This window comes from Bacillus sp. WP8, assembly GCF_000800825.1.
Classification (GTDB): Bacteria; Bacillota; Bacilli; order Bacillales; family Bacillaceae; genus Bacillus; species Bacillus safensis.
The window spans coordinates 517,071-574,741 of sequence record NZ_CP010075.1; the positions used below are offsets into that span (position 1 = coordinate 517,071).

Consider the following 57,671-nt stretch of genomic DNA (forward strand, 5'->3'; position numbering starts at 1 on the left):
AGAAGCTGCTTGAGCTTGGACAATACGTATCCACTCGGCATATTCCGTTTCTGATAGCGGTAACCCCTGTATGGGTGGATCGAACAACAGGTGATGAAGTGACACTGAGTGACCGCCCGCAGCTCGTAAAAGTGTTAAAACAATTGCAAAGCAATGGAGCCAGCATCATTCTTCATGGATTTAGCCGTACGTACCGAACGGAGGATTCTGGTCAGGACTTTGAGTTCTGGGATGCAAAGAATGATCAGTCTATTACGTCAAATGATCCAAAAAAAGCTGAGAAGAAGCAAAGTGAAAGCCATTTTTCGAATGAAAAAGACTTCCATGCTTATACGAGATCGAATCAGCAGCAAGAAATCATCTATACAGAAGAAAAAATCACAAAGGGCATTGAGCTTCTTGCGCAGCAAGGTCTATATCCACTGGCATTCGAGGTGCCGCATGATGCCATATCCCAACAAGGCTACGATGTGATATCAAGGCATATGTCCAGTCTGTTTGGACAGGTACAGTTGTCGGATCATACGTGGAAAACAGCCGGTGCTCCGCCGCTGGTGACGAAACCCGCTATGCTTCACGGCATGACCTTATATCCTCAGCAATCAGTAGAGCCAGCATCTGACCAAGAAGGTTCAAATATTTTAACAGAGCAAAAGATTCAATCCATCCAGCATCTTCAATCAGCCGCAATCGGGCTGTCCTATAATGTGGAATCAGGAATAGATGGACTGCAAAATCTGATGACGCAGATGGATGCAATTCCTTCTAGTGAATGGCTGGATTTAAAGAAAACAAAACAGACGGTCCAAACATCACATGTACAGATCAAAACATCAGGGAATGGACATATTCAAGTAGAACAATCCAATAGAGCAGAAACCAAAACAGTCAAACGAAGCGGCATGGAAAATATGCTGCGAATTCTCACAGTCGTGGTGATGCTGTTTATTGCGGCATTTGCTTTTTACACATTGTATTTAAGACTGACAATGAAAAAACGAATTTTTAAGGAGAGAAAACTAGGTGGCTGATGTCTTATTTTATCTTTCATTAATACTGATTTGGATCATGCTCCTATACCACATGTTTCTCATGCAGGGCGGCTTTCAGCACTACCTGACCTACGAAAAAGTGCTGCCTGAATGGACGAAACAAGGGAAAGAGCTGCCGACCGTCAGCATTCTGATTCCTGCTCATAATGAAGAAGTTGTCATCCGGCAAACGCTAAAAGCAATGGTCCAGCTATCCTACCCTAAACATCTCCTTGAAATCATTGTGATTAATGACAATTCCTCCGATGGCACAGCGGACATCGTGCGGTCATTCAGTGATCAATATGATCATGTCCATATGATTGAAACAAAGCCGCCATTTGCAGGAAAGGGAAAATCCACTGCACTAAATGAAGGCTTAAAGGCTTCAACAGGAGAAGTTATCTGCGTATACGATGCAGATAACATGCCTGAACAAAAGGCTGTCTATCACTTGGTTCTTGGTTTATTGAACGACCCAAAGGCAGGCGCTGTTGTCGGGAAATTCAGGGTCATCAATGCAGCCAAAAATCTCCTGACCAAATTTATTAATATTGAGACCATCTGCTTCCAATGGATGGCGCAGGGCGGAAGATGGAAGTGGTTTAGCATTGCGACAATACCAGGCACCAACTTCGCCATCCGCCGGCACATCTTAGAAGAACTTGGCGGCTGGGATGTTCATGCGCTGGCTGAGGACACCGAATTAACGATTCGTGTCTATAACCTTGGCTATGTCATTCGATTTTTCCCGGCAGCGATCACTTGGGAACAAGAGCCTGAGACGTGGAAAGTCTGGTGGCGGCAAAGAACACGCTGGGCACGAGGCAATCAATATGTTGTACTCAAATTTTTAAAGCAGTTTATGAAGCTGAAACGAAAACGAATGATTTTCGATTTGTTTTATTTCTTCTTTACGTATTTCTTATTTTTCTTCGGTGTCCTGCTCTCAAATGGGATCTTTATCGTGAACCTATTTGTTGACCTTCACTTATCTGTAGGAGCTGTTGCACTGATCCTGTGGGGATTGGCCTTCTTCCTCTTTCTAACAGAAGTGATGATTACATTAAGCATTGAGAAAACAGAGCTCACCAAACAAAATATACTCATTGTGGCGCTCATGTACTTCACTTATTCTCAAGTATGGATTGCGCTAGTCGTGTACTCTTTATTTGTAGAGACAAAGAGCCGTTTATTCAAACAAGAAGTAAAATGGTACAAAACCGAGCGTTACGATCAACAACAAAAGAAAAGCGGGTGACAAATTGAAATCAGTAAAATGGATGATTTTTATATTGGTGATATCCCTTGCCATTCAGCCTTTTTTCATGGCGGGGCAAGCACTGGCGCAATCAAATCGAGTACAAGTGAAAGATGACTGGATTCGCTCATCAAAAGGAAGTCAAACAGAAACGCAAGCATTATCAGAAGATGTAGTGACCTTGTATGGACAAGAAGACCGCACTGAATTTTCCTATCAAATAGAGAAAGAAAAAGTAGAGTCTAGCACCCTTACATTGAATATAGAGGCATCACCATTACTCATTTCGCCATCATCGTTCACGGTCATGATTGATGGAGAGATTGAAAAGACCATCCCCGTATCAGGGAAAAACCAAAAGAAGTCGATTCAAATCAAATTGAACAAAATACAATTGAAAAAAGGGTCTCATCGGATTCAGCTCGCATTTTATGGCGTGTTAAAAGAAGGTGTGTGTATCAACCAAGAGACACCTGCCAATTGGCTGAAAGTATATCCTGAAAGTGAGCTGGATTTCAAAGGAACTCAAACGACAGACGTGACGTTAGACAGCTTCCCTTCACCTTTCATTCAAACAGGTGATCAGAAAGAACAAACAGATATTGTGATTCCAAATTCACCGGAAGCAGCTGAATTAGAAGCGGCTGTGAAAGTATACCGTACGTTGAAAAACAAAGACCGCCAAGCAGACCTCAAAATCGTCCAAGAAAAGGACCTCAAGCAAATCGCGCATCCAACGATTGCTGTTGGAGCGAAAGGAAATTGGGAGGGACGAGTGAAATCGATCGAGCAAGCTGCGAAAATGAAAACAGCAAGCAACCAGCTTACGTTAGCAGTGAGAACACTGACTGGGAAGAAAAAAGAACAGCCCATTTTATTTGTCACTGCTGAACAGCCGAAGACAATTGCTGAAAAAATCAATGTCCTGACTCAACCAGAACTGACCGATCAGCTCACTGGGACAGATTTGCTGCTTCAAAAGGTTACTGCTAAAGCATCAAAACCATCTCATCAAATTCGTTTAAAAGATTTTGGTGGTGATGATGTAACGGTTGGAACCAAAAAGACGGCATCGGATCATTACTATTATCCGAAAGCATTGATCGCTAATCAAAAATCTGGTGCAAAGTTAAATCTATCATTTAAAAAAACTGATACAGCGAACAAAGCGGAACGCTTAACAGTCATGATTAATAATGAACCACACGATGTACCGTTAACAAAACTAGGAAACAAAGATGAGAATGGATTCTATCATGTGTCAATTCCAGTAGATTCACAAGTGCTCCAAAAGAATGAATATATTGATTTGCAATTTGTCACTACAGGCTTTAAAAACATGGAGTCCTGCAGACATACGGATGAAGAAAGCTGGATTTACATTGATAAGAATAGCTCTCTTCAAATACCAGAAGGGACAGCTAGTGATACACCGGATTTAGCTGCATGGCCGCTTCCTTTCACATCAAAAACGCAGCAAGGAAAAACATTGATCATCATGCCAAATCAAATCAAGCAAGAAACGATCAATCAAATGGCGATGCTGACAGAATCATTTAGTCAGCCGGAAGCTGCTCAATATCAATTGATCAAAGCTTCAAATGTGACAAATGATCAATTGAAAAATCACTCTCTTATTTTCATCGGGGGCATTCAAACGTTCTCTCTTTTAAAAGAAAAGGCAGACGATCTCATCGTTCCTGTGACAAAGGATCAGTATGATGTATCCTCCTTTGGCATGATCAACGAAACGACTGCTCGTATTGTATGGACGCAGCCATCTGTATGGAATAAAGAGCAAACAATGACCGTCTTTTCAGGAATGAATGCAGCTGACGCTGATCTTTCACATGAAGTGCTTCATTTCCTGCAAACAAATACGGAAACGGCAACAGTTGCCATCGAGAGCAAAAACAAAGACATGTTCTCTAATCATCAAACGGTCAGCAGCACAACAAATGATCTCAAAAAAGGTGAAAAGCAAGGCGTCGGTGATTCTTGGATTTATTTTGCATGTATCGCTGTGCTGATTATTTTTGTGGTCGGAATGATTATTTATTTCGTACGAAAAAACCGCAAAAAGACTGATAGATAAACGATCAAAAGACCTTGAAAAAATGTCTTTACTTTGGTGTCAAACGGGAGTATGATCTCTTTTATAAAAGACCAATCGCTGAATCATTTCGATGAGCGGGGGAACCATTAGTGGTGCAGGACACCACGTGGGGTGAATCCTTTTTAGGTAGGGCAAAGTCTCATGCGCCCGAATCCGTCAGCTAACCTCGTAAGCGTTAAAGAGAGCAAAGACCAACCTGTGATCTAAACAATAGACGCAGGGGCATTCTATTGCCTCTGTGTCTTTTTGGCGATCCATCTTTTGTAACTTAAATCGTTTGACACTAAAGGAGCGGGCATCACATGTACAGTTTGATGAAGCGTATTTTAATTGGGAAACCATTAAAATCACAGGCAGCAGGAGAACAAAAACTATCAAAAATCAAAGCGTTGGCATTATTGTCATCAGACGCATTGTCATCCGTTGCATACGGTACAGAACAAATCTTGATTGTTCTTTCAGTCGTTAGTGCAGCAGCATTTTGGTACTCACTCCCGATTGCAGGTTGTGTATTAATTCTTTTAATGGCGTTAATTCTATCTTACCGCCAGATTATTTATGCTTATCCAGAAGGCGGCGGGGCCTATGTCGTCTCTAGCCGAAACTTAGGTGAAAAGCCAGGACTGATCGCTGGGGGATCATTGCTTGTAGATTATATTTTGACGGTAGCAGTGAGCATATCAGCGGGTACCGATGCCATCACATCAGCTTTTCCGGCACTATATCCATATCATGTGCTGATTTCAATTGTTTTGGTCATCTTGATTATGGTGCTCAACCTTCGTGGATTGACAGAATCAGCATCTATTTTGGCTTATCCCGTATACTTGTTTGTCATATCACTCCTTATATTAATTGGAGTCGGGGGCTTTAAATTATTAACAGGAGGCGTTCCTCCAGCACCTGAGCATACTGCAATAGGTACACACGTACCTGGCATCACATTATTTCTTTTATTAAAAGCATTTTCGTCTGGCTGTTCTGCACTGACTGGGGTAGAAGCCATTTCAAATACCATTCCATCCTTTAAAAAACCAGCTGCACAAAATGCAGCGAGAACATTATTGATGATGGGTGGATTACTAGCTGTATTATTTGTTGGCGTGACATTGCTTGCGTTTGGTTTTGGCATCTCACCAAAGCCAGAAGAAACAGTTGTATCACAAATTGCATCAGATACATTTGGACGTACATTTTTCTATTATGTCATTCAGGCTGTCACAGCTTTAATCTTGATATTAGCGGCAAACACCGGCTTTTCCGCCTTTCCTTTATTGGCGGTCAACTTAGCAAAGGATAAATATATGCCGCGCATGTTTACAGTAAGAGGGGATCGTCTCGGTTACTCTAATGGCATTATCTTCTTAGGTGTAGCTTCCATGCTGCTCATTTGGTTGTTTGATGGGAAAACGGAACACCTTATACCGCTATATGCTGTCGGTGTATTTATTCCATTTACCTTGTCACAGACAGGTATGTGTGTGAAATGGATTCGTGAAAAACCGCAGGGCTGGAAAACGAAAATGCCTATTAATATAGTCGGAGCACTGATTTCCTTCACGGTTCTCATGATTCTCATTTTGACCAAGTTTCATCTTGTATGGCCAGTATTTGTTTTCATGCCAATTGTGCTATTCATCTTTCATTCCATTAAAAAGCATTACCTGTCTGTCGGAGAACAACTGCGTTTAATGAATGAAGCAGAGCCTGTTGAGATTAAAGGGAATGTGGTCATTGTGCCAATTGCCGGTGTAACACGTGTCGTTGAGCAATCTGTTCAATATGCAAAATCCTTATCAGAGCAAGTCATAGCAGTTCATGTATCCTTTGATAAAGAAAAAGATAAGAAAATTGAAGCAGATTGGGAAAAACTGAACAGTGGTGTGCGGCTTGTGATGCTGCATTCGTCTTATCGAAGTCTTATTCATCCGCTTGATAAATTTCTTGAAACGGTTGAGGCAAAAGCAAATGCGCATCAATATAAAGTGATGGTGCTCGTACCTCAATTTATCCCGAAAAAAAGATGGCACACGATCTTGCATAACCAATCTGCCTTTTTATTAAGATTCCGTCTGTTATGGAAGCGGGATATTGTGGTCGCCACCCTTCCATATCATTTTAAAAAGTAGCAGCAAGTTGAAACGTTTGATCAAAAGGGTGCGGTGGTATGGAGTAAGAAAAAAGGAGTTTTCTCACATGCCGCAAAGAACCGCAGGAAAAGAAGTAACAGCGCTACTGGAAGAGTGGGGCGTAAAACATATCTATGGAATGCCCGGCGACAGCATAAACGAATTAATTGAAGAGCTTAGGCACGAATCCAGCCAAATACAATTTATACAAACGAGACATGAAGAAGTGGCGGCACTTTCAGCGGCGGCTGATGCCAAACTAACAGGTAAGCTCGGTGTCTGTTTATCCATCGCTGGACCGGGTGCTGTCCACTTATTAAATGGACTATACGATGCAAAAGCAGATGGCGCACCCGTTTTAGCAATTGCAGGGCAGGTTGCGTCAACGGAAGTAGGGAGAGATGCCTTTCAAGAAATCAAATTAGAGCGGATGTTTGACGATGTTGCTGTCTTTAATCAGCAGGTACAAACAGCAGAAGCTCTGCCTGATTTATTGAATCAAGCCATTAAAGCAGCTTATACTCACAAAGGTGTGGCAGTTCTCACCGTATCGGATGACTTATTTTCTCAAAAAATTAAGCGCAAGCCTGTTTATACATCTCCTCTTTATGTTGAGGGAGAAGTACGACCAAAGAAAGATCAACTGCTAAAGGCAGCACAGCTTATTAACAATGCGAAGAAGCCAGTCATCTTAGCAGGTAAAGGATTACGAAATGCAAAAGAAGAGCTTCTTTCATTTGCAGAAAAGGCTGCTGCGCCTATTGTCATCACACTTCCTGCAAAAGGTGTTGTGCCAGACAGGCACCCATATTTTTTAGGAAACCTAGGTCAAATCGGAACGAAGCCAGCATATGAAGCGATGGAAGAGTGTGATCTCTTAATTATGCTTGGAACTTCCTTTCCATATAGAGACTACTTACCAGAGGACACAGCTGCCATTCAACTGGATATTAAACCAGATCAAATCGGTAAAAGATACCCGGTAGACGTAGGAATCGTGAGTGACAGCAAGAGTGGTTTGCATGAACTGACCTCCTACATTGAATATAAAGAGCAGCGTGGTTTCCTTGAAGCTTGTACTGAGCATATGATGAAATGGCGAGAAGAAATGGATAAGGAAAAATCCGTTGCTACATCACCGCTTAAACCTCAACAAGTCATTGCTAGATTAGAAGAAGCAGTCGAAGACAACGCTATTCTTTCTGTTGATGTAGGGAATGTGACCGTATGGATGGCTCGCCATTTTGAAATGAAACAGCAAGATTTCATCATCTCCAGCTGGCTTGCCACAATGGGCTGTGGTTTGCCAGGAGCAATCTCTGCAAAGCTAAATGAACCGAATCGACAAGCAGTTGCTGTCTGTGGCGATGGTGGCTTCACAATGGTTATGCAAGACTTTGTGACAGCAGTCAAATATAAACTGCCAATCGTTGTTGTGATTTTAAACAACAACAACCTTGGAATGATTGAATATGAACAACAAGTAAAAGGAAACATCAATTATGGTATAGAGCTGGAAGATATTGATTTTGCTAAGTTTGCAGAAGCATGTGGCGGCAAAGGAATTTCCGTGTCATCACATGAAGAACTAGCTCCAGCCTTTGATACAGCTCTTCAATCAGATAAACCTGTCATTATTGATGTTGCTGTCACCAATGAACCGCCGTTACCTGGAAAAATTACGTACACACAAGCAGCCGGTTTTAGTAAGTACTTACTGAAAAAATTCTTTGAAAAAGGCGAGCTGGATATCCCTCCACTCAAGAAAAGTTTAAAACGCTTTTTCTAAACAAAATGTAGTCGGTCCTCTCAAAAGAGGACTGACTTTTTTGTGATGAAAGGAAAAACATTTCAATTATCACTTGTTTTATTTCCTCTATAAATATATGGAAATTATTTTTGTAACTTAAAGCCTATTTTTCCAATTCGCTGAGAAAGGTAAAATAGACTTTATGATCAATAATGGAGGGAGTGACTTCTTCTGGGTAAGATACTTGATGCAAAAGCACTAACAAGTGCAATGGACACAAGGGCAAAACACTATCAGGAACTCCGTGAACAAATGGTAGATTTAAAAAAGGCATTACAAGGTGTTGCCAACCTCGGTGATGATTTTACTGGGAAAGGTGCCGATAACATTAAAAGCTTTTATAAAGAACTAGTGGGTAATGTTGACATGTTTATCAATTTTATTGATAAGCAAAAAGCCTTTCATGAAGGTGTTTCTGGAACACTTGATGATACGAGCTTTGGCGGCGATACCTTTGTAGAAGAACACTTTTTAGACAACGCAGTACATATGGGCATCAAGAATGCCAAAAGTATTGTAAAGGATCAAAAAAAGGCACTCAAAACGATTTTTCAAGACATTGATGATCTGATTTCTCTAGAAGTATTTGATAGTCAAACCTTTGATGAAAAAATAGAAGATGCGGAAGATGAACGAAAAAAGACAGTCAAAGATTTAAGAGAGCTTGATCAAAATTTAAAAGATGAATATGCTTTGTCAGAGACAGAGCAGCAAGCTACAATGGCATTGTACGCTGAAATGATGAATGCGACAAATGACGGAAAAGCGATTTCGCCTATGAATTTTGATAAGAAAGCGTATCAAAATAGCGAAATCTACAAGGCAAAAAGCGATATTGAAAAGCAAACTTCTGAATATCTGAAAATCAAAAAAGAACAAGAAGAAGCCCGAGAGATCGCAAAAGAACAAGAAGCCCTCGCCAACCGTCCTTGGTATGAAAAAGCGCTCGATTACGGTGGAAATATCGTCAATGAACTGACTGGCGTGAACGATGCAAAACGTGCCGCAACAGGCGTTGATCCGATCACAGGCGAGGAACTCACCGCTGGACAGCGTGTCGCGGCAGGCGGCATGGCAGCAGCCGGTTACATTCCAATCGTCGGCTGGGCAGGCCGCATTTTCAAAGGCGGAAAGGCTGTCTATAAAACCACCCAAGCCACATCAGCCGCAGTCAGAGCAGTCGACATCTACAAGACATCACAAAAATCCTTTGACGCCCTGAAAACATCTCAAAAAGGTTTATATGGCCTCACCGCCACCAACGGCTTCAGCGAAGCAATCACAGGCCGCGATATGTTTGGAAACAAGATCTCAAAAGAACAGCAGGAAGCGAGTATGAATGCGGCGCTAGGAATGCTTTTGCCGTTTGGGGCGAAAGGGTTTCATGGGAAGATGGGGATTAAGAGTACGAGAGAACTTAAGCATCCAGTTTTAGATAATCCACGAGTAGGTAGTGCATTAAAAGATGATTTTTATCATAGCTTTAATGATATAATTGACAACTACGCAGTTCATTCTAAGAGATTTGATTTACCAAATAGAAAAGGCCATATGGATTCGTTGTATCAAATAGAGGGCTCGGTGGTTAAGTACGAAACGAAATATGTAAAAGTAAAGAACAACGCTCCTGAAATGTTACAGTCGAAAGAAATAAGGAATGGCGTGTTTGAATGGGTGGTAGATCCAACAACGAATACAGTAACCCATAGAACTTTTATACCTGGTGGCAAAGTGACAGGAAAAATAAATCAATGGGGGAAATAGAAAATTGTATAAAACGGATATAATCACGAAAAATGGTTTTGATTGTAACTGGTCTACACTGTTTGTTGGTAGACAGTTTAATTTAATTTCGGCATTAGAAGTAACAAACTATGCTGTTAAATACCTAGAAAACAACCCTAATACTAACAATGAATTAATCCTTGAATTAGCTTGGGAACAAGAAGAAGTTAAAGTAGATCATATACTTGAAAGCTTAATCTCTGACAAATCATCGGAAGACATGAAGAGGGAGTATCATAAGTGGCTATATAGCACTATGAAAGAGGTTTATACTAATTCAACTGATGAAAACATATTCGAAGAAATTGAAAATATTTTTTCAATCTTTAATACGCCCGAAAATATGTATGATTTTTTTAGAAAAGTTTCAGATGCATTTTATTACCCCCAAGATTCACAAAATACAATTAAAGAACTTGTAGAAGAGTTTTTAGAGACTGAAAAGGAATTGATTTTTAAATAACTAGAGAGTTTAAATAGAACGATGGGCTAATGGTCCATCGTTTTCTTTCATTCATTGTCGGTAAAAATTGCTATGATAAAAAATTAAAGTAGATTTGTTAGATCTCGAAAGCAATTGAGGAGAAAACAATGAGTGACCATAAAATAAGCATCCTGTCTGAGAAGTTTGAAAATGAAAATACTGGTGAACTCGTAGAAGGAATTAAGATTATGATAGATGGTAAATTAAAAAGTATGCTAAAAAATACAACAAACCTGAATGAAACAGTCATCTTGATTTTTTTACCTGCATAAGCCATTCCAGTCCAGTCATATCAGAAATTAATATGTTAAAATAAACCAATAAAAATAAAAAAGGAGTTAAAACCATGCTATGGATTTTCGCACAAAACCAGCAAAGTTTCGTTCATGTCCACGAAGTCTCAGTAACCGGCAAAAAGATTGAAGGAATGATCGCAGGAGGCGATACTTGGGTAAAGACTCTCGGCAAGTATGACTCAAATGATCGAGCGTCAGAGATCCTACAAGACATTGTGAAAACAATTGAATCCAATCAAGATGCCACCGTGACTTACAGAATGCCAAATCAATAAAAAAGAAACCACCTTTCCATTGAAAAAGGTGGTTTTTGTTTATGATGGTGTTTTTGTAAAGGCTAAAAATAAAGGGATGCTTGTGCCGACAAGGGTTGTGGCAAATAGGAATATACCGCAAATGAATAGAAAATGGCTGGCTGAAAAGACAAGTGCCAGAATGAGAAAAACGATGCTGAGTCCTGCCATGCTATATGATGGGACAAAGCGGCGTTTGTAGGTGGCTTTCTTTGTTAAGAATGAGAAGAAAATGCCAAATAATAAAGGGACGATCCATAAGTAAAATAAAATAATAAGAGACATACTTCATACCTCGATTTTTTCCTTCTATTTTATCAGATGCTGATCGCAACGGATACCACAAAGCTTCACTTTGTAAAATAATTCATGCAATCGACACAATTAAGTGGGTTGATTCATAGAATGCGTTTTTTCTTTCATATATTCAGGCTGCAAGAGCGCGTATACACAATGATCCGTAAAGCGGTCGCCCAGCCATTCACATTGTCTCAAAATGCCTTCAAGCGAAAAGGATAACCGCTCTGCGATGCGTCTGCTCTTCTGGTTATCGACAGCAGCCCTGATTTCAATGCGGTGCAGTCCACATTCTTCAAATAAATATTGAATGACTGCTTTGCATGCTTTTGTCATGATGCCTTTTCCTTGATAGCCTTCTCCGAGCCAATAGCCAATTGAAACAGTCCTGTTGATCCAATGAATTTGGTGGGTGCCAATGATCCCGACAAGCTCTCCATGTGACCAGATGCCCGCTTGAAAACCGTTGTTCTGCAAGGCTTGCTGCATTGCGCCTTGGATGAACGCCATGCTGTCTTCCTCTGTCTGTGTTGAATCCACCCAAAGCATCCATTCACGTAAATGCTCTCTTGACCGCTGGATGAGCAAATATAGACTTCTTGCGTCTCTTGGCTCAAGCAACCGCATGGATATCTCTTGATCTTGATAAAAAAACATGTGCCCACATCCTCTCAGGGGAATTTTACCATAACCATATGAAAAGAAAAAGACAGCACCACGACTGTCTTTTACATAAACGTATCTACAATTAAAAAGAGATTGAGTGCGACAACAAGAGCTGCTATCACCCAAGATATTCCTGTCACCCAGCGGGCATTCGTCAATTCGCCCATAATTCGTTTTTTACTTGTAAATAAAATGAGCGGAATTAAAGCAAAGGCAATACCAAATGATAAGACCACCTGACTCATCACAAGTGCTGATGTCGGATTCACCCCAGATGCAATGATCACAATAGGGGGAATCATGGTAATCAGCCGGCGGACATACAGTGGAATACGGTATTGAATAAAACCCTGCATAATGATATCGCCTGACAATGTACCGACAGAAGAGCTGGATAGTCCGGCTACAAGCAGGCCTACACCAAATAAGATAGCTGATACAGGACCTGCAAGTGTGCTAAAATGCTGGAACGCAACATCCAGATCTTCAACAAAGAGACCATTTTTATAAAATAGAGCGGCTGCCACAATCAACATACTGGCATTGATGGCTCCAGCAACTAACATCGCAATGAGGATATCGAAAAACTCAAAGCGAAAAATCTGTTTTTTCTCCTTTTCTGTTCTGCCGACAACTCTTCTTTGGGTTAATGCTGAATGTAAATAGATCGCGTGCGGCATCACAGTGGCACCTAAAATTCCAGCTGCAAGCAGTACACTATCTGTGCCATCAAATTTTGGAATGAAAAGCCCGCCTGCGACACTTGCCATATCTGGCTTGGCGACAAAGGTTTGCACAGCGAAAGCGATCACGACAACGAACAGCATGCCGGTAATGCCAGCTTCTAATGCGCGATATCCCCGTCTTTGCAATTCTAGAATTGCAAATGATCCAATGGCTGCAATGATAGATGCTTCAAGCAAAGGAATCCGAAAGAGCAAGTATAAACCAAGTGCCGCTCCAATAAACTCAGCTAAATCTGTGGCAATAATGACGAGTTCGCCCTGAATCCATAAACCGATGGATACAGGTTTTGGAAACTCTTCACGTGCGATTTCAGGTAAGTTTTTACCTGTCGCTATTCCAAGCTTTGCAGACAAGGATTGGATGAGCAAAGCCATAAGATTTGATATGAGAATGACCCATAAGAGGAGATATCCATATTTGGAGCCAGCGGCAATGTTGGTGGCAAAATTCCCTGGATCAATATATGCAATGGCAGCGATAAAAGCAGGGCCTAGAAAAGGAAGAAGCCTTCTAAATCCTTTTACCTTTCCTTCAAGTGCACGCTCAGCTGCCGCTGACATGTGTGCTTGTGCCTCGATGTATTTGTTTGTCATATGTCATCACCTAGATTCTACAAAGTTTTGCTTGGGCACAAAAAGTTTCCTTCATGCAATTTTTAATCATCATATGCCCATCTTCATGAAAAGTCAACTATCTGAACTAATAGGTTTGTTTATCATATGTAAGTGAAAAAAATAGATACCTTGTCAACGCGCAACATAAAAAACACCGCCCCTTAGACGGTGTCCCTACTGCTTCCTCTGCTATTCGTTTTTTTAAGATACCCTTGATCCTACGCTGCGGAAGATCAGGCTTAAAATAATGACAAAGATTGCTGCTCCTAAGATCGCTGGAATGATCGCAAAGCCTGCCAGACTAGGACCCCACGTTCCAAGTAATCCATGACCAATCCAAGCGCCTACAAGTCCGGCAATCATTGAACCGATCCATCCTCCTGGTACACTGCCTCCAGCGAGTGCACTCCCAATGAGACCGATGACAATCGCCACAACCAATGAAATTAGAAATCCTAACATGTTGATCACTCCTCTTTTGTTTGTTTATTAAGCAATAACCGTTTTGAAAAAGATTAAAACCTTTCGGAACCGCTTCAATGTTCTATACGTATGATGGACAAGGATTGTGTATAATAACAGACAAATACTTCAGCGGCATCTAAGGAGGCATATGACTGACATGGAGGAAAGAGAATGGCTAAAAGCACAATTAAAGGAGATTGAAAAGTGGGAGAAAGACCAGCAAAAGGTATGGTTTTGGGAGAAACTCAGCCGTCTTCCATTTCAAATGCTGGACAAGCTGACGCCTGCTTTTATTCAGAAAAAAATCGGTGTACTGCTAGACGAAATGGGCCATTACATTCAATCCGGCGGTGTCTATTTGACATCGGAAAAAGGCATCATTCATCAATTTCAAAAGAAGTGTGCCGATGAATCCATTCAGCGCATAGAGGATATTGGAAAGGCCCCGATCGAAATGATGGATGCCATTAGTGAGCATATGGGGAAAAACAGAACAAATCTCGCGACGGTACAAGGGGCGACAACTGGTGTAGGCGGAATGTTTACACTAGCCGCTGATATTCCTGCGGTACTCGGTCTCTCTCTGAAAACATTACAGGATATTGCCGTCACCTATGGCTATGATCCTAAAAACAAAGAGGAGCGGGTCTTCATCATTAAATGCTTGCAGTTGAACTCTGCGGATGTCGTTGGAAAGAAATCGATTCTAAAAGAGCTCAAAAGCTATCATGCATCTGAAGGGAAGCATGAAAACATGATTTCCCAAATCCAAGGGTGGCGTGAGGTCGTCTATAATTACCGGGATTCGTTTGGCTGGAAGAAGCTGTTTCAGCTTGTGCCCATCGCTGGGATTTTGTTTGGTGCCGTTTCGAATCGCTCACAATTAAAAGGAATTGCCGAAACAGGCATGATGCAATACCGAAAGAGAAGAATTTTAACAAGATTAGAAGAGCTCACCGAGCAAGAACAGAGTGAGTCCGGCGCATAAAAAAATCCCTGATCAAAGGGATTTTTTTATTTGCTCTCATCCTCTTCCTGAAAAGCATGAATAGGTGAGTGTTCATAACGTGCACGAAGTTCGCGGATCTGTTTGATGAGGGTGGAGCCAATCGTTTTTTCGGCTTCGTCATACAAAGGATCAAGGGCTTTCATCCATTTTTGTCTTTCAGCTGGCGTCAATTCATGAATGGCAATCGGCGATTCACGTTTAATGTCCTCCAGCTGATCTTTGTTCATCTGTTCTGCATGCTTTTCATTCCAAGCTGTTGTTTCTTCCATGGCTTCAAGTAAAATTCGTTTCGTTTCGGGTGTCTGGCGGTCAAAGAAGGATTGATCTGTTAAGACCACATAGCCTAAATACCCGTGATTGCTGATCGTCATATAGTCTTGTATATGATAGAATTTTTTTGAATAAATATTTGAAATGGTATTTTCTTCACCGTCTACTTTTTTGGTTTCTAATAGCTGAAACGTTGAATTAAATGATTCCTGATAGGGCTTTGCACCAAGAAGTTTAAATTGTTTTTCAATCATGTCGCTTTGCATAATGCGGAGAGACTGGTTTTTTAAATCAGCCGGCTGTTTGATGGGTCCTTTATTTGAGGTGATTTGCTTAAAGCCATTTGTCCAATAAGCCATTCCCTTTAATCCATCTTTTTGCAGCGTGCCAAACAACCTTTGGCCAATTGCACCGTGCAGGCCTTCTTGAACCGCGTTGTAATTTGAAAAAGCAAAGGGAAGATCAAGTGCCAGCCACTCAGGAGACAGCATGCCGAGCTTCGAGGTAGACGGAGCGATAAATTGAACTTGATTCTCTTTGAGTGCATTAATTTCTTCAATATCAGAATAAAGGCTCCCGTTGGAGAAAATTTGAATGCTGATCTTTCCATCCGATTTTTCGTGCACAAGCTCAGCAAATTTCTTTGCAGCAAGTCCTTTAGGTGTATTGTCTGCCACGACATGACTGAATTTGTACACAAGCTGGTCCTTCAGTCCGGTTTGTTCATCATCAAAGGTTGTCGCTGATTTTGGCATCATATGATAAAAGCCAAAGTATAAAGCGGTTACAAAACCGATCATGAGTAATAGCGTATAAGCGAGTAAATTCTTCATGCGTCAGATCCCCCTTATGTCAAGCATACTTGACAGAGGAAGAATTCGTAAAGATACAGGTGAAAAAATGATGAGAAATCGATTGAAATTGCAACAATTATCTATTAGATGGAAGCTTACCATCCTCACATATTTCGTTGTCATTTTCGCCCTTTTAATTGGAGGCATTGTCCTTGTCGGGGGAATTCAGCAAACAGAGGAACGGGAGCTTCGAAAGAGACTCATGAACACGGCGAGAACTGTGGCTGAGATGAATGAGGTGAAGCAGGCGTTAGCTGATCAGACAAAGGAACGTGATCGATTACAGCATGCAATCGAAGAAATTCGGATTATTCAAGACGCTGACTACATTGTCGTGATGGATATGGATCATGTGAGATTAACGCATCCAGTAAAAACAAGGATTGGCCAGCGCTCAGAAGGAACAGATGAAGAGCCGGCTTTTGCAGAGCATATTTATTTCTCAGAAGCAGAGGGAGAGCTTGGAACAGCCATCAGAGCTTTTTATCCAGTGAAGGATGATCAATTTAATCAAACAGGGGTTGTGCTTGTAGGAAGAACCCTGCCAAGTATGGCAGATATATTAGGAGAAATGAAGCGGGATATCCTCATGATTCTCCTGCTGACGCTCAGTTTTGGGCTTGTAGGTTCATTTTTGCTCGCCCGCCATATTAAACAGCAAATGTTTAAGCTGGAGCCGCATGAGATTGTTAGAATGCTGGAGGAACGCACTGCAACCTTTCACTCTATTAATGAAGGGGTCATCGCCATTGATAATCAGCACATGATCACCATTTTTAATGAGAAAGCGAAGCAGATTTTTGGCGTGACAGGTGATGTCGTGGGCCAGAATATTTGGGGTGTGCTCTCTGATACACGACTTCCTGAGATCATCGATCGCGCAGAACCCGTCTACAATGAAGAAATTCATATGAGCGGAAAGAGGATCATGAGCAGCCGGATTCCGATTGTGATGAAAAAGAAGATCATCGGAGCGGTCGCCATTTTCCAGGACCGGACGGAAGCGGCAAAATTGGCGGAAGAGCTCACAGGAGTTAAAAACTTTGTGGACGGTTTGCGGGTGCAAAACCATGAGCATATGAATAAGCTTCATACGATTGCTGGGCTGATTCAACTTGGTAAAGCCGATCAGGCGCTCGATCTAGCCTTTCAAACGACAGAGGAGCAGGAACATGTGACGGACTTTCTTCATCGCGTCATTCAGCATGATGCTGTCGCAGGGTTATTGATGAGCAAAATCAGACGGGGCAAGGAGCTTGGCATCAAGGTTGAAGTAGATGAACATAGCAGTCTCCGTCATTTCCCTGAGCGGCTTGATCAGCATGATATGACAAAGCTGCTCGGAAATCTCATTGAGAACGCCTTTGCTTCGTATGATACTGTAGAAAGAGACACAAAAGTCATTTCCATTAGCATCGATCAAACGGAGGATGTCCTCGCGATTTTAATTGAAGACAATGGATCCGGAATCGAAGAGGAACTAATTCCTTATCTTTTCGATAAAGGCTTCACACACGGCAAAGAGGGCGGAACAGGCTATGGCCTGTATATTGTAAAAACGATTATCGACAAAGGGATGGGAAATGTAGAAGTCACATCAAGCATCGGCATTGGTACCACCTTCTCAATCGAATTCCCAATGACCATAGAGGAGAGAGACAGATGACTCAGATTAAGGTGCTGTTAATTGAAGATGACCCAATGGTGCAAGAAGTGAATAAAGAATTCATTATGAGTGTTCCTGGCTTTCAAGTAGCAGCTGTCGCTGGAAATGGGGAGCAGGGCATCCAGCTGATTAAAGAGATTCGTCCAGATCTCGTGGTACTTGATGTGTATATGCCAAAAAAGGATGGCGTCAAAACGCTGCAAGACATCAGAAAACAGAAGATGCAGGTGGATGTGATTGTGATTTCAGCAGCGAAGGACAAAGAGACCATCGGCATCATGCTTCAAAATGGTGCGCGGGATTATATTATTAAACCTTTCAAATTTGAACGAATGAAAGAATCTCTTGAAAGCTATAAGGCGTTTAAATCAAAAATTCGAACCGCTGCAGAATTTTCTCAGGAGATGCTCGATGATATCATACGAAAGCCTGCTTTTAAGCAGGAAGATACTTGGCTTCCTAAAGGGCTGAATGTGCATACGATGAACGAAATTAAAGCGTATATGGGCTTGCAGGAAGGCGCGCAATCTGCGGAGGAAGTTGCCAATGCACTTGGCATTGCCCGTGTCACGGCACGCCGGTATTTAGACTTCCTCGTAAAAGAAGGCGAGCTGAAATTAGATATGCAATATGGCGGGGTAGGACGGCCCGTGAATAAATATATCGTACATTCTGACTAAGAGACCAAAAAGACCAAAATGTACGATATGTCCATAAGCTTCACAGTCTTTGATGAAATCGCTATCATTTACCTACAGATAATAGTTAAGCGTTTACATCAAAGGGTGAGGGAGTTGATTTTTTATGAAAAGGCTTTTGAAGAACCTGACATTTCAGGTGATTGCAGCTGTCATCATCGGGATCATTGTCGGGATGGTGTGGCCAAACGTCGGAAAAGAAATGAAGCCGCTTGGTGATACCTTTATCAATGCCGTTAAAATGGTCATTGCACCAATTATTTTCTTAACCATTGTTCTTGGTATTGCCAAGATGGGGGATATGAAAAAGGTTGGAAAAGTTGGGGGAAAAGCATTTATTTATTTTGAAGTCGTCACGACACTTGCTCTGGTCATCGGTCTTTTTGTTGTGAATATCATGAAGCCAGGTGCAGGTCTTGACTATAGTAAGCTTGAAAAAGGGGATGTCTCACAGTATACACAAAATGGGGGACAGGGCATCGACTGGATGGAATTTGTCACACACATCGTGCCATCTAACATGGTTGATGCTTTCGCAAAGGGTGATATTTTACAGGTCTTATTCTTCTCTATTTTATTCGGTGTTGCGCTCGCTGCTCTTGGCGAGAAGGGGAAAGGCATCATCGAATGGCTTGATAAGCTGTCACTCGTTTTCTTTAAAATCATTGGATATATCATGCGTGCTGCGCCGCTTGGTGCATTTGGGGCAATGGCTTATACAATTGGACACTTTGGGCTGGCATCAATTAAACCGCTGGCAAGTCTGATGCTCTCCGTTTATATGACGATGTTCATATTCATCTTCGTTGTACTGAACATCATTTGTAGAATGTATGGTTTTAGTCTGTTCAGTTATCTGCGATTCATCAAGGATGAAATTTTGATTGTTCTTGGCACAAGCTCTTCAGAATCTGTGCTGCCAAGAATGATGGATAAAATGGAACGCTACGGCTGCTCTAAATCTGTTGTTGGTCTTGTTATTCCAACAGGCTATTCCTTTAATCTAGACGGAACTTCAATCTATTTATCGATGGCCGTCGTCTTCTTGGCGCAAGTGTTCGGTGTAGACCTGTCCATCGGTCAGCAGATCACGATTATCCTTGTTCTGATGCTGACATCAAAGGGAGCTGCTGGGGTGACAGGAAGCGGATTTATCGTGCTTGCCTCTACACTTGCAGCACTACAGGTTATTCCGCTAGAGGGGCTTGCACTGCTACTTGGTGTTGACCGCTTCATGAGCGAAGGAAGAGCCATCACAAACCTCATTGGTAATGGAATCGCAACAATTGTTGTCGCGAAGAGTGAAGGTGAATTTGACGAATCGAAGAGCAAAACAGCACTTCAGGAAATGCGGAATATGAAGCAGGCTGTTTAGTATAAAAACAACCAAAAACCGAAACCTTATGTTCTACATAGGTTCGGTTTTTTCTTGTGTAAAAAATAAAATCAATAAAATGACTACGAATCGTAAGACCTCGTTGACCTTTTATTATATAATTTACAGAAAGATCCGATATAATGTATATCAGATACGATGAAAAATAGACTTTAGTCCTGGCAGGTGTGTAACGTAATGGCGGCATTTTTAAAATTGTTCGAAAAACCCGGTGTTAAGCGGTTTTTAGTATTTGTAGTATTAGCTACAGCATTATATCTATTAAGAGGAATGATGAATTTAATTCTTCTGACCTTCATTTTCACCTTTTTGATGAATCGGTTAGAAGAGGTCATTAGAGGCTTTTTAAATCGCTTCCTGAAAATAGGACAGAAATCGGTCATTACTATTTTGTATATTCTTCTGGCTGGTGGTTTGACATTTGGCGGTTTCGTTTTTGTACCAATCATCGCCAAACAGGTGGAGCAGCTATTTCATTTAGGAAAGAAAATTGCAGATCATCCACAAGATTTACCCTTCTTTGACGTCATCACGAACGTATTTGGTGATTTCAAAATATCAGCTTTCTTTGAGAAAGGGTTTAATTTCCTCTATACATACTTAACTGATTTCAGCACGTTCAGTATCCAGGTCATTATGTCCTTAATATTAAGCATGTTCTTCCTGTTCGAAAAGGAACGCCTCATTCAATTTATGAACAAGTTCAAAACGAGTAAAATCTCCGTGTTCTATCATGAAATTGCCTTCTTTGGACGTAAATTTTCCCGAACGTTTGGAAAAGTACTCGAAGCACAGTTTATTATTGCAACCGTTAATTGTGTGCTAACGACAATTGCGCTAGGCATTATGGGTTTCCCGCAGTTATTTGGCTTAGCGGTCATGGTCTTTTTGCTAGGCTTAATCCCAGTAGCGGGTGTGGTTATCTCTCTTATTCCACTCAGCATCATTGCGTATACACTTGGAGGCGGAATGTATGTCCTCTATATTGTGCTGGTGATCGTGATTATCCATGCCATTGAAGCTTATTTCTTAAATCCGAAGCTCATGTCAGCTAAAACAGAACTCCCTATTTTCTTCACGTTTATTGTGCTGATCTTCTCTGAACACTATATTGGCATTTGGGGACTTATTATCGGTATCCCAATCTTTGTGTTTATTTTAGATATTCTTGAAGTTACAAATAGGGAAGAAAGTAATTAAAAAGTTCATATGAACCTGTTTACAATTTTCCGAAAATAGGGTATAAATGGTATGAAAATATCATATTACCACACGCTTAATCCTTCTAAAGGAATGGGGGACCCAAGTTTTTGGGGTGAATTTTTCTTTTCCGAGAAAAAAGGACATCTCTTCGTCCTAACCCGTCAGCTAACCTCATCAGCGTGAAGAGAGTAGACAGTGGTACACGTATGGACACGCAGGCCCACGAGAAGACTCTCTCGTGGGCTTTTTGACGAGGAAGGGGAGATTTTATTGAAGCTGGCGACGAAAATTATTATTGCCTTGTTTGTAGGTGCCATCACAGGATTGCTGCTTAACCTTTTTGCTCCAAATGTATTCAAAGTGTTAGACCCTTATTTATTTACACCTCTAGGTCAAATCTTCTTAAACCTGATTAAAATGCTCGTTGTGCCCATTGTATTCTTTTCGATCACGCTTGGTGTAGCAGGCCTTGGTGATCCGAAAAAGCTAGGCAGAATCGGTGCAAAAACCATTACTTACTTCCTGCTCACTACGACTTTTGCCATCATCATTGGCATTTCATTAGCTGTATTAATCAAGCCGGGAGCCTTCGGCAATTTTGATACAAAAGCAGCAGATTATTCCGCAGAGGAAGCCCCGTCAATGGCAGAAACACTACTCAACATTATTCCAACCAATCCAGTCCAATCGTTAGTTGAAGGAGATATGCTTCAAATTATCGTCTTCTGTGTATTTTTAGGTCTTGGCATCGCCATGCTCGGTAAAAAAACGGAAGGCTTGCTAAAGCTGTTTGAACAAGGAAATGAATTAATGATGTATCTTGTCGGTGTTGTGATGAAATTTGCACCGTACGGGACATTCGGTTTGATTGCAACCGCGATCGGCAGTCAGGGGCTGGATGCCATGAAAGCGATGGGACTTTACTTCTCGGTCGTGTTAATTGCGCTCATCCTGCATTTCTTCCTGACATATGGTTCAACCGTTGCGATCTTAGCTAAACGAAATCCGATGGAATTCTTTAAAGGATTTTCCCCGGCGATGGTTGTTGCATTTAGTACATCAAGCAGTAACGCAGTGCTGCCTGTATCAATGGAAACAGCGCAAAAGCGTTTAAAGGTACCAGAGCCGATTTCAAGCTTTGTGCAGCCGCTTGGTGCAACCATCAATATGGATGGCACAGCCATTATGCAAGGTGTTGCGACCATTTTTATCGCTCAAGTATATGGGGTTGAACTGACGTTTGTTCAAATGCTGACTGTTGTGTTAACGGCTGTATTAGCAAGTATCGGTACAGCAGGAGTGCCAGGGGTAGGGCTCATCATGCTGGCCATGGTTTTAAATTCCGTGAATCTTCCTGTTGAGGGAATAGCGCTGATCCTTGGCATAGACCGCTTATTAGATATGGCAAGAACCGTAGTGAATATTACAGGTGACGCAGCATGTGCGGTGATTGTTTCTGAAACCGAAAAGAAGCATGAAAAAGAAGCGCCGACACCTAACCTATCTCTTTAATAAGCAAGAAGGGCTGATTGGATCAGTCCTTTTTTTCATGGATTGATTTGTCTCGCGTGATATACTTTTTAAAGGATGAGCGGTCGTAACTGCCGCCATAGGCTTTACATCAGAAGGAGGAACCACTTTGCAGTCTGCTGTTTTAAAAGTAGAGAAAGTCGATAAACAAATTGGCCGAAAAATGATTTTGCAGGATATTTCTATAGACATTGGGCGGGGAGAAATTGTCGGATTACTTGGCCCCAACGGGTCTGGAAAAACAACCTTGATTCGATTGATCGTTGGCTTGATGAAAAAAAACAATGGCCGCATCATGATCAATGGATATTCACAAGATGAGGATTTTCTCCAGGCGATGTCATCTGTTGGTGCGATCATAGAAAATCCAGAATTTTATTCGTATTTAACAGGCTTTGAAAACCTTGAAATGTATGCAGCGATGCACGACGGGGTGACGGAGGAACGCATTCAGGAAGTAGTGGAAAGAGTTCGTCTGGAGGATGCCATTCATCAGAAGGTCAAGACGTATTCGCTAGGGATGAAACAAAGGCTTGGGATTGCACAAGCTATTTTGCATCGGCCGAACCTGCTCATTTTAGACGAACCGACAAATGGGCTAGACCCTGCAGGAATGAAGGAATTCCGGGAGCACTTGCAAATGCTCGTAAAGGAAGAAGGAACCTCCGTATTATTTGCGACGCATTTATTGCATGAGGTAGAGGAGCTATGTGACCGCATGATCATCATTCAAAAGGGACAGATCAAAGCTAGCACTCATCTCCTTGATATGGAAGGGAAAGAGCAGGTGCTGATGAATATTCAGCCAGTAGAAAAGGCGGTTTCATGGCTTGACGCACAGGAGTATACATATGAACGAGACGGAGCGCGTGTACTGCTTCAACTGGACAAAGAACGTGTGCCAGAGCTAAACAAACAGCTTGTGCTGGCGGGGTTTGATGTACTTGAAATGACGCCTCAAAAGCAATCAATTGAAGAGGCGTTTATGAAATGGACGGAAGGCGGGAAGACAGATGCTGAACCTCATCAAAAATGAGCATAAGAAAATTATGAGGAAAAAAATCACATTCATTGCTCTTGGGTTGATCGTTGTATTTCAACTAGCAATGGCTCTCACCTTGAAACGAGTCATATCAAGCTTTGGTGGACAAGACACAGTCGCAAACTATTTTGCTTATTCCACGAATGTCGTGTTTATTTTACAGGTGCTTGCTGTCGTTATTGGCGCGACCTTGATCTCAACAGAGTTTCAGAAAAGGACGATCAAGTTTTTATTGATCAGGCCAAAAACAAGACTGCACATTTTTCTGTCAAAATACATCACACTTCTGCTGACAGTCATTTATTTGTTTGTTTTTTATTATGTGTTAGCTTTTCTATTTGGTCTTATTTTCTTCGGTACTGATTTTGATGAAAGAACGGGGCAATTATTTCAGCATACGTTTGCCGTCATTGGATCTCAGTGGGTGGAAGTGGTCATGATGGCAAGCTTTGCTTTTATGTGTTCCAGTTTGTTTAGAAACAGTCTTGTTGCACTTGTGACCTCGTTTTTTGTTTTATATGCGGCGAAATCACTTGTACCGATCATGTCGCTCTTAGAAAATCAGTGGGGGAAAATCCTTCTTTTTGCGAATACGGACTTTACTCAGTACAGCTTTCAAGGACCGCCGCCTTTTCATGGGATGAGCCTTTTGTTTTCTCTATTTATAGTGGGGGCGCATTTTGTTTTCTTTGTTGGATCGGCTTGGATTCTTTTTTGGAAACGTGATGTAAATGTGTAAAAATTGTGTCAAATAACAAGAAAAATTCGTGACATCTTTGTGAAAACGAGTCTGTATTTCACGATAACCGGCTGATTTTGTCTTATAATAAGAAGGAGTCATGGAGGTGGCACTATCGTGAAAAATTTCATTACGGCTTTACCAATTTTGTTGCTGCTGTCGTTTTCGTTTGTGTCTTTTGCCTTCCAGTTTGATCATCTTGTTTATTTCAGACTAGCGCTGGGGATCTTTTCGTTAGCCGGTCTTTTCTTTCTGTATACACTTAAAAGAAACATGAAATGGTTCATGGTTTATTTATATGCGAGCTGGATCATTCTTGCTGCCGTTACAACATTTGAGGAACCAGTCTTTTCTCAATTTTTCTTCGGTGGTTTAACGATGACAATGGGTTATCTCACATATATGCTCATTTATTTAGGAATGAAGCAGGACCGTGTAGCGAAATCACATTAAAACAAAAGCCGATAAAATCGAATAACAGATTTTATCGGCTTTTTTATTTTATTGAAGCAGACAAAAGAGCAGCCAGTGATGACTGCTCCTCTTGTAGTTATGATTCACGCCCAGCAGCTGTAAGCTGCTTCTGGTGTTTTTTGTCGATGGTTTCGTATATACTTTCCATCATTTGAGGATCGCGCATGATCGCCTTTTTGTTCTCTTCAATCAATTGCTGATAGGTTTTGATCTTCTTCTTAGACATGTGACTCATCGCTCCTTTATTAGAATGACCGTCTATAGGATTTCACATAGATGAAATTGATAATCATTTTCAATTAGCAACTCCATTATACAAAGACAAATGTCATAAGTAAAGATTCAATTCAGAAAATTCACGTAACCGACATATTCCAAGCTGTATCGACGCTGCATTCTTTCCCAGGAAATAATTTTGTCATGACTTGTCGTAAGGGAAAACATCAATTTGAAACGTTTTGGCTGCGAAGCTCGTCTTATGAAGAGATTAAAAAAGAAAAAAGACACCAGCAAAAGTTTGCTGATGTCCTTCAATTAAGAAACGTGCTCTTGAAGAAACTCTGTCACTTCTTCAGGCGATTTTGCGTTTGCACTGTGTAAATGCCCTGTTTTTTCACCATTTTTGAAAATTAACAAGCTTGGAATACCCATTACCTGATACGTTTCCGCTAATTCAGGGAAATCATCTTTATTTATTTCAAACCATTCATGGTGAGCATAAGCTTCTAGGATGTCTGGAATGAACATGTCCATTCTTGTGCAGTCAGGACACCATGTTGCAAAGAATTTAACGATGACTTCTTTGTCTGATTGAATTATTTCATTGAATTGTTCAGTACTTGTGATTTTTTTCAATTTGTCACAACTCCTTTTCAATGTCATTTTAATATAAAATTAAGGCGAATGACATACAAATGCTCGGGAGGCGCTTACAACCTTTACAAATCATTTCAATTACGTAACAACAAAAATTAATTAGAGCATTTTTGCTTGAAAGTGATAAGATAGTAAAGATGAATTTTAGTGGGGGGAGTATCCATTGAAAATAAGTTTAGGATTGATTTACGGCGGAAAGTCAGCCGAACATAATGTATCACTGCAAACAGCCCTTGCAGTTACAAAAGCACTTAACACTGAGAAGTTCGATATACATCCAATTTATATTACAGAAGAGGGTGAATGGTTAAGAGGAGAAAAACTCACTGAACCAGTATCAAACGTCAAAATGCTTCAATTTGAACAGAACGCAAAGACGTTTTTACCAACTTCTTTAAATGAAAGCATGTTTCCACAGCCTGCAACGGTTGATGAGAAAATTGATGTTGTCTTCCCGTTGCTGCACGGACCAAATGGAGAAGATGGCACAATGCAAGGATTACTTGAACTGTTAAATATCCCGTATGTCGGCAACGGCGTTCTCGCGTCTGCTGCGGGTATGGATAAAGTCATGATGAAAGATGTTTTTGCACAAGCAGGACTTGCACAAGCAAAGCACCTTTCCTTCAATAAAAAAGACTTTGAGAAAGCGACAACAGAAAGCTTAGAACAAGTGGAACAAGTACTTGGCTATCCATGCTTTGTGAAACCTGCCAATATGGGATCAAGTGTTGGAATTAGCAAATGCCGCAGCAAAGAAGAGCTGCAGACTGCATTCGACCTCGCTTTCCAATATGATCGTCGTGTGGTCGTAGAAGAAGGCGTTGTTGGAAGAGAAATTGAGATTGGTGTATTAGGCAATGATGAGCCAAAATGCTCTGTCGTTGGTGAGATTGCACCTAAAACAGATTTTTATGATTACAAAGCAAAATATGAAGATGGCGATACAGATTTGATCATTCCTGCGAGTGTGTCAGAGGATGAATATAAGACGATTCATGACATGGCAATTAAGGCATTTAAAGCCCTTGATGGATCTGGTCTCGTACGTGCAGACTTCTTCCTTACAGAAAAAGGTGAAGTGTTGATCAATGAAGTGAATACAATGCCTGGATTCACACCTTTTAGTATGTTCCCATTACTTTGGAAGCACACTGGTGTAGAGTATCCAGAGTTGATTGAAAAGCTGGTGTCACTTGCAATTGAACGCCATCAAGAAAAACAAACCATTAAAACAACTTTTTAATGTGAGCAGCAAGCAGACACTATCCTTAGGTAGTGTCTCTTTTCCTTCAAACGTGAAATGAGAAAGAGAGGCGAAAAATCATGATCAAACGTACAGTGAAACAAATCGCCCAAATGGCTGGTGGAACCCTATCTAATCAAGCTTTTGGCGAAGAGCAGATTCACGGAGTGACAACAGATACACGAAAAGTATCAGACGGCGCACTGTTTATCCCGCTTATTGGAGAACATTTTAACGGTCACACATTTGCTTCAAAAGCAGTAGAGCTTGGAGCATCAGCTGTTCTATGGAATCAAAAAGAAGCCAATCCGCCAGAAGGCGTTCCTGTTATTCTTGTAGAGGATACACTAGCTGCGCTTCAACAGCTGGCGAAATCATACTTAAAAGAAGAAAATCCTCGTGTTGTCGGTATTACAGGAAGTAATGGGAAAACCACAACAAAAGACATGATTCATTCCGTCTTGCAAACAGCGTATCAAGTTCATAAAACAGACGGTAACTTTAATAATCATATCGGTCTTCCGCTCACCATTCTTGCAATGCCAGAAGGAACCGATATTGCGGTTTTGGAGATGGGTATGAGTGCAAAAGGCGAAATCGAATTTTTATCAGACCTCGCTGAGCCGGATGCAGCAGTCATCACAAATATCGGGGAATCTCATATGCAAGATTTAGGATCAAGAGAAGCCATTGCCGATGCAAAATATGAGATCGTAAAAGGCTTAAAAGAAGACGGCGTCTTTTATTACCTAGGTGATGAGCCATTGCTTCGAGAAAGATCAAGTTCACTTTCTCAGCGTGTAAAAACCTTTGGAGAAGCAGAGGACTGTGATATCAAGGTAACGCACATCAACCAGCTTGCAGAAGGAACAGAATTTCAAGTAGAAGGGTATGCCCAGGGTTTTCTCATTCCTGTATTAGGGAAACATAATGTGAAGAATGCACTTGCTGCTATTGCAATAGGTCAGCATTTTGGGCTGAATGAAAGACAAATTGCCCAAGGACTGATGCAAACGAAGTTGACAGGGATGCGGCTTGAGCTGTTTAAAACAGACAAGGGAATCACCGTCATCAATGATGCGTATAATGCAAGTCCGACTTCAATGAAAGCGGCCATTGATCTTGTGGGGGATATGGACGGCTTTGCCAACCGTATTCTTGTACTTGGAGATATGCTCGAAATGGGCAGCGAAGAAGAAACGTATCATTATGAACTTGGCCGTTACATCAAGCCAGAATTTATTGATCATGTCATGACGTATGGCCGCCTAGGTGCATTTATTGCTGAAGGAGCGAAAAAATCATTCGGGGCTGAGCACGTATTCTCCTTTATGGACAAAGAGGACCTGAAGAAAAAACTAGCTGAAGTGGCAGGGCCTGACGATGTTGTGCTTGTCAAAGCCTCACGCGGTATGAGATTGGAAGAAGTCATTACTGCACTATAAAAGTGAGAAGGTGACAGAATGATTGGCTGTTTATGTATTCACGGTTTTACTGGTGCCCCTTATGAAGTAGAACCGCTGGCGCAATATTTAAAACAGGCGGCAGATTGGAATGTGCAGTCTGTCACGCTTCCAGGGCATGGGGATGAGCTGCAGTTAAAAGGCATTCTTTATCAAGAATGGATAGCGACAGCTGAACTCGAACTTCTATCCCTTTACCGGACTTGTGACACCGTGTATTTGGTCGGCTTTTCTATGGGCGGAATGATTGCTTCTTACTTAGCGGCGAAGTACCCAGTTGCCCGCCTTGTCCTTTTAAGTGCTGCGGCCAAATATGTGAACCCAAAACAAATGATGCAAGACACACGGCAGATGGTAAAGGAGTCCCTGTCAGGGATCGTTGATACAAACCCTTTATATGATCGATATCGCCATAAGCTCACAAGCACGCCGCTGTCAGCTGCGATAGAATTTATGAAGCTGGTAAAGCAAACGAAGAATTCGCTTGAGAAGCTTCATCTGCCTGTGTTAATTGTTCAAGGTGAAAGCGACGGGATTGTGCCTGCTTCAAGTGCAGAATTTATTTATCATAAAGTCCCGTCTCGCCAGAAAGAAATGTTTTATTTGCCGGATTGTAAACATCATGTTTGCCATGAGCCATGTGCCCAGTAATTGTTTGAGAAAGTAGAACATTTTCTAAAAAAAGCAATTTAATATATAGAAAAGCTAAAATGTGGCTAAACTAATATAAATTGAATCCCACTTGTTAAAATTTGCATCATTTTTGTCGAATGAGTGACAGGCCTATGGTACAATAGGAAAGAAAAGGTGGTTGATTCGGTTGTTTCAATATGACGGAAAAACCTTTATCCCGCAGTCTAATTCGAGTAACGGAGAAGTATCAGCAGGAACCATATTTCAATATCGTCAAGACGGGAATATATTAACGGGCACATATCAAGGCGGCAGTATTGTATCTGGCGTACTTGTAGGAACTGTGAATGAGGATGGAACACTTCATTTTAGATACCACCATGTAAGCAAGGACGGCAGCATGAGAAGCGGGTCTTGCGATTCCACTCCTAAGCAGCTGGATAATGGAAAAATCCAACTGTTTGAAAAGTGGAAATGGATGGACGGAGACCAAAGTGAAGGTGAATCTGTCATTGTAGAGCAGTAGATATATCCATTTCTGTCTTGTTGAAAAACAAATAGTGTAATGGTAAGATATAAGGTAGGGTAATTCGGGCTTTGTATATAATGGACCTGTCCTTTCAGAAAAGGGCAGTTTTTAATGATCATTCACGAGATTACTGAAACAGCAATTAGAAGGAGTTTGAATAAATTGACTATAACGTTTCAAGATTTTCAATTAAGCGAAAGTCTCATGAAGGCTATTAACCGCATGGGATTTGAAGAAGCAACACCGATTCAAGCAGAAACGATTCCTCTCGGCCTTCAAAATAAAGATGTCATCGGACAAGCACAAACAGGTACAGGAAAAACTGCAGCATTTGGTATTCCTCTGGTTGAAAAAATCGACCCAGCGTCTCCAAATATCCAAGCGATTATCATTGCGCCAACAAGAGAATTAGCGATTCAAGTATCTGAAGAGCTATATAAAATCGGCCAAGACAAGCGTGCACGCGTACTTCCTATTTACGGTGGACAAGATATCGGCCGTCAAATCCGTTCGCTCAAGAAAAATCCTCATATCATCGTAGGGACTCCAGGACGTTTACTCGATCACATTAACCGTCGTACAATGCGTCTTCAAAATGTTGAAACAGTCGTGCTAGATGAAGCAGACGAAATGCTAAACATGGGTTTCATCGAAGACATTGAAGCGATCCTTTCAAATGTACCAAGTGAACACCAAACACTTTTATTCTCTGCGACAATGCCTGCACCAATTAAGCGCATTGCAGAGCGTTTCATGACAAACCCAGAACACGTAAAAGTAAAAGCGAAAGAAATGACTGTATCTAACATCCAACAGTTCTATTTGGATATTCACGAACGTAAGAAGTTTGATACATTGACTCGTCTTCTTGACATTCAATCACCTGAGCTCTCAATTGTCTTCGGCCGTACGAAACGCCGTGTTGACGAATTGACTGAAGCACTTAACCTAAGAGGTTATACAGCTGAAGGAATTCATGGTGACCTGACTCAAGCAAAACGTATGGTTGCGCTTCGTAAATTCAAAGAAGGTTCAATCGATGTGCTTGTCGCAACAGACGTTGCAGCACGTGGACTTGATATCTCAGGCGTCACACACGTGTATAACTTCGACGTGCCGCAAGATCCAGAAAGCTATGTACACCGTATTGGACGTACTGGACGTGCTGGACGTACAGGTATGGCGATGACATTCATCACACCACGTGAAAAAGATATGCTTCGTGCGATTGAGCAAACGACTAAACGTAAAATGGATCGTATGAAAGAACCTACACTTGATGAGGCAATTGAAGGACAACAGCAAGTAACAGTTGACCGTCTACGCACGATCATCAGTGAAAACAACTTGAACTTCTACATGACAGCTGCTGCTGAATTGCTGGAAGATCATGATTCTGTAACAGTGGTTGCAGCTGCTATCAAAATGATGACAAAAGAGCCGGATGCAACGCCTGTTCGTTTGACAGATGAAGCACCAATGATTTCAAAACGTCATCGTAACAACCGCAGCTCTTCTAAACGCAGAGACGGCGGCGGTGGCGGAGGCTACCGTGGAAAAGGCAAGAACAGCCGTTCATCTTATGGTGATAAAAAGCGTTCTTCAAATGACCGCAATCGTTCTTCTAACGATCGTCGTCAAAAGAAATCTTATAACAACTAATACAAGAGCGAATCCTTTGCAGGGTTCGCTTTTTTTAACAGGCTAAAATTGAAACTTTTTAGGCTTTGTTACGTAATATATTGATAGAAAAGTAAGAGAATGGGGGAAGAATGTGAGAAAACAGCCGCAACGTCAAATTAGTCTAAATGGTTTAAAGGTATGGCGTCTTCAAAATGGAATTATCTCATTGATTTTCTTACTCATCATCATTGGGGTATTTGTTGCTAGCTACTATTTTCAATGGCCATATTGGATTGGAGCGATTCTTTCTGGTTTATGGGTCTTACAGGTCATCTTTGGCATTTGGCTCATACCAAAAATCCGCCATCACATCTGGCGCTACGAAGTATTTGAAAATGAAATTGAAATACAGCATGGACTCTTTCGCGTCACACGTGTCATTGTGCCGATGGTTCGTGTACAGCATGTTGATACATCACAAGGACCGCTTTTAAGGCGCTATCGTTTGGCCTCTGTTCAAATTTCGACTGCTGCCACAGTTCATGATATACCGGCGCTAGAATTAGAAGAGGCAGATGAGCTTCGTGATTACATATCTCGTTTAGCAAGGGTGACGGAAGATGATGTCTGAACCAAAACGTGTACATCCTATCTCGATGTTCATTGATTTTATATCAGATGCTGTATCCATGATTAAAAACTTCATTATCCCTTTTTTCGTGTTGATTTTTGTGAACTCGAATTCGAGCATTCGCTTTTATGCATTTATCATTCTTGGTGTGCTTCTTTTATGGAAAGCCGTATATACCATTTTAGAATGGAGACGATTCACCTACCGGATGGAAGACGATGAATTTCGTGTGGAATCGGGTGTAATCACGAAAAAGAAAAAATATATCTCGTTAGAACGAATTCAAACAGTCAATACAAGTGAAGGTATTTTCCAACGGATTTTCGGTTTAGTGCGGGTTCAAATCGAAACGGCAGGCGGTACGGATGGTCCAGAAGTGAGCCTGACCGCGATTACAAAAGCAGAAGCGGAACAATTAAAGCAGTCGATTTTCAACCGGAAGAAAAGCTTGCAAGAAGAAGAAATGACGGATGAAGCAGGAGATCTGCATGGCCATTTGGCTGCCCAGAAACCTGTGCAGGAAGAAATCAATGTCTCCTATCGTATGGGTGTGCCAGAATTGCTTTTGGCTGCGACCACTTCAAGCGGTATCGGGGTCATTATATCTGGGTGTCTTGCCATCTACACGCAAATAGATGAAATTCTCCCTTTGGACGGGTTCTTCAAGAAGTTCTCTTTTTTAAGTCATGCGAGCGTTGAAATTTATGCGATTTTGATATTTCTTGCCGTATTGATCGCGTGGATCCTGAGTGTTGGGGTAACAGCACTTCAGTATGCGAATTTTGCTGCAAAGCGAAAAGGGAATGACATCATCATTACAAGAGGACTCATCGAGAGACATCAAATGACCATTCCACTTGCGAGAATTCAAGCAGTGAAAATCAAAGAGAATATTATCCGTGAGCCTTTTGGCTTTGCGACAGTGATGCTTGTTAGTGCAGGAGGTTCGATTACAGAGAAAGAAACCTCTTCCGTCTTATTTCCGCTCATTCGGAAGAAAAAAATAAATGAATTGCTGTCCCAATTCACGGATCATTATCATGTAGCACCAGAAACAGAGCTGAAAAAAGTGCCAAAGCGTTCACTCAAACGCTACCTGATCTCGTATGGCTTTGTGCCGTTACTTGTAGGTGTCATCCTGTCGGTGCGCTTTCCTCCATGGGGGTATTTGGGACTCATCCCGTTACCACTTGCTCTATTCTTTGGCTATTTAGCTTATAAACAATCAGGATATACAATCAAAGATTCATTGATTCAACTGACATCAAGAGGCATTGGCAAGACCACTGGCATTGTCTTGAGAAAACGAATGCAAAACTATACGATGACGCAATCCTTTTTCCAAAAGAAAGGCCGGGTCGCAAGTATTCACACCTTTGTAAAATCCTCCGCGCTGCTTGATTCCTTTGGTGTGCATCACCTTGAGGAAGAAGATGCTGCACGTGTATTTGATTGGTATTCGTATGAAAAAAATCAATCGTCTTAAACGAAAAATGTCGATCAACTCCAGCTCAAGGAGGGATCGACATTTTTTATGAGATTAATAGCGTCTTTTTTTCGAATGGAAAAGCAGAGTAATAGGTGCTAGAATCATACCGCCGATCAATCCAAATAAGTGAGCCATGATATTGATGTTCGAATTGACGAAGGTCATGATGACAGAAACAGCCAGAATCGTTAAAATCACTTGTGAATTGCCGCGGTCCATCATGTGTGGTTTAAAGAGGACGAGGTATAGATACACTCCAAATAAACCAAAGATCGCACCAGAAGCGCCAACGTGTACATACTCTAAAGGCTCCACCCAATAGGTCCCGAGATTGCCAATGAACCCTGCTCCAAGATAAATGATTAAAAATCGAACCTTCCCGAGCAAATGTTCAAGTGCTGGGGCGAATAAGAAAAGGGACATAGAATTAAATAAAATATGCGTGAGACTTCCGTGGAGAAAAATAGGTGTGACGAGCCGCCACCATTCCCCAGCCGCTACACCATAGTTGAAACCGACGAGATGATCCTGTCCAAGCTGTATAATAGGGATAGGAATCGCAAATATAAGCCACAGGCCGATTTGTAAAGCGAGGATCGCTGTTACGATTGGATACGATCTAATAAATTGTTGAAAGCTCTCCGTTCGAATAAACATAACAAACCCCTTTTTGACTAGATATTGGTAAGTTTATAGTAACACGTTTATGAAGCGAACACTCAAATTAGTACGAGTATCATAGGAGGTACCTCATGATCAAAGGAATAGGCATTGATATTGTAGAGATCGACAGGCTATCGCGAGTGCTCAGCAGACAGCCCCGTTTACCAGAACGAATTTTGACTTTAAGTGAACAGGATGTCTTTCGTACACTCAGTGAAAAAAGACAGCTGGAATTTTTGGCAGGACGTTTTGCGGCAAAGGAAGCTTTCGCTAAAGCATACGGAACCGGAATCGGTCAGCATTTAAGCTTTCATGACATAGACATTCAAAAAGACGATAAGGGAAAACCCTTCATCAAAAGCGAGAAAGCGGAGGGAGATCAGGTTCATGTGTCCATTACTCATACAAAGGAATATGCTGCTGCACAAGTTTTAATTGAAAGGTTGTCAAGCTAGTCTGCATATTGTTTGTCCCCCCTTCATATATTGGGTAGTGCGATAAGGAAGGGCGAGTTGCTAACAGGCTTTGATGGTTCGCGGTACGCAGTTAACTCTTGAGGCGTACTGTTAAAGTCAAACAAGCGGTTTCTTCCTTTTAACACAATTAACGAAGGGGTTGAAAAGGGTGAGAAAAAGCTTTGTTTTGCTTGTAACGGGAATCCTTTTTGTACTGATTCTCTCCGCATGCGGTCAAAAATCTCAGCAGGATATCGTTGGAGATTTAAACAAAAAGGCAGAGGAAATGACATCATACAAAGCCAAAGCAAAAATGACCATTGAGACAGGAAATGACCCGCAGGAGTACCAGGTAGAAATTTGGTACAAAAAGCCGGAGCTTTACCGTGTCTATTTAGAAAATCCGAAAAAGGATCAGAGTCAAGTCATTTTAAGAAACGGCAATGGTGTGTTTGTGCTGACACCTTCATTGAACAAGAGCTTCCGTTTCCATAGCGATTGGCCGAATAATAGCAGTCAAGTCTATTTATTCGAATCACTCGTGAAGGACATTAAGAATGACAGTGCAGCTCAGTTCAAAGCGAAAGAGTCAAAGTATGTATTCGAAACGAAGACCAATTATCAGCACAATCAAATGCTGCCTACCCAAGAGATTACCTTTCATAAGAAAACAATGGCGCCTGCCAGTGTAAAAGTGCTGGATAGCGACAAAAAGCCAATGGTGAAAGTGGAATTCTCTCACTTTGAATTCAATAAATCCTTTGACAAAGATGCATTTGATGAGAAGAAAAATATGACACTCTCTCAAATGGATGTTGCCACAAGTGCAGACCCATCTGACAGCTTTGCGGTGAAAACACCAGTTGATATGCCAGAAGGCGTGAAGAAGATGGAAGAGAAAGAAATGACAACAGATGCTGGGAAGCGTTATGTGATTACGTACGGCGGCAAGAAATCCTTCACACTCATTCAGGAAAAAGCGAGAGTAGCTGAAGCATCTACGCCTGTCACGATGAACGGCGAGCCGGTCGATCTTGGTATGACAGTAGGGGTTCTGACAGATCAATCCCTCTCATGGACCTCTGACGGAGTTGACTACTTAATTTCCTCAAGTGATTTATCGAAGGAAGAGCTGTTGATGGTCGCAAAGAGTGTAGAAGGCCAGTCAGCTAAATAAATGAAGTTCTTAGGCGGAAAGCCTTGATAAATGAAGCATCAGCCCTGTGCAAGGGCTGATTTTCTTTGATTTGTTTCACATTATTCTTGATTTTTAGTATCATATGAGGGGATTGAATCATTCAATAGGGAAGTGTGACTGATGGACACAAATGCCTTTTATAGAGACACATGGGCAGAAATTAATTTAACAGCAATCAAGCACAATGTTTCACATATGAAAGATCATATCGGTCAAAATGTTCAACTGATGGCTGTTGTGAAAGCCAATGCATATGGACATGGAGATATAGAAGTGGCAAGAGCTGCCCTCAAAGCAGGAGCAGACTTGTTAGCTGTAGCCTTTTTAGATGAGGCCATTTCTTTAAGAAATAAAGGTATCAAAGCACCGATTCTTATACTCGGCGCAGTACCGCCGGAGTATGTCAAAACCGCTGTTCGATACAATGTAATTATGACCGCTTACTCCACCAGGTGGCTGAGGGAAGTCGTCGATATGGTGAAAGGGCAGATGGGACAACCCATTCGTTTTCATTTGAAAATAGACAGCGGAATGAACCGTTTAGGTGTGAAAACGTTAGAGCAAGTGAATGAAGTAAAGAAGCTTGTCAGCGAGCATTCTTATTTACAGCTGGAAGGAGTATTTACTCACTTTGCGACCGCGGATGAAAAGGATGAGAACTATTTTGATCGGCAGGTCGACACCTTTCAAACCCTGCTTCAGCCGCTTCATACGGAAAAACTGCTTGTTCATTGTGCCAATAGTGCAGCAGGATTAAGGTTTAAAGAAGTGTTATTTAATATGGTTCGCTTCGGCATCAGTATGTACGGGCTGTCACCGTCAGAGGAAATCAAAGATGAACTTCCTTTCAAGCTGGAAGAAGCCATGTCGCTTCATACAAAGCTTGCCCATGTAAAGCTCATTCAAAAGGGTGAGAGTGTCAGCTATGGGGCGACGTATACAGCTAATCAAGATATGTGGATCGGTACGGTACCAGTCGGCTATGCAGACGGGTGGATTCGGAAGCTGGCAGGCACGGAAGTACTTGTTGGCGGAAAGCGCCGGAAGATTGCAGGAAGGGTATGTATGGATCAATTCATGGTTGAACTGAAAGGGAACCTTCCAGTAGGGGAGCCAGTCGTTTTGATTGGTGGACAAGGTGAAGAAATGGTATCAGTCGATGAAATTGCAAAAAGGCTTGAAACCATTAACTATGAAGTCACATGCTCCATTGGACACCGCGTCCCAAGAGTATATATAGAGGACGGCAAAAGGGTGCATGTGCGGAATCCGCTGCTTCAAGGCGGGCCAAGCTTTTTCTAAACAGCTTTCACAGGAACGATCGTCAAACTGACATCGTTCCTTTTTATTCTACAAAGAAGGGGTAAACATTCTCCCTTTTTTAGAGATTTTGGAAATACCGTATGATTTTCGGAAAAAAGCGTATAATGTGAAAGAGGAACTCCATTATCATCTTTGATTTACGGGTGAACAGCCGCTTCATGTTCTAATAAGAAATCATGAAAAAACAGCTTTGCTTGCGCATTGAATAATGGTATGATTAGTCTTGGAATGGATCGAAACGGTATCCGTAAGTTTTGTGGAGGTGTATGTTTTTTGTCTGAATCCAGCGCAACAAACGAAATGAAGATTCGACTACCGGAGGCTTTGATGTCTGAAATCGAACGAGTAGCAGAGCAGGATAAGGTAACAAGAAATGAATTGATCTACCGAGCGACAAAAACGTATATTCGTGAACGTAATATTCGACAAAATCGTGAATCGATGAGACGCGGCTACATGGAGATGGCGAAAATTAATCTGAATATCTCTTCAGAGGCACAATACGCAGAATTTGAGGCTGAGAATACAGTTGAGCGATTAGTCAGCGGGGGTTAAACATTTGATTGTTAAACGCGGTGATGTTTACTTTGCTGATTTATCTCCTGTTGTTGGCTCCGAGCAGGGCGGGGTTCGCCCAGTATTGGTGATTCAAAATGACATTGGAAATCGCTTCAGCCCGACTGCTATCGTTGCAGCCATAACAGCCCAAATACAAAAAGCGAAATTACCGACTCACGTCGAAATTGATGCAAAGCGCTACGGCTTTGAACGAGATTCTGTCATTCTCTTGGAGCAGATTCGTACAATCGATAAACAAAGATTGACAGATAAAATCACACATCTTGATGATGAGATGATGGAGAAGGTTGATGAAGCCTTACAAGTTAGTTTGGCTCTTATTGATTTTTAATATGGTGAGATTTGGTTGCTCTCTTGAGAGCAACTTTTTTTTGTGTTCAATTTTTATTAACGTTATAATGAAGAAAGAATAAAAGAAGTGCTGTTTATGTACGTAGGGGGTAAAACATGTCGAATCATATCGTGTTAGCTTTCGCAAGGGAGCATCAAGAGGAATTACAAAAAGAGTGGACGGACATTTTTAGACGACTCGGAGAAAAAGAAACGGACATGATGCTGAACGACAAAATGTATGAAACCATCTGTTCGGAATATGTTCAACTAATCATTACATCTCTTTCAGAGGGGTATAATGAGGATTTTGAAGAAAAAGTGCAAACTCTTGCTTTAAACATTGTTCAAATGGGTATATCACTTAAGTTACTGGCAAATGGTCTAACTGAAATCCGTACACATTTATATCAAAAAATGAACGATGACAAAGATACAACAGAAGAAAGTCATGACCTCATCTGGCAAATCGACCAATTCATCACACCAATTCATAACGAGATCTTAAACCAGTATTCCATCTCATGGGAGAAAACAGTCAGCCTTCAAAAAATTGCGCTGCAGGAACTTTCTGCCCCGCTGATCCCTGTATTTGAGCACATCACCGTCATGCCGCTTGTTGGAACAATTGATACAGATCGTGCGAAAAAAATTATGGAGAACCTGCTCAATGGTGTCGTCAAACATCGCTCACAGGTCGTCTTAATTGATATTACAGGTGTCCCTGTCGTTGATACAATGGTAGCCCACCATATCATTCAAGCGTCTGAGGCTGTGAGATTAGTAGGTGCGAAGTGTTTGCTTGTCGGTATTCGCCCAGAAATAGCCCAAACCATTGTGAACCTTGGAATTGATTTATCTCAAGTTACAACAAAGAATACCCTTCAAAAAGGAATTCAAACTGCTTTGGAAATGACAAATCGAAAAATTGTTTCATTGGAGGGATAACCTAGTGAGAAATCACCCGAAGATTCCAATCTTAAAACTATATAACTGTCTTCTGATTTCAATACAGTGGGAGCTTGATGATCAGACAGCTCTCCACTTTCAAGAAGACTTGCTGAATAAAATTCATGAAACAGGAGCAAACGGTGTTGTCATTGACCTTACATCCGTCGACATGATTGATTCCTTTATTGCAAAGGTATTAGGCGATGTCATCACGATGTCCAAGCTCATGGGGGCAAAAGTTGTATTAACAGGAATACAGCCGGCAGTCGCTGTGACGCTGATTGAACTTGGAATATCGCTTGAAGAAATTCAGACAGCACTAGATCTTGAACAAGGGCTTGAGACACTGAAGCGGGAATTGGGGGAATAGATATGAAAGACCAATCCTGTGTAAGAATATTGACGGAATGGGACATAGTCGCAGCAAGACAATTGGGGCGCAATGTTGCAAAAGAACTTGGATTTGGAACTGTTGACCAAGCAAGAATTACGACGGCCATTTCAGAATTAGCTCGAAACATCTATTTATACGCTGGTAAAGGTCAGATTTGTATAGACGAAGTGATGGAGCGCGGAAAGCGTGGACTCAAAGTCATCGCAGCCGATGAGGGCCCGGGTATCATGGATATACGTAAAGTAATGGAAGACGGATTTTCAACATCAGGCGGACTCGGAGCAGGTCTTCCGGGTGTCAGAAGACTGATGGATGAATTTAAATTAGACTCTGCACCAGAACAAGGAACGGAGATACAAGCTGTTAAGTGGCTTCGCTAGGAGGGAAACCATGGATTTTAAGGAGGTAATGGAGCAGCGGTACCATCAGCTGCTCAGTCGTTATATCAGTGATTTAACTGAAACATCGCTTTATCAAGCTCAAAAATTTAGCCGTAAAACCATTGAGCATCAAATACCTCCTGAAGAAATAGTGAGTGTTCACCGAAAAGTGATTCAGGAGCTTTACCCTGATTTGCCGGAAGATGTTTTTCATTCACTAGACTTCTTAATTGAAGTCATGATTGGGTACGGACTTGCCTACCAAGAACATTTAACACTCAGAGGCATCCAGCAAGAAATAAAATCTGAAATCGAAATTGCTGCAAATGTTCAGCAAACCCTTCTGGAAACGAAAATTCCAGAAGGAGATACCTTTGATATTGGTGCGATTAGTGTACCGGCAAAACAGATGAGTGGAGATTATTACCACTTTGTAACGGATCACGATACAATCAATATCGCGATCGCAGATGTCATTGGAAAGGGAATCCCGGCTGCGCTCTGTATGTCGATGATTAAATATGCGATGGATTCCTTACCAGAGTCAGGGAGCGGCCCAACAAAGGTGCTGAAAACCCTGAATCGTGTTGTCGAGCAAAACGTAGATCCAAGTATGTTTATCACAATGTTCTATGGCAGCTATAATAAAGAAACGCATGAGTTTAAATATGCATCGGCTGGTCATGAGCCGGGCTTTTTCTATTGCAAAAAAGAGGACAAATTTTACGATTTAGAAGCGAAAGGGCTTGTCCTCGGGATTGCACCAGACTTTGATTACAGACAGTATGAGAAGCATTTAGACATAGGAGACATGGTGATCTTATTCTCTGATGGGGTCACAGAATCCAAGTCAGAGGACGGTTTCCTAGAGCGGGAGGACATCAAAGCACTCATATCAGAGCACCTATCCTACTCAGCTCAAGAAATGGTGGATGCCATCTACGCCAGCTTACTCAAACTGCAGGATTTTCAGCTGCACGATGACTTTACTTTACTTGTTCTCAAAAGAAAGGTTTAGAAAATGAACATGCGGGTATATAAAACTTTAGGAAACAAGAATTTCGAGGTGAATGCATAATGAATATGTCTGTAAAAGAGCATCAAATAGATCAAAAAACGAAAATCAGTGTCAGCGGAGAAATCGATGTGTACTCCGCTCCTCAGCTAAGAGAAACGCTCATGCCTAAAGCAGAGGCGGGAGAGCATCTTGAAATCTGTCTAAAGGATGTTACGTATATGGATAGTACAGGTTTAGGTGTATTCGTTGGGCTGTTTAAAGCGGCTCAAAAAGCAGGTGGAACATTAAAGCTTGAGAACTTGTCAGAACGGCTTGTAAGGTTGTTTGAAATCACTGGATTAAAGGACATCATTGACATTTCTGCAAAGTCAGAGGGTGGGGTACAATGAACGAATCAGTAGATCTAATCGAGATGAAAATACCGGCAAAACCAGAATATGTAGGCATCATTCGTTTGACTCTTTCAGGCGTAGCGAGCCGGATGGGCTATGCCTATGAAGAGATTGAAGACTTAAAGATTGCCGTCAGTGAGGCCTGTACAAATGCAGTTCAGCATGCCTACAAAGGTGAAGACGGCGAAGATGGAGAGGTAGCTGTTCGCTTTCTTGTCTACGCGGATCGTCTAGAAATCATTGTCGCTGACAAAGGCGGTAGCTTTGACTTTAAGCAAAAACAGGAAGACTTGGGACCGTACACATCTGCTCATACGGTGGATCAATTGGCAGAAGGAGGTCTTGGTTTATACTTAATGCAAACATTGATGGATGAAGTCGAGGTGCAAGCAAACTCCGGAGTTACCGTGGCGATGACAAAGTTTTTAAACAGGGAGCGAGTTGACCATGACACAACCATCCAAAACTATGAAACTAACTAAAGATGAAGTAGACCGCCTCATCCAAAGCTATCAAACCAATCAAGATGAGCAGGCGCAGCTCACGCTGGTCGAATGCTATACAAACTTGGTTGATATGCTGGCGAAAAAATATTCTAAAGGAAAAAGCTTTCATGAGGACCTCAGACAAGTTGGAATGATTGGTTTACTTGGCGCCATTAAACGATACGACCCGCTCGTCGGTAAATCATTTGAAGCCTTTGCTATTCCAACCATCATCGGGGAAATCAAACGCTTTTTACGAGATAAGACATGGAGTGTCCATGTACCAAGGCGGATCAAAGAGCTTGGACCAAGAATCAAAATGGCAGTCGATCATTTGACAACAGAGACACAGAAATCACCTAAAGTCCAAGAAATTGCAGAATATCTGGATGTAACAGAAGAAGAAGTACTTGAAACTATGGAGATGGGCAAAAGCTATCAAGCACTGTCTGTTGACCAAGGTGTAGAGGCTGATTCTGAAGGAAGTACTGTGACGATTTTAGACGTTGTCGGCTCACAGGAAGAAGGCTACGAACGTGTGAACCAAAAAATGATGCTTGAGAGTGTGCTTCATGTGCTGTCGGATAGAGAAAAAGAGATTATCAATCTGACTTACTTGCAAAATAAGAGTCAGAAAGAGACAGGCGATTTACTTGGCATATCCCAAATGCATGTATCGAGACTGCAGCGGAAGGCAGTGAAAAAACTGCGAGATGCATTATCAGAAGATGCGTCTATGGAGCTAGGGTAATGAAACAGATTGAACAGCATGAGCATGTAAACGCCATTATCTATCAATCGAATAAAGAAGGAAAACCATGCTGCGGGGACAGTTTTTTTATTAAAGCAGATGATGAAGAACTAATTTGTGCTGTAGCAGACGGATTAGGCAGCGGTCAGTACGCCAATGAATCATCTTCTTTAGTCAGCGAAATTGTCGAAGAATATGGACATGAGGATGTAGCGACCCTCATCGACAGATGCAATCAGGCCATGAAAAATAAACGCGGTGCCACAGCTGCGATCTTAAAGGTGAATTTTTCTCAGCAGCAATTTACCTATTGTTCGGTTGGTAATATTCGTTTTATCTTGAATGCACCTTCTGGCGACTATATTTATCCACTTCCGACATCAGGATACTTATCAGGGAAACCTAGAAAATATAAAACATACACCTATTCCTACGAAAAAGGATCGATATTCATTATGTATTCAGACGGACTGAATGTGCCAAACATGCGCATGTGTTTAAAGCATGGACATTCAGTTGAAGACATCGCCAAACAGCTTGAAACATACACACAAGACAAAAAGGACGATCTCACCTATGTACTTGGTCAGCTCACGTAAAATAGCTGACCTTTTTTCTGTTTTGCCGGTTTTTTTGATACACTAAAAGAGAAGACACAGTGAGAGGATGCAAAGTATGAAGACATCTGACTTTTTATTGAAACAAATTGCGACAGAATTAAAGCTTTCAACGAAACAAATTGAAAGTGTGATCAAGCTTTTAGAGGATGGCAACACCGTCCCGTTTATTGCCCGTTATCGGAAAGAGCAGACAGGCTCACTGGATGAGGTGCAAATTCAAACCATTTCAGAGCGCTATACATATATCCAAAATGTCACGAATCGAAAAGAAGAAGTCATTCGCTTAATTGCTGAACAAGACAAACTAACCGATGAATTAAAACAGAAAATTGAACAAGCTCATAAACTGCAAGAGGTCGAAGATTTATACCGGCCATTCAAACAAAAGCGCAAAACAAAGGCGAATGTAGCCAAAGCAAAAGGGCTGGAGCCGCTGGCGGAATATTTACTCACGCTGCCAAGCGATCAGATCGAGAAGAAGGCAGCTGCTTTTATGAATGAAGAAAAAGAAGTGACGAATGTAGAAGAGGCACTTGAGGGTGCGCAGCACATCATTGCTGAACAACTGGCAGATGATCCTGATATGCGAAAATGGATTCGCAGTGAAACGTACCAAAAGGGCAGTCTGGTCACATCAGGAAAAGACGTCGAAAGCGATGAGAAAAACGTCTATGAAATGTATTACGATTATCAAGAGCCAATCAAAAAGATTGTCCCGCACCGTGTACTAGCGGTCAACCGTGGGGAGAAAGAGGGCATTTTAAAGGCAGCCATCGAACCACCTGCTGAAAATATTCGCTTCTATCTCGACAAACAAGTTCTAAAAGGCAAACAGACGACGGCGAGACCGTTTATTGAAGCAGCAATCGATGATGCATATAAACGTCTCATTCAGCCTTCCATCGAACGAGAAATACGAAAAGAGCTGACAGAAAAAGCAGAGGAACAAGCGATTCATATTTTTGCTGAAAACTTAAGAAAACTGCTGCTTCAGCCGCCGATGAAAGGGAAGCGTGTACTTGGAGTCGATCCCGCATTTCGGACGGGCTGCAAATTAGCCGTCGTGGATGATACAGGCAAAGTCCATCATATTGGCGTCATTTACCCGCATCCGCCCGTGCAGAAAAAAGCGGAAGCGAAACAAAAAGTGAAAGAGATCATTCAATCATCGAACATTGAAGTCATTGCGATTGGAAACGGAACAGCCTCAAGAGAGACAGAACAATTCATTGCAGACTTGATTCAAGAGCTGGATCAACCGGTGTCCTATTTGATCGTGAATGAAGCAGGAGCAAGTGTATACTCCGCATCTGCACTTGCGCGAGAAGAGTTTCCAGATCTGCAAGTTGAAGAACGAAGCGCCATTTCAATCGCTAGAAGATTACAAGATCCTTTAGCAGAGCTCGTGAAAATTGATCCGAAGTCTGTTGGTGTGGGCCAATACCAGCATGACGTCAGCCAGAAGCAATTAAACAGCTCGTTAACCTTTGTGGTAGAAACAGTCGTCAACCAAGTTGGTGTAAACGTCAATACAGCCTCACAGGCGCTGCTGCAATATGTGTCAGGCCTTTCAAAAGCCGTCGCTGGGAATATCATCAAAAGGCGCGAAGAGATTGGGAGATTCACAAGCAGAAAAGAATTGAAGGATATTCCAAGGCTCGGTGCTAAAACATATGAGCAGTGTATCGGTTTCTTGCGTATTACAGACGGACAAGATCCGCTTGACCGTACAGGCATTCACCCAGAGAGCTATAAAGAAACAAAACAGTTTTTACGCATGATCAACATGACGCCAGACGATCTTGGCACAGAGCAGTTAAAAGAGAAAATTGCTGAAGTGAAACTGGACGAAGCAGCAGAACAGCTAGATATTGGAACAATTACACTTCAAGATATCATCGATCAGCTCACAAGACCTGAGCGTGATCCGCGGGATGAAGTACCAAAACCGCTGCTCAAAACAGATGTATTGAAATTGGAAGACTTGAAGCAAGGAATGGAGCTGCAAGGAACAGTGAGAAACGTCGTAGACTTCGGCGCATTCGTTGATATTGGCGTAAAGCAGGATGGGCTTGTGCATATTTCCAAACTAAGCAATCGTTTTGTGAAGCATCCGCTTGACGTTGTATCAGTTGGTGACATTGTGACCGTCTGGGTGGACTCGGTTGACCAGGCAAAAGGCCGCGTTGCCCTCTCCATGCTGAAACCAGAGTAAACAAAAAACGAGGCGCACCTTAGGATGGGGTGTGCCTTGATGTGACTGAATGTTTTTTTCTATAAAAGTACCAGCATTGATTCAGCAATTTGATTTGATAATGATTTTTCTCATAAAATGCCTTCTGCATCTGATTTTTCAGCCAGTTGGGCATCGCCCATTCCTCCTTTGATCGAAACAGTGGGTGTATCTTCAATGTATGCATAGGGGAAATTGTCCCGTTCGAGGTTTTTATAGAAAGGAACGATCTTGATTGAACGAGAGAGAGTTACAGCAGTTAACAGAGCACATTTCCCAGCAGTTCTTTGGCAAGACATTCCGCCATCAGGCTGTTTTTAATGACCGGTTAAAAACGACAGGCGGGCGATATTTACTTGGTACACACAATATCGAACTGAACCGCCGATACCTAGAGGAGCATGGTCGAGAAGAATTAATTGGGATCATCAAGCATGAGCTGTGTCATTATCATCTACATCTTGAGGGAAAAGGCTATCAGCATCGCGACCGTGATTTTAAAGAGTTATTAAAACAAGTAGAAGCCCCGCGTTTTTGTACACCGCTTAAGACCTTACAAAAGAAGCGACGTGCGGGGAAACGCCATGAATACATTTGCACAGGATGCGGCCGGTCTTTTATCAGAAAAAGACGGTTTGATACCTCTCGTTATGTATGCGGCGTCTGCAAAGGGAAATTAAAGTGGCAGAGCACAACCGATTCATTATGATAAGCATTCCTCTAAGGGGATGCTTTTTTTATTCCATTAGATGTGTGGACATATGGAGACAAAAAGAGACGCATGTCTCATTTTGTCTCTTTTTTCATCGGTGTGATTCGGTCAAAGCCAAAGTGTTCATGTATCTTCATGTTGGCACGATTTTTGCTTGTATAGAAGTGCAAGCAAAAAAGGATAGGAGGTTTTACCAAATGGAAATGGCATTGTCTAAAGAAAAAGCCGTATGGATGTATCAAAAAATGCAGGAAATCCGTCAATTTGAAGATCGAGTACACGCGCTTTTTACAAAAGGAATCTTGCCGGGGTTTGTCCATCTTTATGCTGGCGAAGAAGCTGTTGCCGTAGGAGTCTGTGCACATCTGAATGAAAAAGACAGCATTACAAGTACCCACCGCGGCCACGGCCACTGTATAGCGAAGGGCTGTGATCTAAAAGGAATGATGGCAGAAATCTATGGGAAAGCCACAGGTCTTTGTAAAGGCAAAGGCGGATCCATGCACATTGCAGATTTTGATAAAGGAATGCTTGGTGCCAACGGAATTGTTGGAGGGGGCTTTCCTCTTGCGTGCGGGGCAGCCCTCACAGCCAAATATAAAAAGACAGAAAATGTAAGCGTTTGCTTTTTTGGGGATGGTGCAAACAATCAAGGGACTTTCCACGAAGGAATCAATCTCGCGGCCATCTGGAAACTGCCCGTCATTTTCATCGCAGAAAACAATGGGTACGGAGAAGCGACACCATTTTCCTATGCTTCAAGCTGCAAATCAATCGTCGATCGAGCGGCCGGTTATAACATTCCTGGGATTCAAGTAGACGGAAAAGATGTGATGGCCGTTTATCAAGCCGCAGAACAAGCAATTGAACGAGCGAAAAATGGAGAAGGTCCGACATTGATTGAATGCATGACATATCGGAATTATGGCCATTTCGAAGGAGACGCCCAGCGTTACAAAACCAATCAAGAAAAAACAGAACATCAAGAAGAGAGGGATGCGATCACTCTTTTTAAAAATGAATTGATCAAGCAGCAGCTGCTGACGAATGGAGAGCTATCAAATATTGAAGCGGCAGTAACTGAAGCGATAGATGAAGCCGTTCAATTCAGTGAAGAAAGTGAATATCCAGATCAGACCGAATTATTGACCGACGTGTATGTTTCGTATCAATAAATCAGAAGGAGGAGAGGAAAATGACAAGAGAAATCAGCATGTCTAGTGCATTGAATGAAGCGATTAAGCTTGCCATGAGAAGAGACGAGGATGTTATTTTAATGGGGGAAGATGTTGCTGGAGGCGCTCATGTAGATCACTTACAAGATGATGAAGCATGGGGCGGCGTGCTCGGTGTAACGAAAGGAATCGTTCAGGAGTTTGGACGTGAGCGAGTCCTTGACACACCGATTAGTGAAGCTGGCTATGTAGGTGCGGCCATGGCAGCTGCTTCCACAGGGCTAAGGCCAATTGCGGAGCTCATGTTTAATGATTTTATCGGGACCTGTCTGGACCAAGTGCTGAATCAAGGGGCTAAATTTCGATACATGTTTGGCGGAAAAGCAGAGGTGCCAATCACAATCAGAACGACACATGGAGCGGGTTTTAGAGCAGCTGCTCAGCATTCGCAAAGCTTGTATGCGCTATTTACAAGCATCCCTGGATTGAAAGTGGTGGTGCCTTCTTCACCATACGATGCCAAAGGATTGCTGCTGGCAGCCATCGAGGATCAGGACCCTGTCATCTTTTTTGAAGACAAAACGCTTTACAATATCACAGGAGATGTTCCGGAGCGATATTACACGTTGCCGCTCGGTAAAGCAGATGTGAAAAGAGAAGGATCAGATGTGACCATTTTTGCAGTAGGCAAACAAGTTCATACAGCACTCGAAGCAGCAGAGCAATTAGCTGCGCAAGGAATTGAAGCAGAGGTGATTGATCCTAGAAGCTTATCGCCGCTCGATGAAGAAGCCATTCTGACTTCAGTAGAGAAAACGAATCGGCTTGTCATTGTGGATGAAGCAAATCCGAGGTGTGGAATTGCCGCAGATATTTCTTCTCTGGTTGCGGATAAAGGCTTCGATTTACTCGACGCTCCAATCAAAAAAGTGACGGCTCCTCATACACCGGTCCCATTTTCACCACCGCTTGAAGATATCTATTTGCCGACACCTGATAAGGTTGTGAACACTGTCTTAGAAATGGTTGGAAAAAGTCATGACAAGATCATGAACTAAAGAAAGGAGAGAGGGAGATGGCTGTCGAGGTTGTAATGCCGAAATTAGGCATGTCAATGAAAGAAGGAACGGTATCGGTTTGGAATAAAGAGGTTGGAGAGACCGTGAATAAAGGAGAAAGCATAGCAAGCATCAACTCTGAAAAAATAGAAATGGAGATCGAATCACCTGCTGAAGGGACGATATTGGATATAAAAGTGTCTGAGGGGGAAGGTGTACCGCCTGGCACGGTCATCTGCTATATCGGTGAAGGAAACGAACAGGTGGAGGAAAAGAAAGAAAAAAACATGCAGCCAAAACCAAAGAAAGAGAGAAAGAAAATATCCCCTGTTGCACGTAAAATTGCTCAAAGCGCAAATCTGGACATTCATACACTTGTGGGAACAGGACCAGATGGGAGAATCACGAAAGCGGATGTGCTTCGGGCACTTCCTGATGAAAAAGAGAAACAACACAATGAACCAAAGCATCAGCCAGTCAGCATGATGCGGAAAACCATTGCCTCACGAATGATGGAAAGCCTGCAAACAAGTGCACAATTAACAATAACGATGAAAGCGGATGTGACAAAACTTACAGCTTTACAGTCTGAGTTGAACGAAACAGCTGGAGCACAACACGATATGAAATTAACCATGACCGATTTTGTAGCCAAAGCAGTGATTCTTTCTCTGCAAAAGCACCCTGCAATGAACAGTCAATATCAACATGATAGAGTCGAAACTTTTGAGCATGTACATCTTGGAATCGCTGCTGCTTTAGATCATGGGCTGGCAGTGCCTGTTATTCGGCATGCGGAAAAGCTTTCACTTATTGAGCTGGCGAAGAGTATCAAATCGTATGGCAAAAAAGCACGTGAAGGCAAACTTCTCCACGATGAAATTGAAGGCTCTACCTTTACAATCACTAACCTAGGTGCTTATGGTGTGGAACATTTCACCCCGATTTTGAATCCGCCGGAAGCAGGTATTCTTGGCGTTGGAAAAGCGGATCAAATGCCTGTTTATCAGGGGAATGAATTATGTAAAGGGACGATCCTGCCACTCAGTCTGACATTTGACCATCGCGTGCTGGACGGGGCGCCGGCATCACAATTTTTATCAACTGTTAAAGCGTATTTAGAAAATCCAGTATCCATTCTTTTATAGGAAGCAGGTGAAATGAATGACGCTTGTCATTATAGGAGGCGGGCCAGCAGGATATGTGGCGGCAATAACAGCCGCCCGTTTTGACAGAGAGGTTGTACTAATCGACCAAGGCCTGTTAGGAGGTACCTGCCTGAATGAAGGCTGTATCCCAACGAAAGCACTTTTACAAAGCGCTGATATGTACGAGCATGTGAAATCAGCTGGTCATTTTGGAATTGAGCTTCCAGGGAAGGAGCCTATCATTCATTGGGATGCCGTTCAAAAGCGGAAGCGGTCAGTCGTCAAGCAGCTGACTGATGGCGTTCGTTATTTGATGAATAAAAACAAAATCAGCGTGTTAAATGGGAAAGCATCATTTCTTTCGGCACATGAGCTATTGATAGAAAGTGAAGGGACATCTGAAATCATTCAAGCAAAACAAATCATTATTGCTTCAGGATCAGAACCTGCTGCTTTGCCTTTCGCCCCATTTGACAGGGAGTGGATCATTGATAGTAAGGATGCCATGACGCTCCCTTCAATACCAGATTCGCTTTGTATCATTGGCGGAGGGGTGATCGGCTGTGAGTTTGCAAGCATCTTTAGCAGAATGGGATCAAAGGTTGTCATGGTTGAACAGGCAGCACACATTTTACCTGAAGAAGATCACGATACCGCTAACTGTCTTCACGATCAGCTTCAAAAAGCTGGTGTGGAGATTTTGACATCAGCAACAGTCAAACAGCTTGATGCAATCTCAAAAAAAGTGGTGGTTGAGAAGGAACATGGAGAGCGCTGTGACATCAAGGCCGATCATTGTTTAGTCGCCATTGGCAGAAAGCCGAGGCTGGGAGAGCTGAATCTTGAACAGGTCGGCATTGAATTTGATAGAAACGGGATCTGCGTCAATGAGCATATGCAAACCAATCTCCCGCATATCTATGCGTGCGGTGATGTGACAGGCGGTGTTCAGCTTGCTCATGCTGCTTTTCATGAAGGAACGATTGCGGCATCACATGCATCAGGTGAAGATGTAAAGGTCAATGAACAAGTGATTCCAAGGTGCATCTACACGTCTCCAGAAATCGCGAGTGTCGGTTTAAATGAAGAGAGTGCTAGAAAACAATATGGGGAGATTCGGATAGGGAAATTCGCTTTTTCTGCTAATGGAAAAGCACTCATTTTAAATCAGCCAGCAGGTCAAGTAAAGGTCATTGTCGAACCGCAATATCAAGAAATTTTAGGTGTATCCATTATCGGGCCAAATGCCACAGAACTGATTGGACAAGCGGCAGTGATGATGCATACAGAGTTAACAGCTGATACATTAGAGCAGTTTATTGCGGCACATCCGACACTCTCTGAGGCGATACACGAAGCCTTGCTGCAAACAAATGGACGAGCGGTGCACTGCTGATAGAGAAACATTTTATCCGAATGAATTCCCTGGGTCAGCCAATAATTGAAAGCGCTTTTATAATTATCTATAATGGATAAAAAGCCCCCAGAGGAGAGGATGGAATGAATCCGACGCCTTGTTATTTAAATACTTGGAAACGCTTTGTTCGTGAAGGTTTACTTGATAGGTCTCGTCTGGACAAGAGAGTGATGGAGTCATGGCACAGATGTAAACAGGCAAATGTGAACCCGTATTTAGATAAAGGACAGTCGTTGTTAGAAAAGGAATTATTCAGTATTCAAAAAAAGAAGTACTCATTATTCCTAAATGCCGCTCTTCCTTACTTAAATAAAATTAGTCAGCAATTAAAAGAATCGGACATGATGGCCTTACTCATCGATGCAGATGGCTATGTGCTAAGTCTGACAGGAAGCCAAAGGACACTGGTAGAAGCGAAAAAAATAAATTTTATGGAGGGCGCGCGCTGGACCGAAGCCGATGTGGGGACGAACGCTATTGGAACGGCACTGGTCATTGGGGAAGCTGTAGCGATCAACGGAACTGAGCATTTTTCAGTCGCTTCCCACCATTGGAGTTGTTCAGCGGCCCCTATTCGTGACGCAGACGGCACGATCATAGGAGTCATTGATATCTCCTGTATGGCGAATCAAAGGCATCCTTTTATGCTTGGCATGGCTTCAACAGTTGCATATGCCATAGAGAGAGAAATTCAGGTCCAGCAAAAAAGGAAAGAGATGGAGCTGGTCAGTCATTGTCTCCAGCAGGTAGAAGCGGACGAGCCGTATGTTGTCTGTAATGAGAAAAAGCAGATTGTTTCGGCAAGCAAACCGATTAGAGATCGGTTTTCAGACTGGTACGGAATGGATGTTGAACTGCTCATGGCTGATACATTTGTTACACGAGACAAGCGTCTCATTCAGTCAGAACAAGACGGAGAGCTGCTTGGGATGTCTTTTTCTCTTGAAGAAGCAGCGAAGAGCAATATCACCGTTTCTTTTGCTCAATTTCCCGGGGAATCTGGAACAAGTACAGTATTTCAGCAGACGCTCAGCGAATTGAAACGAGCGGCACAAACAGATGTAAATGTATATATTTGGGGAGAAACAGGTACAGGGAAAGAACTGGCCGCTCGAGCAATTCACTTAGCTAGTGAAAGACATAAAGGACCGTTTATTGCCGTTAATTGTGGAGCCATACCAGAAAGCCTATTAGAAAGCGAACTATTTGGTTATGCTGAAGGAGCTTTTACAGGGGCAAAACGTCATGGAGCAAAGGGGAAATTTGAACAGGCGCAGAAAGGAACTCTCTTTTTAGACGAAATTGGCGAAATCCCTTATGCGATGCAAGTGGCGCTTCTTAGGGTCATTGAAGAAAGAAAAGTCGTACCGCTCGGCGGGACACACGAAATCCCTTTGGATATTAGAATCATAACAGCGACACACCGGAATATGAACGTACTGCTGAAGGAAGGAAAAATACGTGAAGATTTGTATTACCGTCTTCATGTCTATCCAATCAACATTCCGCCGCTTAGAGAAAGAAAAGAAGACATTGTTGATTTATATCGTTATTACCAAAGGAAACACCAATGGAATGCGACATTTCCTGAATCTTTTTTTCGTAAGCTAGAAGCGTACCACTGGCCAGGAAACATACGAGAGCTTTTTAATCTGTTTGAACATATAAGGGTACTATTTCCTAAAGGAGGAAGGATTGGTGAATCGCAATATGCGGCGGTTTTAGAGGCGATGGATCAGAAAAAGCAGAAGCTGCATCTACCAGAATATACCGAGAATCCAAAAGAACTCACGCTAAGGGAACGCATTCAAAAGCAAACGGTGATAGAAGCACTGCACAAAACAAAAGGTCATGTGTCAGAAGCAGCGAAGTCAGCAGGGGTGCCAAGAAGCACCTTTTATAAGTGGATGCGAAAGTATAAGTTGTCATGAACTCATAGGGAGCGCAGCAGCAAGGAGGCCTTGGTCTTTCAGTTAGAGGTCGGGGTCTTTCTGTCATGTCTAAACAGAAAACAAAAAGGAAGGAAGAAAGGCTTGACTGTTATATTAGTATATGTTAAATTATAAAAGCCGTCGCTAATGAGACAGGAATGAAACACTTAAAAATTCTTGACACATTTTTCTGGCATAGATATAATGAAACATGTCTTATTATTCCGCAGTAGCTCAGTGGTAGAGCTATCGGCTGTTAACCGATCGGTCGTAGGTTCGAGTCCTACCTGCGGAGCCATAATGGAGAAGTACTCAAGTGGCTGAAGAGGCGCCCCTGCTAAGGGTGTAGGTCGCGCGAGCGGCGCGAGGGTTCAAATCCCTCCTTCTCCGCCATTATTGTATGGCCCGTTGGTCAAGCGGTTAAGACACCGCCCTTTCACGGCGGTAACACGGGTTCGAATCCCGTACGGGTCATGTTTTGTTTTTTGATTCGTTGGGCTATAGCCAAGCGGTAAGGCAACGGACTTTGACTCCGTCATGCGTTGGTTCGAATCCAGCTAGCCCAGCCATTTTTTATATATGTTTTTCTGCATAGCAGATGAGCCATTAGCTCAGTTGGTAGAGCATCTGACTTTTAATCAGAGGGTCGAAGGTTCGAGTCCTTCATGGCTCACCATTGTCACGCGGGTGTGGCGGAATTGGCAGACGCGCTAGACTTAGGATCTAGTGTCTTTATGACGTGGGGGTTCAAGTCCCTTCACCCGCATTGTTTTTTCAAACAGTGCACTTATGAATATATGAGCACATCATACACGCGGTCGTGGCGGAATGGCAGACGCGCTAGGTTGAGGGCCTAGTGGGTGAATAACCCGTGGAGGTTCAAGTCCTCTCGGCCGCATCTAAGAAACCAAAGGTTGTAGACCTTTGGTTTTTTTTGTGCTTTCTAATTAGTTTGAACAGTTATATATGATAGTTTACGATGATAACAAGTTTAGTGAAAAAAGAATTTTTCTAAAATTGTGATAAAATATTGAAGAGTAGGAAAGGGGAAATAAAAACATGTCAATTTACCATAAAGTCATTGGAGAAGGGTATCCGATCGTGATATTGCATGGTTGGACTCTTGACCATCAGGTAATGTTACACGCATTGGAACCGGTATTCGAAAAACGAAGCGGTTGGAAGAGAATATACATAGATTTACCAGGTATGGGACGTTCAAAGCCACATCCGTCTATTCAGAACTCTGATGATGTGCTAGAAGCGATATTGTGTCTTTTGGACGAGATTATCCCTGATGAACAGTTTATTGTTTGTGGTTATTCATATGGAGGGTACATCGCCAGAGGTATCGTTCGTTCACGTCAGGAAACCGTTCGTGGATTACTGCTTGTGGCGCCCATGACTATACCAGAATTCAATGAAAGAGTCGTACCAGAGGCGGCGGTTTTAAAAAGTGACAGCAGCTTCATATCACAATTGTCTTCAGAGGAGGTAGATGAATTTTGCTCTATGATAGTTGTGCAAGGAAAAACGGAATGGGAGAGGTTTCGAGATGAAATTTTACTTCCTTCTAAACAAACAAATCATGATTTCATCAACAACATTCATCAAAATGGATATGGTTTTACCTTCGATATTTCAACTGATCTTAAGTATCCAACGCTCATTATCACAGGGCGCCAGGACAATGTAGTCGGATACCACGATGCATGGCGGCTCATCGAAGATTATCCAAGAGCCACTTTTGCGGTGCTTGATATGGCTGGTCACAACCTACAAATTGAACAACCCGATGTATTTAACTCATTAGTCGATAATTGGTTAAATAGACTTGAGTTGGAAAGTCTTTAGTAAGGTACAACTTATTATAGAATTCAAGCTTTATGATTAACATGTCTATACCTTTTACCATCATCCCCCTGTCTAATGATGTACTTATGTTTCTTCTAATCAACAAATTGCAATTATTACCGATTCATGCTATAATGAAAAGTAATTATTTTTGTTCGGCGTAAAGGATAGTATGAAGATTGACTTTTCGTCTTGAGGGTACTTTGGGCAAGGATAGTATAATACATTGTGTGGTAAACGCACGAGGAGGCAACAATCATGGAACAAGGTACAGTAAAATGGTTTAACGCAGAAAAAGGTTTTGGATTTATCGAACGTGAAGAAGGCGACGATGTATTCGTACATTTCTCAGCTATCCAAGGCGACGGATTCAAATCTTTAGACGAAGGTCAAAAAGTATCATTTGACGTAGAGCAAGGTTCTCGTGGAGCTCAAGCTGCTAACGTTCAAAAAATTGCTTAATCTTCATTCTTTTAAAACAGGTTCTCTACGGAGAGCCTGTTTTTTTGCATGAAAAAACCCTACTCAACGTACAAGTAGGGAGATGGTACAAGGTATTCGTAAAAATTTCATGCTTCAAAGGTTAGTTTAGTATAACATACTGGATTGACAATATGCGGAATTTTCCTAAATAATTTCTTTTTCTTTTCAAAGTGACAGGGCGTGGAGCTATTCGTAGAGAATAACAAATGAGGGAGAAGGTGGGAGTAAAAAAGTGGTATAAATTTTTAAGAAAAGCTCTTAATCTGTTTTTCGGTAATTCCTTCGATGACTTCCAGTTCACTAATCAAATACTCATAAGCATCATCCAGCATTTTCTTTTCACTTGAATTGAGTGGTTTTTCTTTTTTCATTCGCAAGAGGTCACGTACAACTTCAGCGCCTTCTTGGATATCGCCTGTTTTGATTTTGTTTGTATTGATTTTATACCTTTCTTTCCAGGACAATAATGTATCTGAGGTTTCATTCTGAAAAATGTGGATAATGTTCTTGATGGCAAGTATATTCGTAACTGCTCTTATATTTGACCCTGACATTTTCTTTGTTGGAATCATCACTTTCATCTGGCTGACGGACATCTTAATGACATAATACTCTTCTGTCTCGGCAGAAAATTTCTTTTCTTCTATGGCTTCAATTATGCCTGTTCCGTGCATTGGATAAACAATGTTATCACCAATTTGAAACATTTCATCCACCTCCATAAATTGTATCTACTATAAGGGTATCACAAATGAAGGTGTAATAACCAAATTTTTAATAATAACATGTTTTTTATTTTTATGTCAATATTTTTTGTGCGAATTTCAGAGGATTTTTGCTGTGAAATGTCCATTGCATACACCTGTGTAAAAGGAAAAGGTTGAAACATAACAAAAGACCAGCCAATCAGGCTAGTCTCTTAAAACAAATAGCAATCACAACGTAGCAATATCAATCACAAAGCGGTAACGCACATCACTTTTCAGCACACGTTCATACGCTTCATCAACTTGATTAGCATTGATGACTTCAATTTGTGGTGCAATGTTGTGAGCAGCTGCGAAATCGAGCATTTCTTGTGTTTCTTGGATGCCGCCAACGAGTGAACCAGCAATGCTGCGACGGCCGGAAATTAATGAAAAGACGTGGAATTGATCCGGCTTAGGCGGTGCACCGACGTTTACCAAGGTTCCATCTACACGGAGTAAGGACAGATAGGCATCCACATTAATGTTGGCAGAGACCGTATTGAGAATGAGGTCATACTGACCGGCTAGTGTCTGAAACGTTTCAGGATCACTTGTAGCAAAATAGTCTTTTGCGCCAAATGATAGTGCTTCTTCTTTTTTATTCAAAGAGCGGCTTAAAACCGTTACTTCAGCACCAAGTGCGCGTGCGAATTGAATGGCAACATGGCCGAGTCCGCCCATTCCGACGATAGCAACCTTTTTGCCAGGGCCTGCCTTCCAGTGCTTTAATGGAGAATAAGTTGTAATGCCAGCACAGAGAAGAGGGCTTGCGGCATCAAGAGGCAGTTGTTCAGGAATGCTGACGACAAATCGTTCAGTCACGACAATTTTTTGACTGTAGCCGCCATAAGTCGGTTCCCCGTCATAGTCACGGCTGTTATACGTTTGGACGACTCCTTTTGTGCAATACTGCTCGTCTCCATTTTGACAATATTCACAGGTGCCGCAGGAATCCACAAAGCAGCCAACACCTACACGGTCACCGATCTGAAACTTCGTCACATCATCCCCTACAGCTGCAACGACCCCAGTAATCTCATGACCAGGAACCATTGGGAAAATACCGCCGCCCCATTCATCAAAAGCGCTGTGGATATCTGAATGACAGATCCCGCTAAATTGAATATCAATTAAAATATCATGTGGACGAAGCGCTCTTCGTTCAATGGTCGTCCGTTCAAAATTCGCTTTTGCGTGTGAAACACTTAAAACATTTGATTGGTGCGTCTGGCACATTCTTGATCATCCTTTCAAAAATAAGATTCGATTCTTTCTTCTATACTGTACTTCTTAAAGTGAACTATAAGTCAACAGAAAACCTTTTGTAATAACGAATTCAACATTCTTGAATCAAGAATTGAGTCAAAAGCATCTTGCTTTCTTTTTCAAAATGGAGATGATGAGGAAAGGGAGATCGGAAGGTAAGAGAAAGAGGGAGGGCACAATGAAAATAGCACAAGCAGCAAAACAGCTCGATTTATCCACTGCGACACTTAGATATTACGAAAATATTGGTTTGATTAGGGAAATCAAACGTGATGATCATGGGATTCGTGATTATACAGAGGATGATCTTCAATGGATTGAATTTATCAAGTGTATGAGAAATGCTGGGCTCTCGATTGATGCGCTTAGAGAATATACAGCCTTATTTTTTGAGGATGATAATCATACGTTATCTTCGCGAAAAAACATTTTGGTCAATGAACGAGAAAGACTCGTCCAAAAACAAAAGGAAATCGAAGAGACCATTAAACGATTGGATTTCAAAATAGAAAGTTATGAAGATATTATCCACAATCATGAGAAAAAACTCGCTCATCAGCTGAAAACTAGTTCAAATTAAACGAAGAAAAACCTGTGACAAGTCACAGGTTTTTTGATAGAGTTATCTTTTTGTGTAACGCACCCAGTTATAATGTGCGTGGAGTGGTGTAACACCGTTGTAGGAACCAAGCCATTCATCGACACCTGCACCATTCCACAGGTTCATCATAATTTTCCCTG

General features: G+C 41.9%; 60 protein-coding genes, 7 tRNA genes and 2 riboswitches (2 of these 69 cut by a window edge). Of the genes, 55 read left to right on the plus strand and 12 right to left on the minus strand.

The window, feature by feature from the left end:
* From QR42_RS02440 to QR42_RS02475, 9 genes are all read left to right on the plus strand, one after another.
* A protein-coding gene (locus QR42_RS02440; protein ID WP_039176660.1) for a DUF2334 domain-containing protein crosses the window boundary here: on the plus strand, positions 1-1,031 show its 3' portion. It extends 682 nt beyond the left edge of the window; the window shows 1,031 of its 1,713 coding nt (coding positions 683-1,713); its start codon lies off the left edge, out of view; it ends in the stop codon at positions 1,029-1,031.
* A gap of 37 nt (positions 1,032-1,068) precedes the next feature.
* The gene (locus tag QR42_RS02445) at positions 1,069-2,292 is read left to right on the plus strand and encodes a glycosyltransferase family 2 protein (RefSeq protein WP_442852928.1); all 1,224 of its coding nucleotides are present in this window, start codon (positions 1,069-1,071) and stop codon (positions 2,290-2,292) included.
* Between the two features lie 4 nt (positions 2,293-2,296).
* The gene (locus tag QR42_RS02450) at positions 2,297-4,387 is read left to right on the plus strand and encodes a cellulose biosynthesis cyclic di-GMP-binding regulatory protein BcsB (RefSeq protein WP_039176666.1); all 2,091 of its coding nucleotides are present in this window, start codon (positions 2,297-2,299) and stop codon (positions 4,385-4,387) included.
* Positions 4,388-4,453: 66 nt separating this feature from the next.
* Positions 4,454-4,598, plus strand: a riboswitch (cyclic di-AMP (ydaO/yuaA leader).
* Between the two features lie 112 nt (positions 4,599-4,710).
* Positions 4,711-6,537: an APC family permease gene (locus QR42_RS02455; RefSeq protein WP_039176669.1), complete on the plus strand. Its 1,827-nt coding sequence runs from the start codon at positions 4,711-4,713 to the stop codon at positions 6,535-6,537.
* A gap of 67 nt (positions 6,538-6,604) precedes the next feature.
* Positions 6,605-8,326 (plus strand): pyruvate oxidase, encoded by a 1,722-nt coding sequence (locus tag QR42_RS02460; RefSeq protein ID WP_039176670.1) that lies wholly within the window; start codon positions 6,605-6,607, stop codon positions 8,324-8,326.
* A 192-nt stretch (positions 8,327-8,518) separates the two neighbouring features.
* The gene (locus QR42_RS02465; protein WP_268746363.1) at positions 8,519-10,111 is read left to right on the plus strand and encodes a ribonuclease YeeF family protein; all 1,593 of its coding nucleotides are present in this window, start codon (positions 8,519-8,521) and stop codon (positions 10,109-10,111) included.
* Between the two features lie 4 nt (positions 10,112-10,115).
* Entirely contained in the window at positions 10,116-10,595 is a 480-nt protein-coding gene (locus QR42_RS02470) for a DUF2247 family protein (protein ID WP_039176674.1), read from the plus strand.
* Between the two features lie 128 nt (positions 10,596-10,723).
* Positions 10,724-10,888 carry a hypothetical protein gene (locus QR42_RS19390; RefSeq protein ID WP_185847146.1) on the plus strand — a complete coding sequence of 55 codons (165 nt, stop codon included), beginning with the start codon at positions 10,724-10,726 and terminating at the stop codon, positions 10,886-10,888.
* Between the two features lie 74 nt (positions 10,889-10,962).
* On the plus strand, positions 10,963-11,187 hold the full coding sequence (locus QR42_RS02475; protein WP_039176676.1) for a hypothetical protein: 225 nt from the start codon (positions 10,963-10,965) through the stop codon (positions 11,185-11,187).
* A 39-nt stretch (positions 11,188-11,226) separates the two neighbouring features.
* Here QR42_RS02475 and QR42_RS02480 read toward each other — a convergent pair whose 3' ends face one another.
* From QR42_RS02480 to QR42_RS02495, 4 genes are all read right to left on the minus strand, one after another.
* On the minus strand, positions 11,227-11,490 hold the full coding sequence (locus QR42_RS02480) for a hypothetical protein (protein ID WP_039176677.1): 264 nt from the start codon (positions 11,488-11,490) through the stop codon (positions 11,227-11,229).
* Between the two features lie 99 nt (positions 11,491-11,589).
* Positions 11,590-12,159: a GNAT family N-acetyltransferase gene (locus QR42_RS02485; protein WP_039176679.1), complete on the minus strand. Its 570-nt coding sequence runs from the start codon at positions 12,157-12,159 to the stop codon at positions 11,590-11,592.
* 71 nt (positions 12,160-12,230) lie between these two features.
* Entirely contained in the window at positions 12,231-13,508 is a 1,278-nt protein-coding gene (locus QR42_RS02490) for an Nramp family divalent metal transporter (RefSeq protein WP_039176681.1), read from the minus strand.
* Between the two features lie 222 nt (positions 13,509-13,730).
* Positions 13,731-13,991, minus strand: coding sequence for a GlsB/YeaQ/YmgE family stress response membrane protein (locus QR42_RS02495; protein ID WP_039176683.1), 261 nt, complete (start codon positions 13,989-13,991; stop codon positions 13,731-13,733).
* A 160-nt stretch (positions 13,992-14,151) separates the two neighbouring features.
* Here QR42_RS02495 and QR42_RS02500 point away from each other — a divergent pair, with 160 nt between their 5' ends.
* Complete coding sequence (locus QR42_RS02500; protein WP_039176684.1) at positions 14,152-14,982, plus strand: EcsC family protein; 831 nt, start codon at positions 14,152-14,154, stop codon at positions 14,980-14,982.
* A gap of 26 nt (positions 14,983-15,008) precedes the next feature.
* On the opposite strand, the gene QR42_RS02505 is transcribed toward QR42_RS02500, so the two are convergent.
* Entirely contained in the window at positions 15,009-16,106 is a 1,098-nt protein-coding gene (locus QR42_RS02505) for a DctP family TRAP transporter solute-binding subunit (protein ID WP_039176686.1), read from the minus strand.
* 67 nt (positions 16,107-16,173) lie between these two features.
* Here QR42_RS02505 and QR42_RS02510 point away from each other — a divergent pair, with 67 nt between their 5' ends.
* From QR42_RS02510 to QR42_RS02545, 8 genes are all read left to right on the plus strand, one after another.
* Positions 16,174-17,793, plus strand: a complete 1,620-nt coding sequence (locus tag QR42_RS02510; protein ID WP_039182991.1) for an ATP-binding protein — start codon at positions 16,174-16,176, stop codon at positions 17,791-17,793.
* Positions 17,790-18,473, plus strand: a complete 684-nt coding sequence (locus QR42_RS02515; protein ID WP_039176688.1) for a response regulator — start codon at positions 17,790-17,792, stop codon at positions 18,471-18,473. Before QR42_RS02510 ends, QR42_RS02515 begins: the two co-directional genes overlap by 4 nt.
* A 124-nt stretch (positions 18,474-18,597) precedes the next feature.
* Positions 18,598-19,866 (plus strand): C4-dicarboxylate transporter DctP, encoded by a 1,269-nt coding sequence (gene dctP, locus QR42_RS02520; protein WP_039176689.1) that lies wholly within the window; start codon positions 18,598-18,600, stop codon positions 19,864-19,866.
* Positions 19,867-20,064: 198 nt separating this feature from the next.
* Positions 20,065-21,087, plus strand: a complete 1,023-nt coding sequence (locus QR42_RS02525) for an AI-2E family transporter (RefSeq protein ID WP_039176691.1) — start codon at positions 20,065-20,067, stop codon at positions 21,085-21,087.
* A gap of 63 nt (positions 21,088-21,150) precedes the next feature.
* A riboswitch (cyclic di-AMP (ydaO/yuaA leader) is annotated at positions 21,151-21,284 on the plus strand.
* A 76-nt stretch (positions 21,285-21,360) separates the two neighbouring features.
* The gene (locus tag QR42_RS02530) at positions 21,361-22,602 is read left to right on the plus strand and encodes a dicarboxylate/amino acid:cation symporter (RefSeq protein ID WP_039176692.1); all 1,242 of its coding nucleotides are present in this window, start codon (positions 21,361-21,363) and stop codon (positions 22,600-22,602) included.
* A gap of 127 nt (positions 22,603-22,729) precedes the next feature.
* Positions 22,730-23,656, plus strand: a complete 927-nt coding sequence (locus QR42_RS02535; protein ID WP_039176694.1) for an ABC transporter ATP-binding protein — start codon at positions 22,730-22,732, stop codon at positions 23,654-23,656.
* A complete protein-coding gene (locus tag QR42_RS02540) occupies positions 23,634-24,401 on the plus strand; it encodes an ABC transporter permease (RefSeq protein ID WP_039176696.1) in 768 nt (255 codons plus the stop codon). Before QR42_RS02535 ends, QR42_RS02540 begins: the two co-directional genes overlap by 23 nt.
* A gap of 117 nt (positions 24,402-24,518) precedes the next feature.
* Positions 24,519-24,854 (plus strand): hypothetical protein, encoded by a 336-nt coding sequence (locus QR42_RS02545; protein WP_008359528.1) that lies wholly within the window; start codon positions 24,519-24,521, stop codon positions 24,852-24,854.
* A gap of 97 nt (positions 24,855-24,951) precedes the next feature.
* Here QR42_RS02545 and fbpB read toward each other — a convergent pair whose 3' ends face one another.
* Entirely contained in the window at positions 24,952-25,101 is a 150-nt protein-coding gene (gene fbpB, locus QR42_RS18780; RefSeq protein WP_064498175.1) for a Fur-regulated basic protein FbpB, read from the minus strand.
* Positions 25,102-25,409: 308 nt separating this feature from the next.
* Positions 25,410-25,730 (minus strand): thioredoxin family protein, encoded by a 321-nt coding sequence (locus tag QR42_RS02550; protein WP_012008983.1) that lies wholly within the window; start codon positions 25,728-25,730, stop codon positions 25,410-25,412.
* A 184-nt stretch (positions 25,731-25,914) separates the two neighbouring features.
* Here QR42_RS02550 and QR42_RS02555 point away from each other — a divergent pair, with 184 nt between their 5' ends.
* The 7 genes from QR42_RS02555 to QR42_RS02585 all read left to right on the plus strand — a co-directional run bounded on the left by QR42_RS02555 (position 25,915) and on the right by QR42_RS02585 (position 33,362).
* Complete coding sequence (locus QR42_RS02555; protein ID WP_039176698.1) at positions 25,915-26,997, plus strand: D-alanine--D-alanine ligase; 1,083 nt, start codon at positions 25,915-25,917, stop codon at positions 26,995-26,997.
* A gap of 80 nt (positions 26,998-27,077) precedes the next feature.
* Positions 27,078-28,442, plus strand: a complete 1,365-nt coding sequence (locus tag QR42_RS02560; RefSeq protein ID WP_039176700.1) for a UDP-N-acetylmuramoyl-tripeptide--D-alanyl-D-alanine ligase — start codon at positions 27,078-27,080, stop codon at positions 28,440-28,442.
* A gap of 18 nt (positions 28,443-28,460) precedes the next feature.
* A complete protein-coding gene (locus QR42_RS02565) occupies positions 28,461-29,111 on the plus strand; it encodes an alpha/beta hydrolase (protein WP_052196515.1) in 651 nt (216 codons plus the stop codon).
* 169 nt (positions 29,112-29,280) lie between these two features.
* Positions 29,281-29,619, plus strand: a complete 339-nt coding sequence (locus QR42_RS02570; protein WP_039176701.1) for an avidin-fold protein — start codon at positions 29,281-29,283, stop codon at positions 29,617-29,619.
* A 165-nt stretch (positions 29,620-29,784) separates the two neighbouring features.
* Positions 29,785-31,284 (plus strand): degradosome RNA helicase CshA, encoded by a 1,500-nt coding sequence (gene cshA / locus QR42_RS02575; protein WP_024427371.1) that lies wholly within the window; start codon positions 29,785-29,787, stop codon positions 31,282-31,284.
* Positions 31,285-31,396: 112 nt separating this feature from the next.
* Entirely contained in the window at positions 31,397-31,876 is a 480-nt protein-coding gene (locus QR42_RS02580) for a PH domain-containing protein (RefSeq protein ID WP_039176703.1), read from the plus strand.
* Positions 31,866-33,362 carry a PH domain-containing protein gene (locus QR42_RS02585; protein WP_039176705.1) on the plus strand — a complete coding sequence of 499 codons (1,497 nt, stop codon included), beginning with the start codon at positions 31,866-31,868 and terminating at the stop codon, positions 33,360-33,362. The genes QR42_RS02580 and QR42_RS02585 overlap by 11 nt, the downstream gene beginning before the upstream one ends.
* 54 nt (positions 33,363-33,416) lie before the next feature.
* Here the strand turns inward: QR42_RS02585 and QR42_RS02590 are convergent, their stop codons facing one another.
* Complete coding sequence (locus QR42_RS02590) at positions 33,417-34,022, minus strand: rhomboid family intramembrane serine protease (protein WP_039176707.1); 606 nt, start codon at positions 34,020-34,022, stop codon at positions 33,417-33,419.
* 95 nt (positions 34,023-34,117) lie between these two features.
* On the opposite strand from QR42_RS02590, the gene acpS reads away from it, so the two are divergent.
* The 14 genes from acpS to QR42_RS02660 all read left to right on the plus strand — a co-directional run bounded on the left by acpS (position 34,118) and on the right by QR42_RS02660 (position 45,119).
* Positions 34,118-34,483 (plus strand): holo-ACP synthase, encoded by a 366-nt coding sequence (gene acpS / locus QR42_RS02595; RefSeq protein ID WP_039176708.1) that lies wholly within the window; start codon positions 34,118-34,120, stop codon positions 34,481-34,483.
* Between the two features lie 160 nt (positions 34,484-34,643).
* Positions 34,644-35,660 (plus strand): outer membrane lipoprotein-sorting protein, encoded by a 1,017-nt coding sequence (locus QR42_RS02600; protein ID WP_087975235.1) that lies wholly within the window; start codon positions 34,644-34,646, stop codon positions 35,658-35,660.
* 141 nt (positions 35,661-35,801) lie between these two features.
* Complete coding sequence (gene alr / locus QR42_RS02605; protein WP_039176711.1) at positions 35,802-36,983, plus strand: alanine racemase; 1,182 nt, start codon at positions 35,802-35,804, stop codon at positions 36,981-36,983.
* Positions 36,984-37,277: 294 nt separating this feature from the next.
* Entirely contained in the window at positions 37,278-37,559 is a 282-nt protein-coding gene (locus QR42_RS02610) for a hypothetical protein (protein WP_003214273.1), read from the plus strand.
* A 4-nt stretch (positions 37,560-37,563) separates the two neighbouring features.
* The gene (gene ndoA, locus QR42_RS02615; RefSeq protein ID WP_024425388.1) at positions 37,564-37,914 is read left to right on the plus strand and encodes a type II toxin-antitoxin system endoribonuclease NdoA; all 351 of its coding nucleotides are present in this window, start codon (positions 37,564-37,566) and stop codon (positions 37,912-37,914) included.
* A gap of 116 nt (positions 37,915-38,030) precedes the next feature.
* Entirely contained in the window at positions 38,031-38,861 is an 831-nt protein-coding gene (locus tag QR42_RS02620; RefSeq protein ID WP_039176712.1) for an RsbT co-antagonist protein RsbRA, read from the plus strand.
* Between the two features lie 4 nt (positions 38,862-38,865).
* The gene (gene rsbS / locus QR42_RS02625) at positions 38,866-39,234 is read left to right on the plus strand and encodes an RsbT antagonist protein RsbS (RefSeq protein ID WP_003214235.1); all 369 of its coding nucleotides are present in this window, start codon (positions 38,866-38,868) and stop codon (positions 39,232-39,234) included.
* 2 nt (positions 39,235-39,236) lie between these two features.
* On the plus strand, positions 39,237-39,638 hold the full coding sequence (locus QR42_RS02630; RefSeq protein ID WP_024425390.1) for an anti-sigma regulatory factor: 402 nt from the start codon (positions 39,237-39,239) through the stop codon (positions 39,636-39,638).
* A 10-nt stretch (positions 39,639-39,648) separates the two neighbouring features.
* The gene (locus QR42_RS02635; RefSeq protein ID WP_039176714.1) at positions 39,649-40,656 is read left to right on the plus strand and encodes a PP2C family protein-serine/threonine phosphatase; all 1,008 of its coding nucleotides are present in this window, start codon (positions 39,649-39,651) and stop codon (positions 40,654-40,656) included.
* Positions 40,657-40,715: 59 nt separating this feature from the next.
* Positions 40,716-41,045, plus strand: a complete 330-nt coding sequence (locus QR42_RS02640; RefSeq protein WP_017358393.1) for an anti-sigma factor antagonist — start codon at positions 40,716-40,718, stop codon at positions 41,043-41,045.
* Entirely contained in the window at positions 41,042-41,530 is a 489-nt protein-coding gene (rsbW, locus tag QR42_RS02645) for an anti-sigma B factor RsbW (RefSeq protein ID WP_039176716.1), read from the plus strand. Before QR42_RS02640 ends, rsbW begins: the two co-directional genes overlap by 4 nt.
* The gene (gene sigB / locus QR42_RS02650; RefSeq protein WP_024427378.1) at positions 41,496-42,284 is read left to right on the plus strand and encodes an RNA polymerase sigma factor SigB; all 789 of its coding nucleotides are present in this window, start codon (positions 41,496-41,498) and stop codon (positions 42,282-42,284) included. The genes rsbW and sigB overlap by 35 nt, the downstream gene beginning before the upstream one ends.
* Positions 42,284-42,883, plus strand: coding sequence for a PP2C family serine/threonine-protein phosphatase (locus tag QR42_RS02655; protein ID WP_039176718.1), 600 nt, complete (start codon positions 42,284-42,286; stop codon positions 42,881-42,883). The genes sigB and QR42_RS02655 overlap by 1 nt, the downstream gene beginning before the upstream one ends.
* Before the next feature lie 76 nt (positions 42,884-42,959).
* Positions 42,960-45,119 carry a Tex family protein gene (locus tag QR42_RS02660; RefSeq protein WP_039176721.1) on the plus strand — a complete coding sequence of 720 codons (2,160 nt, stop codon included), beginning with the start codon at positions 42,960-42,962 and terminating at the stop codon, positions 45,117-45,119.
* A 19-nt stretch (positions 45,120-45,138) separates the two neighbouring features.
* On the opposite strand, the gene cmpA is transcribed toward QR42_RS02660, so the two are convergent.
* Positions 45,139-45,273 carry a cortex morphogenetic protein CmpA gene (gene cmpA, locus QR42_RS19210; RefSeq protein ID WP_008346893.1) on the minus strand — a complete coding sequence of 45 codons (135 nt, stop codon included), beginning with the start codon at positions 45,271-45,273 and terminating at the stop codon, positions 45,139-45,141.
* Positions 45,274-45,372: 99 nt separating this feature from the next.
* On the opposite strand from cmpA, the gene QR42_RS02665 reads away from it, so the two are divergent.
* The 15 genes from QR42_RS02665 (at position 45,373) to cspC (ending at position 54,894) form a co-directional block, all read left to right on the plus strand.
* A complete protein-coding gene (locus QR42_RS02665) occupies positions 45,373-45,846 on the plus strand; it encodes a SprT family protein (protein ID WP_039176723.1) in 474 nt (157 codons plus the stop codon).
* Between the two features lie 200 nt (positions 45,847-46,046).
* Positions 46,047-47,024, plus strand: a complete 978-nt coding sequence (locus tag QR42_RS02670) for a thiamine pyrophosphate-dependent dehydrogenase E1 component subunit alpha (protein WP_039176726.1) — start codon at positions 46,047-46,049, stop codon at positions 47,022-47,024.
* Between the two features lie 20 nt (positions 47,025-47,044).
* A complete protein-coding gene (locus tag QR42_RS02675) occupies positions 47,045-48,082 on the plus strand; it encodes an alpha-ketoacid dehydrogenase subunit beta (protein ID WP_039176728.1) in 1,038 nt (345 codons plus the stop codon).
* A gap of 17 nt (positions 48,083-48,099) precedes the next feature.
* Complete coding sequence (locus tag QR42_RS02680) at positions 48,100-49,230, plus strand: dihydrolipoamide acetyltransferase family protein (RefSeq protein ID WP_039176729.1); 1,131 nt, start codon at positions 48,100-48,102, stop codon at positions 49,228-49,230.
* A 16-nt stretch (positions 49,231-49,246) separates the two neighbouring features.
* A complete protein-coding gene (gene lpdA, locus QR42_RS02685; RefSeq protein WP_039176732.1) occupies positions 49,247-50,626 on the plus strand; it encodes a dihydrolipoyl dehydrogenase in 1,380 nt (459 codons plus the stop codon).
* Between the two features lie 104 nt (positions 50,627-50,730).
* The gene (locus QR42_RS02690) at positions 50,731-52,578 is read left to right on the plus strand and encodes a sigma-54-dependent Fis family transcriptional regulator (protein WP_039176735.1); all 1,848 of its coding nucleotides are present in this window, start codon (positions 50,731-50,733) and stop codon (positions 52,576-52,578) included.
* A 223-nt stretch (positions 52,579-52,801) separates the two neighbouring features.
* Positions 52,802-52,876 (plus strand) — tRNA-Asn (locus QR42_RS02695).
* A gap of 4 nt (positions 52,877-52,880) precedes the next feature.
* A tRNA-Ser gene (locus QR42_RS02700) sits at positions 52,881-52,971 on the plus strand.
* 9 nt (positions 52,972-52,980) lie between these two features.
* Positions 52,981-53,052, plus strand: a tRNA-Glu gene (locus QR42_RS02705).
* 20 nt (positions 53,053-53,072) lie between these two features.
* Positions 53,073-53,147: transfer RNA gene (locus QR42_RS02710), tRNA-Gln, on the plus strand.
* A gap of 31 nt (positions 53,148-53,178) precedes the next feature.
* Positions 53,179-53,254 (plus strand) — tRNA-Lys (locus tag QR42_RS02715).
* A gap of 7 nt (positions 53,255-53,261) precedes the next feature.
* Positions 53,262-53,344: transfer RNA gene (locus QR42_RS02720), tRNA-Leu, on the plus strand.
* Positions 53,345-53,392: 48 nt separating this feature from the next.
* Positions 53,393-53,476 (plus strand) — tRNA-Leu (locus QR42_RS02725).
* Positions 53,477-53,637: 161 nt separating this feature from the next.
* Positions 53,638-54,432 (plus strand): alpha/beta fold hydrolase, encoded by a 795-nt coding sequence (locus tag QR42_RS02730; protein ID WP_039176737.1) that lies wholly within the window; start codon positions 53,638-53,640, stop codon positions 54,430-54,432.
* 258 nt (positions 54,433-54,690) lie between these two features.
* Positions 54,691-54,894: a cold shock protein CspC gene (gene cspC / locus QR42_RS02735; RefSeq protein WP_008346765.1), complete on the plus strand. Its 204-nt coding sequence runs from the start codon at positions 54,691-54,693 to the stop codon at positions 54,892-54,894.
* A 266-nt stretch (positions 54,895-55,160) separates the two neighbouring features.
* Here cspC and QR42_RS02740 read toward each other — a convergent pair whose 3' ends face one another.
* Together QR42_RS02740 and QR42_RS02745 are read right to left on the minus strand one after the other, a co-directional pair.
* Positions 55,161-55,622 (minus strand): CarD family transcriptional regulator, encoded by a 462-nt coding sequence (locus QR42_RS02740; RefSeq protein ID WP_039176740.1) that lies wholly within the window; start codon positions 55,620-55,622, stop codon positions 55,161-55,163.
* A 228-nt stretch (positions 55,623-55,850) separates the two neighbouring features.
* Positions 55,851-56,900, minus strand: coding sequence for an NAD(P)-dependent alcohol dehydrogenase (locus tag QR42_RS02745; protein WP_039176742.1), 1,050 nt, complete (start codon positions 56,898-56,900; stop codon positions 55,851-55,853).
* A gap of 208 nt (positions 56,901-57,108) precedes the next feature.
* Here QR42_RS02745 and QR42_RS02750 point away from each other — a divergent pair, with 208 nt between their 5' ends.
* Complete coding sequence (locus QR42_RS02750) at positions 57,109-57,510, plus strand: MerR family transcriptional regulator (protein ID WP_039176745.1); 402 nt, start codon at positions 57,109-57,111, stop codon at positions 57,508-57,510.
* A 42-nt stretch (positions 57,511-57,552) separates the two neighbouring features.
* Here the strand turns inward: QR42_RS02750 and bglS are convergent, their stop codons facing one another.
* Positions 57,553-57,671: the final stretch of a beta-glucanase gene (gene bglS, locus QR42_RS02755; protein WP_039176748.1), read on the minus strand. 610 nt of this gene lie beyond the right edge of the window; the window shows 119 of its 729 coding nt (coding positions 611-729); its start codon lies beyond the right edge, outside the window; its stop codon occupies positions 57,553-57,555.

Excerpts from the sequence above, each read along its gene's own strand:
- QR42_RS02475 (WP_039176676.1), top strand. The coding sequence starts at position 10,963 with ATGCTATGGATTTTCGCACAAAACCAGCAAAGTTTCGTTCATGTCCAC.
- sigB (WP_024427378.1), top strand. The coding sequence starts at position 41,496 with ATGACACAACCATCCAAAACTATGAAACTAACTAAAGATGAAGTAGAC.
- alr (WP_039176711.1), top strand. The coding sequence starts at position 35,802 with ATGGACACAAATGCCTTTTATAGAGACACATGGGCAGAAATTAATTTA.
- QR42_RS02510 (WP_039182991.1), top strand. The coding sequence starts at position 16,174 with ATGATGAGAAATCGATTGAAATTGCAACAATTATCTATTAGATGGAAG.
- QR42_RS02745 (WP_039176742.1), bottom strand. The coding sequence starts at position 56,900 with ATGTGCCAGACGCACCAATCAAATGTTTTAAGTGTTTCACACGCAAAA.
- acpS (WP_039176708.1), top strand. The coding sequence starts at position 34,118 with ATGATCAAAGGAATAGGCATTGATATTGTAGAGATCGACAGGCTATCG.
- QR42_RS02730 (WP_039176737.1), top strand. The coding sequence starts at position 53,638 with ATGTCAATTTACCATAAAGTCATTGGAGAAGGGTATCCGATCGTGATA.
- QR42_RS02670 (WP_039176726.1), top strand. The coding sequence starts at position 46,047 with ATGGAAATGGCATTGTCTAAAGAAAAAGCCGTATGGATGTATCAAAAA.
- QR42_RS02480 (WP_039176677.1), bottom strand. The coding sequence starts at position 11,490 with ATGTCTCTTATTATTTTATTTTACTTATGGATCGTCCCTTTATTATTT.
- QR42_RS19390 (WP_185847146.1), top strand. The coding sequence starts at position 10,724 with ATGAGTGACCATAAAATAAGCATCCTGTCTGAGAAGTTTGAAAATGAA.
- QR42_RS02565 (WP_052196515.1), top strand. The coding sequence starts at position 28,461 with ATGATTGGCTGTTTATGTATTCACGGTTTTACTGGTGCCCCTTATGAA.
- cspC (WP_008346765.1), top strand. The coding sequence starts at position 54,691 with ATGGAACAAGGTACAGTAAAATGGTTTAACGCAGAAAAAGGTTTTGGA.
- QR42_RS02640 (WP_017358393.1), top strand. The coding sequence starts at position 40,716 with ATGAATATGTCTGTAAAAGAGCATCAAATAGATCAAAAAACGAAAATC.
- QR42_RS02675 (WP_039176728.1), top strand. The coding sequence starts at position 47,045 with ATGACAAGAGAAATCAGCATGTCTAGTGCATTGAATGAAGCGATTAAG.
- QR42_RS02525 (WP_039176691.1), top strand. The coding sequence starts at position 20,065 with ATGGCGGCATTTTTAAAATTGTTCGAAAAACCCGGTGTTAAGCGGTTT.
- QR42_RS02635 (WP_039176714.1), top strand. The coding sequence starts at position 39,649 with ATGGATTTTAAGGAGGTAATGGAGCAGCGGTACCATCAGCTGCTCAGT.
- QR42_RS02560 (WP_039176700.1), top strand. The coding sequence starts at position 27,078 with ATGATCAAACGTACAGTGAAACAAATCGCCCAAATGGCTGGTGGAACC.
- QR42_RS02445 (WP_442852928.1), top strand. The coding sequence starts at position 1,069 with ATGCTCCTATACCACATGTTTCTCATGCAGGGCGGCTTTCAGCACTAC.
- QR42_RS02495 (WP_039176683.1), bottom strand. The coding sequence starts at position 13,991 with ATGTTAGGATTTCTAATTTCATTGGTTGTGGCGATTGTCATCGGTCTC.
- QR42_RS02740 (WP_039176740.1), bottom strand. The coding sequence starts at position 55,622 with ATGTTTCAAATTGGTGATAACATTGTTTATCCAATGCACGGAACAGGC.
- QR42_RS02485 (WP_039176679.1), bottom strand. The coding sequence starts at position 12,159 with ATGTTTTTTTATCAAGATCAAGAGATATCCATGCGGTTGCTTGAGCCA.
- QR42_RS02540 (WP_039176696.1), top strand. The coding sequence starts at position 23,634 with ATGCTGAACCTCATCAAAAATGAGCATAAGAAAATTATGAGGAAAAAA.
- QR42_RS02490 (WP_039176681.1), bottom strand. The coding sequence starts at position 13,508 with ATGACAAACAAATACATCGAGGCACAAGCACACATGTCAGCGGCAGCT.
- fbpB (WP_064498175.1), bottom strand. The coding sequence starts at position 25,101 with ATGTCTAAGAAGAAGATCAAAACCTATCAGCAATTGATTGAAGAGAAC.
- QR42_RS02630 (WP_024425390.1), top strand. The coding sequence starts at position 39,237 with ATGAAAGACCAATCCTGTGTAAGAATATTGACGGAATGGGACATAGTC.
- dctP (WP_039176689.1), top strand. The coding sequence starts at position 18,598 with ATGAAAAGGCTTTTGAAGAACCTGACATTTCAGGTGATTGCAGCTGTC.
- QR42_RS02655 (WP_039176718.1), top strand. The coding sequence starts at position 42,284 with ATGAAACAGATTGAACAGCATGAGCATGTAAACGCCATTATCTATCAA.
- QR42_RS02590 (WP_039176707.1), bottom strand. The coding sequence starts at position 34,022 with ATGTTTATTCGAACGGAGAGCTTTCAACAATTTATTAGATCGTATCCA.
- QR42_RS02660 (WP_039176721.1), top strand. The coding sequence starts at position 42,960 with ATGAAGACATCTGACTTTTTATTGAAACAAATTGCGACAGAATTAAAG.
- QR42_RS02690 (WP_039176735.1), top strand. The coding sequence starts at position 50,731 with ATGAATCCGACGCCTTGTTATTTAAATACTTGGAAACGCTTTGTTCGT.
- QR42_RS02505 (WP_039176686.1), bottom strand. The coding sequence starts at position 16,106 with ATGAAGAATTTACTCGCTTATACGCTATTACTCATGATCGGTTTTGTA.
- QR42_RS02455 (WP_039176669.1), top strand. The coding sequence starts at position 4,711 with ATGTACAGTTTGATGAAGCGTATTTTAATTGGGAAACCATTAAAATCA.
- QR42_RS02620 (WP_039176712.1), top strand. The coding sequence starts at position 38,031 with ATGTCGAATCATATCGTGTTAGCTTTCGCAAGGGAGCATCAAGAGGAA.
- QR42_RS02500 (WP_039176684.1), top strand. The coding sequence starts at position 14,152 with ATGGAGGAAAGAGAATGGCTAAAAGCACAATTAAAGGAGATTGAAAAG.
- rsbW (WP_039176716.1), top strand. The coding sequence starts at position 41,042 with ATGAACGAATCAGTAGATCTAATCGAGATGAAAATACCGGCAAAACCA.
- cmpA (WP_008346893.1), bottom strand. The coding sequence starts at position 45,273 with ATGCCCAACTGGCTGAAAAATCAGATGCAGAAGGCATTTTATGAGAAA.
- QR42_RS02680 (WP_039176729.1), top strand. The coding sequence starts at position 48,100 with ATGGCTGTCGAGGTTGTAATGCCGAAATTAGGCATGTCAATGAAAGAA.
- QR42_RS02750 (WP_039176745.1), top strand. The coding sequence starts at position 57,109 with ATGAAAATAGCACAAGCAGCAAAACAGCTCGATTTATCCACTGCGACA.
- QR42_RS02585 (WP_039176705.1), top strand. The coding sequence starts at position 31,866 with ATGATGTCTGAACCAAAACGTGTACATCCTATCTCGATGTTCATTGAT.
- QR42_RS02460 (WP_039176670.1), top strand. The coding sequence starts at position 6,605 with ATGCCGCAAAGAACCGCAGGAAAAGAAGTAACAGCGCTACTGGAAGAG.
- QR42_RS02515 (WP_039176688.1), top strand. The coding sequence starts at position 17,790 with ATGACTCAGATTAAGGTGCTGTTAATTGAAGATGACCCAATGGTGCAA.
- lpdA (WP_039176732.1), top strand. The coding sequence starts at position 49,247 with ATGACGCTTGTCATTATAGGAGGCGGGCCAGCAGGATATGTGGCGGCA.